Below are 55,826 nucleotides of genomic sequence, written 5' to 3'. Positions count from 1 at the left end.
CCTGCTCAACAACGCTGCAAAGTATACCCCGCGCGGCGGCAACCTGGCGCTGGAGGTGGCGTGCGACGGCGCAACAGCGCGCATCACCGTCACGGACGACGGCATCGGCATGGCGCCGGACACGCTGGGCAAGGCGTTCGAGCTGTTCTCGCAGGCGGCCCGTTCGTCCGACCGCGCTACCGGTGGGCTCGGGCTTGGCCTTGCCCTCGTCAAGAGCCTGGTGGAACGCCACCGCGGCGCCGTCAGCGCGCAAAGCGGCGGCAAGGGCTGCGGCAGCCAATTGGTCGTCACCTTGCCGTTGCTTGCCGCGCAAGCGCGGATGGCACCGTCACGGCAAGACAAAGCCGATGCCGCGCCGGTTGACGGCGCTCTTTGCCTGTTAATCGTCGACGACAACCGCGACGCCGCCGAAACGCTCGGCATGGTCCTCGGCGCGATGGGCCACGACATCCATGTGGCTTTCGGTGGCCATGACGCGCTGGCGCGGGTGGCCGCAATCCGGCCCGACGCCTGCCTGCTCGACGTCGGCCTGCCCGACATGAACGGCTACGAACTGGCGCGCCGCCTGCGGGCGCTGCCGGCAACCCGCGATGCGGCGATGATCGCCATCACCGGCTACGGCAGCAAGAGCGACCGCGAACATTCGGCCGGTGCCGGCATCGGGCACCACCTGACCAAGCCGGTCGATACTGACCAGCTAAGCCGGCTGCTGGCGCAGATTACAGCGAAGGCCTGACATTACGCCAGCGCGCGGTCGATCAGTTCGATCCAGTGCGTCACCGGCGTCGTCGTCCCCGACTGCAAGTGGGTCAGGCAGCCGATGTTGGCCGAGACGATTTCGTCGGCACCGGTAGCTGCCAGGTTCGCCAGTTTCCGGTCGCGCAGCGCGTGCGCCAGTTCCGGCTGCAACACCGAATAGGTGCCGGCCGAACCGCAGCACAGATGACTTTCGAAGCACAGCGTGACGTCGACGCCGGCCGCGCGCAGCACGCCCTCGACCTTGCCGCGGATCTGTTGGCCGTGCTGCAGCGTGCATGGCGGGTGATATGCGATGCGCTTGCTGATTTTGCCTTTCAGGCGGGCACCCAGCTCCGCTTCGAACTCGGGCATGATCTCGGACAGGTCGCGCGTCATGCTTGAAATACGCGCCGCTTTTTCCGCATATGCGCTGTCGTGCGCCAGCAGATGGCCGTAGTCCTTGACCGTCGCGCCGCAGCCGGATGCGTTCATCACGATCGCCTCGACCTGGTCTACCAGCGGCCACCAGGCGTCGATGTTGCGGCGCATGTCGTTTAGGCCGCCGTCCTGGTCGTTCAGGTGAAAGCGCAGCGCGCCGCAGCAGCCGGCCTTCGGCGCCACCACCAACTGCACGCCGAAGGCATCGAGCACGCGCGCGGTCGCCGTATTGATGTTCGGCGCCATCGACGGCTGCACGCAGCCTTCCAGCACCAGCATCTTGCGTGCATGGGTTCGGGTCGGCCATGCACCGGCGCCAGCGGTTGCCGGCAGCTTGTCCTGCAAATTTTTTGACAACAGCGGCCGCACCAGCTGGCCGGCCTTGAACGCCGGCTTGAAGATCCAGCTGCGCGGCAGCGACTCCTTGAGCAGGGTGCGGGTGAGGCGCTCGCCTGGCGGACGTCCCACCCGCTGGTCGACGATCTTGCGGCCGATGTCGACCAGCCGGCCGTACTGGACGCCCGACGGGCAGGTGGTTTCGCAATTGCGGCACGTCAGGCAGCGGTCGAGGTGGATCTGGGTCTTGCGGGTCGGCTCGGCGCCTTCCAGCACCTGCTTGATCAGGTAGATGCGCCCGCGCGGGCCGTCCAGTTCGTCGCCGAGCAGCTGGTAGGTCGGGCAGGTGGCGGCGCAAAAGCCGCAATGCACGCAGGCGCGCAGGATCGCTTCGGCTTCGTCGCCGTCGCGGGTGCCCTTGATAAAATCGGCAAGATTGGTTTGCATGGTCCTTGGTTTCTCTACTGGCGGCCCGGCGGGTTTGCTTTTTCGCTGACCCCGCGCTTGAGGTTTTCCCGGTCGCGTTCATATTGTTCAAAATTTGGCCCGATGCGCTTCAAGCACGCATTGCGCTCCTCGATCAACTTCATCCGGTTGCAGCGGTCGACATTGGCGTCCTGCCCGATATCATATAGCAGGCCGCAGCCGGAGGCCGACAGCATCACGGCAAGGTACAACAGGGCCGGCAGTTTCTTCATGGGGGCGAGCATCTTCGTTGAGGGAGCAACGATCATCGCCACCGGACGCACGGTGTTCAATGTTAATCCGGCAAGTGGCGCCATGCAGTCCTCTTGGCCCCGAATTTCGGTACAAATTTCAGTGCAAATTTCAATACATGCGGCCAGGGTTGAACACATGCGACGGATCGAAGGACGCCTTCAGGCGTTCATGAATCCGCGCGATCGCCGGCGCCAGCGGCTGGAACACGCCGACGCTCTTGTCGCCGCCGCGAAACAGCGTGGCGTGGCCGCCCACCGCCGTCACCGCACCGCGGATGTTGCGCGCGGTGGCGGCGTCGCTGCCGGCTTTCAGCCAGCGCTGGGCGCCGCCCCATTCGATCAGTTGCTCGCCCTTGAGGACGATGGCGCTGGCAGTCGACGGCACCGACAGGCGCCACAGGCTGTCCGCGCCATGGGCAGGAAAGCTGAAAAACGGGTGCTGCTGTTCGCGCAGGCCGGCCCAGAAGAGCGGGCCATCGGCCACCGCTTCGCCGCCGAACTGGCGTACCGCCGCCTCAACGGCGGCTTGCGCGCCGGCCAGGCGTACCGTCATGACGCCGTCATGCCAGCAACTGGCCGACAGCGGCAACGGCTGGCCGCCCCACTCGTTGAGGCGCCGGATGGCCTCGATTTCGGACAGTTCGAAGCGCAAAGTTGCTTCGCGCACCGCCAGCGGCAGCACCTTGACCGAGTGCTGCAGCATCAGGCCGAGCGTGCCCATGGAGCCAGCCAGCAGGCGCGAGACGTCGTAGCCGGCGACGTTCTTCATGACCTGGCCGCCGAAGGTGAGTACGTCGCCCTTGCCGTCCATCAGGACTGCGCCGAGCACGAAGTCGCGCACTGCGCCGCTGGTGGCGCGGCGCGGGCCCGACAAGCCGGCCGCGACCACGCCGCCGAACGTGGCGGCGTCGCCAAAATGGGGCGGCTCGAACGCGAGCATCTGCTGGCGCGCGGCCAGCGCCGCCTCGATCTCGACGAGCGGCGTGCCGCAACGCGCGGTGATCACGAGTTCAGTCGGCTCGTAGTCGACGATACCGCAATACTCGCGCGTGTCGAGAATGTCGCCATCGAAGGCCTGGCCGTACCAGTCCTTGGTGCCGCCGCCGCGAATGCGCAGCGTTTGCCTGGCCGCTGCCGCCGTCAGCACCTGGTCGCGGAATTGTTCGATTTTCTGTTCTAGCATCGCGTTGTCACTTTGTTGTCATCCCGTTGTCATGCCGTCTTCATACCGTCTTCATGCCGTCGTCAAAACCGCGCCAGCTCCGCGAACGGCAGCACGCCGCCGGAAACGCGCATCTTGCCGAATTCGGCGCACCGGTTCAGGGTCGGAATCGCCTTGTCGGGATTGAGCAGGAACGCCACATCGAAAGCGCGCTTCACAGCGAAAAAAGCGTCCAGCTCGGCCCTGCTGAACTGGATGCACATCGAATTGATTTTTTCTTTGCCGACCCCATGCTCGCCGGTGATGGTGCCGCCCACTTCGACGCACAAGGCGAGGATGTCGGCGCCGAACGCTTCGGCGCGGTCGAATTCGCCCGGCTGGTTGGCGTCGAACAAAATCAGCGGATGCAAATTGCCGTCGCCGGCGTGGAACACGTTGGCGCAGCGCAGGCCGTATTGCACTTCCATCGCCTCGATGCCAATTAAAACCTGGGCCAGCTTCTTGCGCGGGATGGTGCCGTCCATGCAGTAGTAATCGGGCGAGATACGGCCCGCCGCCGGAAAGGCGTTCTTGCGGCCGGACCAGAATTTCATCCGCTCCGCTTCGGTTTGCGACACGGAGATCGCGATGGCGCCGGCCGCTTCCAGCACCAGCGTCATGCGTTCGATTTCCTCGTCCACTTCGATCGCGGTACCATCGGCTTCGCACAGCAAAATGGCGGCGGCGTCGATGTCGTAGCCGGCCTTGACGAACGGCTCGACCATGCGCGACGAGGTACGGTCCATCATCTCGAGTCCGGCCGGGATGATGCCGGCGGCAATCACGCTGGCCACTGCGTTGCCGCCGGTGACGACGTCGCCGAACGAGGCCATGATGACGCGCGCCGATTGCGGCTTGGGCACCAGCCTGACCGTCACTTCGGTGACGATGCCGAGCATGCCTTCGGAGCCGATGAAGACCGCCAGCAGGTCCAGGCCGGGCGCATCGAGCGCATCGCCGCCCAGTTCAAGGATCTCGCCGTCGATGGTGGCGACCCGCACGCGCAGCACGTTGTGCACGGTCAGGCCGTATTTGAGGCAGTGCACGCCGCCCGAATTTTCCGCCACGTTGCCGCCGATGGTGCAGGCGATTTGCGAGGACGGGTCGGGCGCGTAATACAGGCCGAGCGGCGCCGCCGCTTCCGAGATGGCCAGATTGCGCACGCCCGGCTGGACAACGGCGGTGCGCGCGTACTGGTCGACGCGCACGATGCGGTTCAGCCGCGCGGTGGAGACGACGACACCGTCGGCGATCGGCAGCGCGCCGCCCGACAGGCCGGTGCCGGCGCCGCGCGGCACGATCGGCACCTTCAGCTCGCGGCAGATATTGAGGATCGCCAGCAATTGCTCCTCGCTGTCGGGCAGGGTGACGACCATCGGCAGCTGGCGGTAGGCGGCCAGGCCGTCGCATTCGTACGGACGAGTGTCTTCCGGGTCGGACAGCACGCAGCGCTCCGGCAGAACGGCGCGCAGGGCGCTGGCAACCTGCTGCCGGCGGACGGGATCGATAGGGATTGGCTGTGACATGGAGCAATTGTACCGGATCGGCGTTTTAACGTATCCTCGACGTATTAAACACTAAGGGACACATCATGGGCAACCGGCTTTCAAAAATCGCCACGCGGACCGGCGACAAGGGTACCACCGGGCTGGGCGACGGCAGCCGCGTCGACAAAGACAGCGCGCGTATCGCCTCGTTGGGCGACGTCGACGAGCTCAACAGCTTCGTCGGGCTGCTGCTGTGCGAGCCGATGCCGGCCGAACTGCGCGAGGAGCTGATCACGATCCAGCACGACCTGTTCGACCTTGGCGGCGAGCTGTGCATCCCGGGCTATCAGCTCATCACCGACGCGCACGTGATCCGGCTCGACGACCTGCTGGAAAAATACAATGCCGATTTGCCGGTGCTGCAGGAGTTTATCCTGCCGGCCGGCGCGCGCGCGGCGTCGATCGCGCACGTCTGCCGCACCGTGTGCCGGCGCGCCGAGCGCAGCATCGTGACCTTGGGGAAGGCCGAAGCGATCAACGAGCATCCGCGGCAGTACGTCAACCGGCTGTCGGACTTGATGTTCGTGTTGTCGCGGGTGTTGAACCGGTTTGCGGGAGGGACTGATGTGCTGTGGCAGCATGAGCGCAAGCGCGGGTAGTTTGCAGGCAAATGCGATTCCCGCCTGCGCGGGAATGACGTTGCGACGGCAAACGAATCAAGTTGCGGACAGACCGTTAGCCCTTAGTTAGCTAATAGTTAGCTATTATTCACCACCAGCCTCGGCACCGCCGCCCCAAACCGCTGGCGGACCGAGGCGGCAATGCCGGTGGCATCGAGCCCCACGCCGGCCAGCAAGCTCGCCGGGTCGCCATGGTCGATGAACTTGTCCGGCAAGCCGAGCATCAGGATCGGCTTGACGATGCCCTGGGTGGCCAGTGCCTCGGCCACCGCGGCGCCCGCGCCGCCCATGATGCAGCCCTCCTCCACCGTCACAAAATAGTCGTGCTCGCGCGCCAGCTGTTTGACCAGCTCGACGTCGAGCGGCTTGACGAAGCGCATGTTGGCCACCGTCGCATTCAGTCCGGCGGCCGCCGCGATGCTCGGGGCCACCATCGAACCGAAAGCGAGGATCGCCACGCCGGCGCCGTTGCGCTTGATCTCGCCCTTGCCGATCTCGATCGAGGTCAGTTCCTGGTCGATGAGCGCGCCAATGCCGGCGCCGCGCGGATAGCGCACCGCCGCCGGGCCGTCGTAGTGAAAGCCGGTGGTGAGCATGCGGCGGCATTCGTTCTCGTCGGAGGCGGCCATCACCACCATGTTCGGGATGCAGCGCAGGAAAGCCATGTCGTAGTTCCCGGCGTGGGTAGCGCCGTCGGCGCCTACCAAGCCGGCTCTATCGAGGGCGAACGTCACGTCCAGGTTCTGCAGCGCGACGTCGTGGATCAACTGGTCGTAGGCGCGCTGTAAAAACGTCGAGTAGATCGCCACTACCGGTTTCAGCCCTTCGGTGGCCAGGCCTGCGGCGAACGTCACCGAATGCTGCTCGGCGATGCCGACGTCGAAATAGCGCTCCGGATACTGCTGCTCGAAACGCACCATGCCGGAACCTTCGCGCATCGCCGGCGTGATGCCGACCAGGCGCTTGTCGCTTGCCGCCATGTCGCACAGCCAGTTGCCGAACACTTCGGTGTAGGTGACCTTGCCGGCCTTGGCCGGCGCGATGATGCCTTCGGTCGGATTGAATTTGCCGGTGCCGTGGTACAGGATCGGCTCGGCCTCGGCCAGCTTGTAGCCCTGGCCTTTCTTGGTCACCACGTGAAGGAACTGCGGCCCCTTGAGTTTCCTGATGTTTTCCAGCGTCGGGATCAACGATTCGAGGTCGTGGCCATCGATCGGGCCGATGTAGTTGAAACCGAATTCCTCGAACATCGTGGCCGGCACCACCATGCCCTTGGCGTGTTCCTCGAGACGCTTGGCCAGCTCGCGCACGGGACCGGGCAGCACCGACTTGCCGACCGTCTTGGCGGCGGCGTAGAACTGGCCCGACATCAGGCGCGCCAGGTAGCGGTTGAGCGCACCGACCGGCGGCGAGATCGACATGTCGTTGTCGTTGAGGACCACCAGCAGGTTGACGTCTTCCTGCACGCCGCCGTTGTTGAGCGCTTCGAAGGCCATCCCGGCCGTCATCGAGCCGTCGCCGATGACGGCGACGGCGTGGCGGTGCTCGCCCTTGATCTTGGCCGCCTGCGCCATGCCCAGCGCGGCCGAGATCGAGGTCGACGAGTGAGCGGTGCCGAAGGTGTCGTACTCGCTCTCGTCGCGCTTCGGAAAGCCGGAGATGCCGTCGAACTGGCGCAAGGTGTGCATGCGTTCGCGCCGGCCGGTAAGGATTTTGTGCGAATAGGTCTGGTGGCCGACGTCCCACACGATGCGGTCGTGCGGGGTGTTGAATACGTAGTGCAGCGCGATCGTCAGTTCGACCGTGCCGAGGTTGGACGACAGGTGCCCGCCGGTCCTGGAAACCGAATCGAGCAGGTACTGGCGCAATTCGTCGGCCAGCGGCGTCAGTTGGCTGCGCGACAGCTTGCGCAGTTCGGCCGGTTCATTGATTGTCTCTAGCAGTTTCATTTACGCTTTCCGCTGCACGATGAGGTCGGCGAGTTCGCGCAACCTCAGTGCCTTGTCCCCAAACGGCGCCAGCGCGTCATGCGCCGCTCGCCTCAATTTTTCCGCCAGCAAAATCGATTCGTCCAGCCCCAGGATCGAAACATAGGTCGGCTTGTTGGCGGCGGCGTCCTTGCCGGCGGTCTTGCCCAGCGTGGCCGAATCGGCGGTCGCGTCGAGCACGTCGTCGACCACCTGGAAGGCCAGCCCGATCGCATTCGAATAAGTGTCCAGCGCGGTTAGCTCAACGGCGTCGACATCCCGCCCGGCGAGCGCGCCGAGCAGCACCGATGCGCGCAGCAAGGCGCCGGTTTTCAGCTGGTGCATCCGCTCGAGCTGCTTGAGCGTCAGGCTGACGCCGACGCTGGCCAAATCGATCGCCTGGCCGCCGCACATGCCGGCCGGGCCGGCGGCGTGGGCCAGTACGCGCAGCATCGCCACCAGCCGCGCCGGCGCGATCGAGGCATCGTCGGCCAGCACCGCGAAAGCCTGGGCCTGCAACGCGTCGCCGACCAGCAGCGCGGTCGCTTCGTCGTAGGCCATGTGCACCGTCGGCTTGCCACGCCGCAGCGCGTCGTCGTCCATGCACGGCATGTCGTCGTGCACCAGCGAATAGGCGTGGATCATCTCGACGGCCGCCGCGGCGCGCGCCAGCGTTTCGAGGTCGGCGTTAAACAGGCCGCCGGCGGCGAACACCAGCAGCGGGCGTACCCGCTTGCCGCCGCCCAGCACGCTGTAGCGCATCGCCTCGTGCAGCCGGGCCGGTTCGCGCCCTGCTGCCGGCAGCAGGGCGCCAAGCGCCTCTTCGACGTGCACCTGCACCGTGGTCATCCAGCCGTCGAACGACGCCAACAGCGTCATTGCATCGCCTCGTCGATGCCTTCGGCGGCGAACGGCTTGAGCATGTCGCCTTCCAGCACCTTGACCTGCGATTCGACTTTTTCGAGTTGAAAGGCGCAGTACTTGACCAGTTCCGAACCGCGCGCGTAGGCCACCACCGACGCCTCCAGCGGCAGCTGGCCCGATTCCATCCGGGTGACCAACTGCGCCAGTTCGGCCATCGCCTGTTCAAACGATTCGGGAGCCGCCGATTCGGGAGCCGCCGCACCGGCCGGCGCTAATGTTTTGTTTGCCATAGTTACTTACTTCATGGTTACTGACTTTTAGGGTACTTCGAGAAAACGCCAATCTGCGAGGTAAGCCGCGCACCTGCGTTCAACCGCGTGAAACCGGGCCGCGCACCTTGGGCGACAGCGTTCAGCCTGAATCCTTATTCTAAAACAATCCGTCCTGTTCGGTGACGACACTTGGCCTTTGCCGGCCGCCACGCCCGCCGACATTTTATCGCAATCGGTCGTCCCCCTATGAAACCCATGTTCCAGCGGCATTTTTCTTACCGTTCCGCACCACATTCCCGTGCCAGCCCACGACTGCAGGGCTGGTTCCACGGTATAATCGCCGGTTATGTCCGAAATACCGTATTGCGCAGGAAAAATACTGGTCTTTGGATTCTTTCTCTTCTTTTGCTTAAAGCTCTTTTAAAGGGGGGTTGGGATGTCCGATCTGGCTACCCACGCCAAGCTGGCGCGCCCGTGCGCGCAGCTTCCGGTAGATGTCTACTTTGACGACGCGCTCCAAAAGCGCGAGATGGAACTGTTATTCCAGGCCGGTCCGCGCTATGTCGGGCACGAACTGATGGTGCCCGAGGTCGGCGATTTTGCCACGCTTGCTGCCGAGAACGAAGGCCGCATGCTGGTGCGCAACGCCGACGGCATCGAGGTGCTGTCGAACGTCTGCCGCCACCGCCAGGCGCTGATGAACAATGGCCGCGGCAACGCCAGCAATATCGTCTGCCCGCTGCACCGCTGGACCTACGACCTCAAGGGCGAGCTGATCGGTGCGCCGCATTTTGCCGAGACGCCGTGCCTGCACCTGTCGAAAACGCCGCTGCAAAACTGGAACGGCCTGCTGTTCGAGCAGAACGGCTACAACGTCATGGAAAAACTGGCGCAACTGTCGGTGACGAAGGACTTCGATTTTTCCGGCTACATGTTCGACCACGTCGAGGTGCAGACCTGTAACTACAACTGGAAGACCTTCATCGAGGTCTATCTCGAGGATTACCACGTCGAGCCGTTCCACGCGGGCCTGGGCGGCTTTGTCAGCTGCGACGATTTGCGCTGGGAATTCGGCCGCGACTACTCAGTGCAGACGGTCGGGGTCAACCGCGGGCTGCAGCATTCGGGCTCGCCGGCCTACCGCCGATGGCAGCAGCAGGTGCTCAAGTTCCGCGGCGGCGTCCCGCCCGAAAACGGCGCGATCTGGTTCACCCTGTACCCGAACATCATGGTCGAGTGGTATCCGCACGTGCTGATCGTCTCGACCCTGTGGCCGAGCGGCCCCCAGCAGACGCGCAACGTCGTCGAGTTCTACTATCCCGAAGAAATCGTGCTGTTCGAACGGGAATTCATCGAAGCCGAGCGCGCCGCCTACATGGAGACCTGCGTCGAGGACGACGAAATCGCCATGCGGATGGACGCCGGGCGCCGCGTGCTGATGGCGCGCGGGGTCAGCGAAACCGGACCCTACCAGTCGCCCATGGAGGACGGCATGCAGCACTTCCACGAGTGGTATCGCAGTCACATCGACGTGCAAGCTTAAGGACCCGATGGCCTCGTTGTGGATGTTGTGCGCCGCCTTGCTGTTTTCCGTGATGGGAGCCTGCGTCAAGCTGGCGTCGGTTACCTTCTCGATATCCGAAATCGTCATGTACCGCGGCCTGATCGGCGTCGTCATGCTGGCGCTGCTGGTGCTCCAGCGCGGCGGCAGCCTGCGCACCGCGGTGCCGCGCGAGCATGCCTGGCGCGGCCTGGTCGGCGTCGTCTCGCTATGGCTGTGGTTTTACGGGATCTCGAAGCTGCCGCTGGCGACCGCCGTCACGCTGAACTACATGTCGCCGATCTGGATGGCGGCCTTCCTGTTCTGCGCCGGCTGGTGGCATGCCAAGGACCACGTCGAATGGCCGTTGCTCGGCGCCATCCTGCTCAGTTTTATCGGCGTCATCCTGGTGCTGCAACCGGCCTTCGAAGCGCGCCAGTGGATCGGCGCCGCCACTACCCTGTTTTCCGGCATGCTGTCGGCCGCCGCCTACCTGCAGGTGCGCCGACTGGGCCAACTGGGCGAACCGGAATACCGGGTAGTGTTCTATTTTGCGATGATGAATTTGCTGGCGGGCCTGGCCGGCAGCGCCACCACGGCGGCCGATCCGGCCATCGACACCTGGCATGCGCTCGACCTGCGCGGCGCCACCCTGCTGCTGACGATGGGCGTGACGGCCACCCTGGCGCAGATGGCGATGACGCGCGCCTACGCCATCGGCAAGACGCTGGTGGTGGCCAACCTGCAGTACACCGGCATCGTTTTCGCGAGCCTTTTGGGCATGCTGCTGTGGGGCGATCGCTTCGACTGGCACGTCTGGCTCGGCATGGCGGTCATCCTCGGCTCGGGCCTGGCTGTCACCTATTACAATACCCGCAAGACCGAGCGCGGCACGGCGGTCGAGACGACCGATCCCATCGCCAGCGAAACCTAGCGAAATTTAGTTCAACCCGAGGGCGCCATGTACACGACATTGATCACCGCAAGCGAACTGGCCGGACGTAGCGAGGACCCAAAGCTGGTCGTCGTCGACTGCCGGCACGACCTGATGAACCTCGCCGCCGGCGCCGACGGCTATGCCATCGGGCATCTCCCGGGCGCCGTCTTCGGCGACATGGAAACGGCGTTGTCCGGCTCAAAAATCGGCGCCGACGGCCGGTTTCGCGGACGCCATCCGCTGCCCGAACGGGTCGCGCTGCTCGCTACCTTGCGCGACTGGGGCGTCGACGACGACTCCCAGGTGGTGGCCTACGACGCCCACGGCGGCATGTTCGCCGCCCGCCTGTGGTGGCTGCTGCGCTGGCTCGGCCATCCGGCGGTGGCGGTGCTCGACGGCGGCCTGGCGGCATGGCAGTCGCAGGCATTGCCGATGACGGCGGCGGTGCCGGTCCGGCCGCGCGGCGACGTCAAAGAGCGTGCGCCTTTGGTGCGGACCGTGTCGGCCGATGATGTGCTGGCCAATGTGCTGGCCAACATCGGCACGGAGCAATTGACCGTCGTCGACGCCCGCGCACCCGACCGCTTCCGCGGCGAGAACGAGACCATCGACCCGGTGGGTGGCCATATCCCGGGCGCGAAGAACCGGTTTTTCAAGGACAATTTGCAGCCTGACGGCCGCTTCAAGGACGCCGGCCAGCTCAACGCCGATTTCGCCGCACTGGTTGCCGACCCGGCCAAGGCCGTGATGCAGTGTGGCTCCGGCGTCACCGCCTGCCACAACCTGCTGGCGCTCGAACTCGCCGGCATGCCTGGCGCGGCGCTGTACCCGGGGTCGTGGAGCGAGTGGTGCGCCAATCCGGCGCGGCCGGTGGCGATGGGAGGCTGACCGGAATCTGGTCACCGCAGGGGTCTGACCCAGACGACGGGTCAGACCCCGTAGCGTCAGTGGCCGCGCGTCAAAAACAGCACGATCACGACGCCAAGGCCGATCAAAAGCACTTGCGGAATCGACTCGCGCACCGTGGCGCGGCGCTGCATCTGCGGCATCAGGTCGCTCACCGCGATGTAGATGAAGCCGGAAGCGGCAAACACCAGCACATACGGAATCATCCCGCTGGCGCGATCGAGCGTGAAGTAGCCGAGCAAGCCGCCCGCCACCGCCATCAGGCTGCACAGCAGGTTGAATACATAGGCGCGCTTGCGCGTAAAACCGGCGTTGAGCAGCACGATAAAGTCGCCGATCTCCTGCGGAATTTCATGCGCGATGATCGCCAGCCCGGTGACCAGCCCGAGCTTCGGGTCGGCCAGGAAGGCCGCCGCGATCAGGATGCCGTCGGTGAAATTATGCATGCCGTCGCCGATCAGGATCATCCACCCCGCCCGCCCGGCTTCGCGCGCATCGTGCCCGTGGGCGTGATGGTGGCCGTCGCCTTCGTGATGGTGGGAGTGGCGCAGGATGGCGAATTTCTCCAGCATGAAAAAGCACAGCAGCCCGGCCAGCAAGGTGGCGAACAGGCTGCGCGGGTCGGCGCCCGACTCGAACGCTTCCGGCAGCGCGTGCAGCAAGGACGTCGACAGCATGATGCCGACCGACAGGCTGACCATGCGCTCGACTACCTTCGAGAGCAGCGCGAACGAAAACACCGCCGCGGCGGTGATGCTGAAAACGCCGGCGATGGTCGTCGCCAGCAGGATGGATATGAGAATCGGGTCGATGTGAATGCCTCGTGAACGCAGCGTTTTGCAATGCTTGCAACTGCGCATTGTACTGTACTCCAGAGGCGCCAACTAGCGCCCTGGCGAGCCCCCCGCCCTGCCGTGATGTAGTCGCTCAGTTGGGCACCGCCCGCAGGGTCGCGGTCACCCGCGTCGTATAGCCGGGGGCGCTCGCTGCAACCATGTACGAGGCAACCGACGGCGCAATGTCCGGCTGGGCCGCGAAGGCCAGCGATCCGGTCGCACTGTACAGCGCCAACTGGCGCCGTTGCGCATCTGCGCGATATTAATCCGGCGCGCCGGCTGCACGTCGATTTCTGTTCAGCCAGCCTCGCCTGAGGCGGCAGTTGCACTCATGTGAAAGTGCATTTTGGTGACGGTCATGTTGACGGCATCGAGCCCGCAGGCGGGCTCGTCGGCTATTGCCATGGCAACGGTGCCAAACATTACTGTTGGCGAGGGTGACGGCGCCGGGTTTGGATTGGACAGCGTAGGGAAGCTCCAGGTCGACGTAAATGGCTGATCGGCAACCGCCGGCACCGGAGCAGGAGGCGCCGCCGCCGCCGCCACAGCCACAAGCGGAAAGGGCTGCCAACGCAATCGCCGATAGAGTGAGGCAGCCCCGACGGCGGAAAGAAGTTTTCGTGGTGTATCCCTAAAATCGGTGAATGCGGAGCTCGAACAAGTGGAGCCCTGCCATACCGCCGATCTTATAGAGCGCGAAATATTTCCGTTCACAAACACACATTCAGAACAACCAAGTTAAAGAATAATTAACAAAAATGGTCGTCTTGCCCCCGCCAGACTGCCCCATCCATGGCGCAGCCTTGACAGCCCCTCGTTTTAATCTAAGGAATCAGCGCGAAGTTGACGTTCGACTGGCTGGCCGCCGAAATGTCGACCGTGGACACCGACTTGGCGGTATAACCGGTCGCCGAGGCATCAACCTTGTACTTGCCGGCGCCTGGCGTGGTGGTCAGGTTCTGGGTGAACACCAGCGGCAAGGTGGCGCTGTACATGGTGTACTGCGGCGCGGCGATTGGCAGCCTGGCCAGCGTGTAGGCGCCGCTCACCAGGTCGGCGCCCTGGTACTTGATCGTCACCGTCGGGCCGGCCGCGAACGACTGCTTGGCGGCGACGTAGGCCGGCTCGGTAGTGCTGGCAGGCGCCAGCGTCACGACGCCGCTGATCGAGCCGCTGGTGCTGGCGGCGAGGTTGATCGGCGCACTGGCGGTCGACAGCACGGTGTTGCTGCTGGTGGTCGCCACCGGCACGGCGGCGACCACCGACGCGGCGCGGTCGTCGGCCGTGATGACGACGTCGTAGTTACCCGGCACCAGGCGGGCAAGGAAGAATTCGCCGGTGGCGCTCGGCACGGTGGAGCTGACGATAACGCCGTTCTGCTGCGCCGATACCGTCACGTGGCTGGCCAGCAGCGCAGTGTTGATGACGCCCGAGATGCCGTTGATGGCGGTCGGGATGACCTTGACGACGGGTTTGAGCATGTATTTGCCGTTGCCGGTGGTATGCACCGACTTACAGGCGTCAAAGTCGAGCACGAGGTCGACGCGCTGGCCGGCGGCGATGTCGAATTCATTGACCAGCTTGATGCCCGATTGGGTCGCGCTTGGCGTTACCAGGCTCTGCTCGACGGTCGAACCGGTGGGGACGACGGAGTTGGCCAGGCCGGTGCCGGTGTTGGCGTCAAGGACCAGGCGCAACTGGGAATAGTGGCCGGGCGCGAGGCTTGTCTGGCCCAGCGCTTCGAGCACGCCGTTGGTCAGGTTGAGCAGGTTGATCTTCTTGGCCGGGCTGAGCGTGATGTCGGTCCAGCCGCCCTCCGTGTCGCTCGCCGACGCGCTCGCGTGGACCCGCACCTTGTTGACCGTGACGTTGACGGCGTCGAAACCGCAGGCCGGCGCGTCGGTCATCGACACGCCAAGCGTGCCCATGGTAGCGGTCGGCGCCGGCGCCGCTGCGCCGCCGCCGCCGCAGGCAACCAAGGTGGCCGCGGCGACGGCGGTAGTGGCGAACAAAGCGATACGGGAGAATGGTGCGTTCATGATGGTTGCCTCTTTATATTTTTTACGGTTAACGTCAAAACCTGCCAGCCTCAACTGCACTGTCATGACACCTTACTATCCATGAGGAAACTTATTCGTGCGCCACCGCGCTTTGAAACCTTCGCTTACACAAATTACACGGCAGCGTTGTCATTATGATCATTCCGCGTTGTATTTACGCACTGACATCAACTCATACCGCGCGCGCGACCCGGGCGATCTGCAGCGCCGAAGGCACCAGCGAAGCCCCGGGGTCAGGAAGCCCCGGGGTCAGTTCCGACATTCGGACACGACCTCAGCAGGCCCCGGGGGTCAGTTCCGGCCCTGGGGTCAGTTCCGCCCTGGGGTCAGTTCCGACATTCGGACACGACCTCAGCAGGCCCCGGGGGTCAGTTCCGGCCCTGGGGTCAGTTCCGCCCTGGGGTCAGTTCCGACATTCGGACACGACCTCAGCGCTATCAGAGGCAGCACGGATGGGGCCGTGTCCGAATGTCGGAACTGACCCCTGGGGAATTGGACTAGGGAACGGATGGGGCCGTGTCCGAATGTCGGAACTGCCCCCTGGGGAAGGAACTGCCCCCTGGGGAATTGGAACTGACTTTGGAGATCAGTGCGCTTCGTCCCAGTTCTTGCCGATGCCCACTTCGGCCAGCAGCGGCACCTTCAACGCGGCGACGCCGGCCATCAGTTCGGGCAGCTTCACTTTGACCAGATCGAGCTCGGCTTCCGGTACTTCCAGCACCAGTTCGTCGTGCACCTGCATGATCATGCGCGTGGCGAGGCCGTCGTTTTCGAGCCAGGTTTGCACGGCGATCATCGCCAGCTTGATCAGGTCGGCGGCGGTGCCTTGCATCGGCGCGTTGATCGCGGCCCGTTCGGCGCCTTGCCTGCGCGGGCCGTTCGGCGAATTGATCTCGGGCAGCCACAGGCGCCGGCCGAATACGGTTTCGACATAGCCGCGCGCCTTGGCTTGCAGGCGGGTGTCGTCCATGTACTGCTTGACGCCGGAAAAGCGGGCGAAATACTTGTCGATGTAGCTTTGCGCGGCGGCGCGCTCGACGCCCAGATTGCTGGCCAGGCCGAACGCGCTCATGCCGTAGATCAGGCCGAAGTTGATGACCTTGGCGTAGCGGCGCTGCTCGCCCTGCACGTCACCAGGGGCGACGCCGAAGATTTCGGCGGCGGTGGCGCGGTGGATGTCCTCGCCCTCGGCAAACGCGCGCAGCATCGCCGCGTCTTCCGAGATGTGCGCCATGATGCGCAATTCGATCTGCGAATAGTCGGCCGACACGATCACGTTGCCGGGACCGGCGATAAACGCTTCGCGGATGCGCCGGCCTTCCTTGGTGCGGATCGGGATGTTCTGCAGGTTCGGATCGTTCGACGACAAGCGCCCCGTCACCGCCACCGCCTGCGCGTAGTTGGTGTGGACCCGGCCGGTGGCGCGGTTGACCATTTTGGGAAGCTTGTCGGTGTAGGTCGATTTCAGCTTCGACATGCCGCGGTATTCGAGCAGGATTTTCGGCAGCGGAAAATCCTCGGCCAGCTTTTGCAGCACTTCCTCGTCGGTCGACGGCGCCCCGGTCGGCGTCTTTTTTATCACCGGCAGCTGCAGCTTGACGAAGAAGATTTCGCCGATCTGTTTGGGCGAGCCGAGGTTGAACGGGCCGCCGGCCAGCTCGTAGGCTTTTTGTTCGAGTTCCATGATGCGCGCGCCCAGTTCGCCCGATTGCACCTCGAGCAGCGCGGCGTCGATCAGCACGCCGTTGCGCTCGATTTTATGCAGCACCACCGAGGTCGGCAATTCGATGTCGCGGTAAATGTACGCCAGCTTCGGATCGCTCTCGACGTGGCCCTTCATTGTCTGGTGCAATCGCAAGGTGATGTCGGAATCCTCGGCGGCGTATTCGGTGGCGCGGGCAAGTTCGACCTGGTCGAAGCAGATCTGGCTGGCGCCCTTGCCGCACACTTCGACAAACGGGATCGTCGTGTAGCCGAGGTGGCGCAACGCCATGTTGTCCATGTCGTGGGGCTTGTGCGATTCGAACACGTAGGACTGCAGCAGCGTGTCGTGAACGATGCCGCGCAAGGTGACGCCGTGGTTGGCAAAGATGTGGCTGTCGTACTTGAGGTTTTGGCCAAGTTTAGGCTTGTCCGGATTTTCCAGCCACGGTTTCATCTTGGCCAGCACCAGTTCGCGCGGCAGTTGCTCGGTCACGCCGGCATAGCGGTGGGCGACCGGGATGTAGGCGCCCTTGCCGGCCTCGACGGAAAGCGAAATGCCGACCATTTGCGCCGTCATCGGTTCGAGCGACGTGGTTTCGGTGTCGACCGAGGTCAGCGCGGCGGTGTCGATCAGCGCCAGCCATTTGTCGAGCTGCTCTTCGGTGGTGACGGTTTCGTACTCGCCGCGGATGACCGGCACCAGTTGCGGCTCGCCGAACAAATCTCCCTCGGGCGAATTGAGGGCCGGCCCCTCGGCACGGCCGGCGTTCGGGCTGCCGACGATTTCCCTAAGCAGCGACTTGAAGCCATAGCGCTGGAAGAAATCGCGCAGGCCGTCCATGTTTTCCGGCTTGCCGACCAGCGAGTCGGCGATCGACACCATGTGTTCCGACAGGTCGCAGTCGATTTTGACGGTGATGAGCGCGCGGCCTTGCGGCAGCCATGCGAGCGCGCTGCGCAGGTTCTCGCCAACGGCGCCGCCAATGCTGCCGGCGTTTTGCATTACCCCCTCCAGGCTGTCGTGCGCGGCCAGCCATTTGAGCGCCGTCTTCGGGCCGCACTTCATGACGCCGGGGATGTTGTCGACGGTGTCGCCGATCAGCGTCAGGTAGTCGATGATGCGCCCGGGCGGCACGCCGAACTTGGCGATGACGCCGGCTTCGTCGAGTTTCTCGTTCGTCATCGTGTTGATCAGCGTGACGTTATCGTTGACCAGCTGCGCCAGGTCCTTGTCGCCGGTCGAAACGATGGTCTTCATGCCCATTCTCGTCGCCTGCACCGACAAGGTGCCGATGACGTCGTCTGCTTCGACGCCGTCGACCATCAGGATCGGCCAGCCCATCTGTTTTACCGCCTCGTGGATCGGCTCGATCTGCAGGCGCAGGTCGTCCGGCATCGAGGCGCGCGTGGCCTTGTACTCGGGATACATGTCATCGCGGAAGGTCTTGCCTTTGGCATCGAACACGCAGGCGATGTAGGCGGCCGGGTAATCGGCGCGCAGTCGGCGCAGCATGTTGACCATGCCGTGCATGGCGCCGGTGGGATGGCCGTCCGCGCTGCGCAAGTCCGGCAAGGCGTGGAAGGCGCGGTACAGGTAACTGGAACCGTCGACTAGCAAGAGAGTATTTTGCATGGTGCTAACTAAAAAGGGTGTGCCGGCAGAACCGGCGGAATGTCTGCCATTATCGCAGAATCGGGCTTGGAGAAAACGCAACAATGCGCAACGGCGTATGCTGTCCATGGGAGGACAAATTCGACACATTCCACTGGCGACGGTGTCGGTTTGTTACAATGGCAGATAACGAATGACAAGGTGAATCACCATGGCGCGCACCACTACTGTTGGAAAAATCCTGTTGCTGGGCATGCTGGCCTGCGCCAGCCTTGCCCAGGCGCAGCAGGCGCAGCAGGCGCAGCAGGCGCAACAATCGCAACAACCGTCCAGTTCGGCGCCGCCCAAGCTCGAACGCATCGAAGAAGGCACCGATACGCCGATCACGGTCACGCCGCAGCAGCGCGGCGGCGCCAAAATCAACGAGAAGCGCGAAGGCGGCCGGGTCACCGAAGTGCAAGTTACGACCGGCAAGAGCAGCTACACGATGAAGGGAGCGGTCCCGGGCTCCGTCGCGCAGACTGGCGACGCCACCGGCAGCACGCTGCGTCCGCCGCAATGGAAGGTGCTGGAATTTGACCTTTCCAAGAAGAAGCAAAAGGAAGGCGAGGATGCGGATGCTGCCACGGCCGACGCACCGCCGCCTCCTTTGCCAGCCCCAAACAAAAAATAAGCCATCGACGCACTGGCACGGCACGCCTGACGTTGCCGTGTACTTGTGTGCCGATATCCGATCTCCCGCCCTCTTTTTATTCTTCGCTTGCACATGGCAGTTTTCACCGCGGTCAGTCTGGACGATCTCACTTGCTGGATCGAACAATTTTCTCTTGGCAAAGCGATTGCGATCAACGGCATCGCTTCCGGCATTGAGAACAGCAATTTTTTCATCACCACCGAGCGCGGCGAATTCGTCCTGACGATTTTCGAGACGCTCAGCTTCGAGCAATTGCCGTTTTACCTGCAGCTGATGCGCCATCTTGCCGAACGCGGCGTGCTGGTGCCGGCGCCGGTGGCCAACGCCAAGGGCGAACTGGTGGTGGCGCTGCACGGCAAGCCGGCCGCCATCGTCAGCAAGCTCGACGGCAGCTCCCAGATGAATCCACAACCGCCCCACTGCGCCGCGGTCGGGGCGATGGTCGCCAACATGCACCTGGCAGCGCGCGACTTTCCGTTGAATCAGCCGAATTTACGCGGCTTGCCCTGGTGGCAACAGACTGCCCCGCAGGTGCTGCCCTTCCTCGATGAGGCCAGGGCTGCGCTGCTGCGCGCCGAAATCGACTTCCAGCAAGCATTCGCCGCCGGCCCCGTTTATCAGCAATTGGCGCGCGGGCCGGTGCACGCCGACCTGTTCCGCAATAACGTGATGTTCGACGGCGAGCGCCTGACCGGCTTTTTCGATTTTTATTTCGCCGGCTGCGACACTTGGTTGTTCGACCTTGCCGTCACCGTCAACGACTGGTGCACCGACCAGGCCAGCGGCGTGCTGATTGAAGCGCGCGTGCATGCGCTGCTTGGCGCCTACCATGCGGTGCGCCCGTTCACTGACGCCGAGCGGCAGTCGTGGCAAGCGATGCTGCGCGCCGCCGCGCTGCGTTTCTGGCTGTCGCGCCTGTATGACCTGTACCTGCCGCGCACTGCCGAAATGTTGACGCCCCACGATCCGTCTCATTTTGAGCGCATCCTGCGCGAACGCATTGCCACGCCGGGGCTCCCGGCGTACGGGCTTCCGGCATGAGCGCGATTCCCGCAAAAGCAGGTTGGTCCTGGCTCAAGCAAGGCATGAACCTGTTCCGCAAGCAGCCGGCGGCGCTGACCACCCTGCTGTTCGCCAACGTGCTCTTCAGCTTCGTCATCGGCGCGGTGCCGCTGCTGGGGCAGATTGTCGCAGTGGTGCTGATTCCGTCGCTGAGCATGTCGTTCATGCAGGCCTGCCTGATGATCGACCACGGCCAGCGCGTCACGCCCATGGTACTGCTGACGGGGTTCCGCAAGCCGGCCGTCATCAATCTGTGCAAGATCGGCTTGGTCTACCTGCTGGTCACGGCGCTACTGACCGTCATCGCCTACCTGACGCTGGGCGAAGGTTTCTGGAAGCAGGCGGCCAACCCGGCCGTGCCGGCCGTGGTGGACCGCTCCGACATGCTCGGCGTGCTGCTCATTGCGATCCTTCAAATCGGCACCGTCATGGCGCTGTGCTTCGCCTCGCCGCTGGCGTTCTGGCAGAAGATGCCACCCGGTAAAGCGATTTTTTACAGCTTCTTCGCGGTGATACGTTCGGCGCGCGTGTTCCTGGTGATGTTGTTGGCGTGGTTCGGCATTTTCATGCTCGCCAGCATCGCGCTGTTGATGGTGTTCGGCAGCGCTTCGCCGGGCCGGGTGGTCATTACCTGGCTAGGATTCCTGTTCATCCTGCTGCTACAGTGCGCGCTGTACGCCGGCTACCGCCAGATTTTCGGCGTGCCGGAGCTGAATGCCAAGCCGGGCGCGGCCCTCTGAGGCCATTGCGCCAGCGCCGCGCAATGTTACACTGCGCGTTAACAGACCAGGAACCGATACCACATGAACACCACTACCAAGCCAGCGGCCAAAAAACGGGCCGAACCAAGCGCCGCGAAGCCAGCAACGTCGGCACCGAAAAAACGCGCAGAGCCAAGCGCCGAGCGCGCTGCCAATCCCTTCCTCGATGGCGAGCTCTACACACGCACGCGCGAATACAGTCCGCGCGAAGCGATCTTTTCGAAAGAGATGAAGGCCATCAACGAACGCGGCGCCGGCAAGCGCAACCGCGATTTGCTGCAGGCGCCGTCGCTCAAGCCCTTGCTCGGCATGGTCAAGAAAGGGCTGACCTTGCAGGACATGTTCGGCAAGATCATCGCCGGCGCCGACAAAGGTTTATGGGAAGCTTGGATGGAGACGTTCGGCTTCGAGATCCGCTCGGTCAACTATGCACCAAGCGGCAAGCGCAACGCCGTACTGGCGCTCGACCTGGGCATCACCTCGAAGGCCAATGCGCTGTTCGCCAAAGAAGGCGTGCCGAACTGGCGCAGCCTGGTGGTGGAAGACTGCGCCGAGCTGAAAATCCGGCATGCGACTGAAAAAACGCCGTTCGCCGCGTGCGCCGTTTTTTATTTGGACAAATAGGACAAAATTAGCATGATCGCGAAAAAGCCGGACGCCGCCCGCCTCGACAAAATCGTCGCCGACGCCCGCCGCGCCGCCGACACGCGCGAACTGGGCTACCGCGAACGGTCGCTCAAGATGTATCCGTGGATTTGCGGGCGCTGCATGCGTGAATTCACCCATGCCAACGTGCAACAATTGACGGTGCATCACCGCGACCACAACCACAACAACAACCCGCCTGACGGCAGCAACTGGGAACTGTTGTGCCTGTATTGCCACGATAACGAACACTCGCGCTACCTGGAAGCCGATCGCGGCGCCGGACTGCAGGCACCCGAGATGCAGGCAGCCACCCACAATCCGTTCGCCGCGCTGGCCGGCCTGATGAAAAAGAAGGACGATAGCTGAGCGCGCCTGCTGTACTGCCACATCGAACAGGGCAGCACCGCCCAGGACCTCGGGTTCGGCGCGTCGAATAACCCCTGCAGCTTGCCATCGAGCGCCATCAACAACCGTTTCCGTTTCAAGCCAGTGACGATCGGCGACGGCCAGAGCATCGACTACATCCAGATCTACACCGATTACCAGACCAAGCGCCAGGCCATGCTGCTGCACGAGGCGAGGTACCTGGCGCCCCAAGTTCAGGCCGGCATTGACCCTGCCGGGCTGACCGGCATCGGCTATCTGTATTCGCCGTTACCAGGCCGTGAAATGGTCTGTAGCTGCGCCTTGCGGGAAGACGCGCCGTGCACCTTCGGCACCGCACCAAACAGCTCACGTTTTGTCTTCGATGGCGTTCCCAGCCTGGAACTCGACAAGCCAGGCGCACGACGGTGGCGCATATGACGCGCGAAGGCATTTCGGTCGCCGCGCGCGCAAGACCGGCGCCGGCTGGGGCTTGTCCGGTTCGCCAGGCCGGTCAGCTGGAGTGCCCTTCGCAGGCAACGCGTGACCCGCTCGGGCGGGGCTACCGGCAGGTCGAGCACATTCAATACGCCTGACAAAACCTTTGATTGCCACGGGAGCAACAAACTCCGTACACTGAGCTTTAACGAACTTCAGCAATCACGTCGGTGGCAACCGTTGAGTGATAGACTGATTTCGGCCAAGAGCGGACGGACGCTGACAATTCTATATATTTCGGGCATGCAAAAACCATCTACACTCTTTTTTCTTCCCGGCGCATTAGGTCGAACCGAATTTTGGCACCCTGCGGCCGATTTGCTGAGCTATCCGGCCCCAAAAGTTCATGTGACTTGGCCTGGTTTCAGCGGAATTCGACCTGATCCAAGCATCCGGGGTATCGACGATTTGGTTTCTAGGATTGTTGCCGACATTGACCAACCCAGTGCGCTGATCGCTCAATCGATGGGAGGCGTTGTCGCCATGCTCGTTGCGCTCCAAAAACCGGAACTCGTCACTCACTTGGTGCTTTCCGTGACCTCAGGCGGAATGAACCTGGCTACACTCAATGCACAAGACTGGCGCCCAGCTATTCAAGCCGGCCATCCGGGCTTGCCGGATTGGTTCACAAGCTATCATGAAGATCTAACGCCGAAGTTATCGGCATTACGCATTCCGACTCTTCTGTTATGGGGAGATGCAGACCCGATCAGCCCTGTGAAAGTCGGTCAGCGTCTGGCTTCCCTGCTGCCAAATGTAGAGTTGCATGTTTTTTCAGGCGGTGACCATAGTGTCGGTTGTACGTTGGCGCACCTCGTTGCGCCGCTCATTGATCGGCACTTGTCCTTGCGCCCCTGAAAGCTCCAGCTTTGTCCGTGGACGTAGAGAAGAACTTGCACCGGTCTTGTTTGCACGCCTTCGCGTCTGCTCCAGATCGACAGCCAGGGTCCGCTCTGGGTCGAAAACGGAAGTACGAATAGCTTGCATTCCGTAAGCATTTAGGGTCGCCGCGACCTGCGCATTAACATAGCGCGCAGGTCAGCAGCTGGAACCGACGCCATGGCCTAAGCATTTCAAATCATGGTTGCGGTATAAGAAAACTTGTCGAGAAGGCGCCACCGAGCCGGTCGATATTACCGGTATCGCCTGCTCGCCGTCATCTTTCGGCGGCGCTAGCGCGCCACCCGCTCCAGCTTGGCCACCGACAAATCGAGCACCTTCATGCCGGCGCGGCCAAAATTGATCTGGGCGCGGGCATTGCTGCCGCCGCCTTCGATGTTGACGATGACGCCTTCGCCAAACTTGGCGTGGGCCACCGATTCGCCGATGCGCCAGCTGGGCCCGACCTGCTTTTGCGTGATCTGCTGGGCGATCTTGTTGTCCGAGCCGGCGCTGGTGAACTTGGCGTCGTCCCAGGCCGACTTCTTGTTGCCGAACCAGTGGGACTGCACGCGCGGCGAGATCCATTTGAGCGACTCTTCCGGCAGCTCGTCGAAGAAGCGCGACTTCATGTTGTAGCGGGTCTGGCCGTGCAGCATGCGCTGCTGGGTAAAGCTCATGTACAACCGCTTTTTCGCGCGCGTGATCGCCACGTACATCAAACGCCGCTCTTCGTCGACGCCATCGAGCTCGCGCGAACTGCTCTCGTGCGGGAACAAGCCTTCTTCCAGGCCGGTGATGAAGACGGCGTCGAATTCGAGGCCCTTGGCCGAGTGCACCGTCATCAGCTGCACCGAATCCTGGCCGGCCTGGGCCTGGGCGTCGCCCGCTTCGAGCGAGGCGTGCGACAGGAAGGCCGACAGCGGCGACATCACGCTCGGCAGCGGCGCGTCGGCATCCAAAATCTCGATGCCGTCGCCGCTGAGGATCGCCGCGCCGGCCTGGGCGTCGGCGCGCGGGCCCAGGTGGGCCGGCGCGCCGTAACCGAAACCTTCTTCCTGGACGAACTGGGTCGCCGCGTTGACCATCTGCTCGAGGTTTTCGATGCGGTCGGCGCCTTCTTTTTCGTTGCCATAATGGGTCAGCAAGCCGCTCGCCTCCAGCACCACTCTGACCATTTCAGGCAAGGCCAGCTGCTGGGTCTCGAAACGCGCGCCCTCGATCAGTTTGACGAAAGAGCCGAGCGAGGAACCGGACTTGCCGGACACGTACGCCACCGCTGCGTACAGCGAAATGCGGTACTGCTCGGCGGCCGCCTGCAAGGTTTCGATCGAGCGCATGCCGATGCCCCGGGTAGGGAAATTGACCACACGCAGGAAGGCCGAGTCGTTGTGCGGATTGTCCATCAGCTGCAGGTAGGCGATGGCGTGCTTGACCTCGGCGCGCTGGAAGTAGCGCTGGCCGCCGTACACGGTGTACGGCAGCGCGGCGGCAAACAGCGCGTGCTCGATGACGCGCGACTGCGCGTTCGAGCGGTACAAAATCGCGATCTCGCTGCGCGCGCCGCCGTCGGCGACCAGGCTCTTGATCTCTTCGATCAGCCACTGGGCTTCTTCGAGGTCGGACGAGGCTTCGTAGATGCGCACCTGCTCGCCGTGGCCGGCGTCGGTGCGCAGGTTTTTGCCGAGCCGCTTGGTGTTGTTGGCGATCAGCAGGTTGGCGCTGTCGAGGATGTGGCCGTGCGAGCGGTAGTTCTGCTCGAGCTTGATCAGGTTCTCGACGCGGAATTCGCGCTCGAACGCGCTCATGTTGCCGACATTGGCGCCGCGGAAAGCGTAAATGCTCTGGTCGTCGTCGCCCACGGCGAACAGCGCGCCGCCGATTTGCTCGCCATGGCCAGCCAGCAGTTTGAGCAGGTTGTACTGCAAATCGTTGGTATCCTGGAACTCGTCGACCAGGATGTGCTTGAAGCGCGCTTGGTAATGTTCGCGCAGCGGCGCGTTGCGTTGCAGCAGCTCGAACGAGCGCAGCAGCAGTTCGGCGAAATCGACCACGCCTTCGCGCTGGCACTGGGAGTCATACAGTTCGTACAACTCGACCATCTTGCGCTCGATCGGATCGTGCGCTTCGACCCGGTTGGCGCGCTGGCCCTGGTCCTTGGCATTGTTAATGAAATACTGCAGGTTCTTGGCCGGGTACTTTTCATCGTCGACGTTGTTCGCCTTGAGCAGGCGCTTGATCATCGACAGCTGGTCTTGCGAGTCGAGGATCTGAAACACCTGCGGCAACCCGGCGTCGCGGTAGTGGGTGCGCAGGAAGCGGTTGCACAAACCGTGGAAGGTGCCGATCCACATGCCGCGCGTACTCACGGGCAGCATCGCCGACAGGCGGGTGAGCATCTCTTTCGCCGCCTTGTTGGTGAACGTCACCGCCATGATGCCGGCCGGCGACACCTGCCCGGTCTGGATCAGCCAGGCGATGCGGGTGGTCAGCACGCGCGTCTTGCCGGAGCCGGCGCCCGCCAGGATCAGCGCACTCTGCTGGGGCAAGGTGACGGCGGCGAGTTGTTCGGGATTGAGGTTGTGAAGGAGATTCTGCATCGCTCATTATAACTGGCAGGGTGGTTTTCCGAGCGTCAGCAAGCGCGGCGCGGCACGAAAATGGGGCGCATGGTGGCCCGGAAGGCCAGGCTTGCCAAGCCTGGCCTTGGCGCGCCAATTGCTGGTTGATCTGCTACCGCCCGGGCACAATGTCGACGCCGATCTGTTCGGCCAAGCGGAGGAGCTCTGCGTAAGCCGTGGAATCACTGACGAGATTGCGCGATATGGCAGCCGGTTGGAGGACGTCTTGCGTTACGCGGTCGCCGAACAGCATCAGCGCTTGGGCGCTGTCGTCTTGTCGTGACGTCCAGCAAATACCCTGCACCTCGGGGCATTGGGTGTGAATTGCCTCGGCCCATTGCCTGGTAGTTGGGTATTGATCCTTCTCGGTATCGATGATCTGGCCTCTGGCGACGCCAAGTTTGCGAAGTGCCTTGCTGCGCAAGTCAGCCAGAACCAGATCCGCGCCGGGCTTGACTTGCGAGTGCACTTGTCTGGTCAGTTTTGTCTTGTCGAGCGTCTTCAGGCCAGGCGCAAAGGGAACGTCGTGAAAAACCGTTTCCATCGCTGCGCACGCGAAAGTCGCTCCGCCGTAAAGAGTCGGAACCGGCTCACCCAAAGCGTTTTTAATCGGACTGAAGCGGGCATTGCCCTTCAAACCCGGGTTGAATTGATCGCCGGCATAGTGGTCCTGGTGCACCCGGTGAATAACCGTATCGAGCGACCATATCATGATGGAAACGGCAACCGTCGCGGGAGGCGATGGCGCAATTCCTGCATTGGAAGGCGCGCATATCGCTGTTACCGGGGACGCTGTGGCGAGCGGATCTTTGCCAGGGCTTGCAAGGCCTTTAGCCATGCGCAATTTCTTGGACCTCGTCTTCAGCCGCCGCAAGCACACGGTGCGGCGCCGATGCCATCAGATCCTGGGGACGTTGACCGCCCAGGAAGCTGTTTGCAGACTGGAACCAATAAGCCATCCCCCACCCATCCTTCATGGCTTCTAAAACCTGAATTACCGCAGCCATCGATTTTAACGGCCGGTAACCATTGCTTGGGTCGAGTCCAAACGTGGGATAGTAATCGACGCCATTGTGGCGAATCGCAAAAATTGCTCCTGCGCGCTTCCATTTACCTGGCGGCACGCTCGGATTTGTCGTGTTGAAGCCGGCAACCTCTGCAATTTGCGGGGCCGTCATCCAATCGCGTGTTGTCAAAACCGCGGTCCGTGCACGCGCTAACATGACAGCTTCCTTGAGCTCATGCGGCTCCGGCACAAGCTTCGGTACAAGCGCCTCGACTATTGTCTCTAACGCATGCTGATGGCGGGTCGCCAATATATTGTGCAGAAGCGGCGCGAGGCTAGCCAGTGTTTCGACAATGGCGCCTGCTTCACGCGTTGGACCACTTTGCACGGTGAAGGCTACCACCTGCTCAGCGTCGATTCCATCCAGCTGCCGGCGGACCTCGCCAGGCGAGCCCGTAATGGTGGCGACACTAAATTGTTCTGGATATTTGAGGCTTGAGTTCATGGCTAGTTGTTCGGTTAGCTCGGTTAGCTCGGTTAGCTCGGTTAGCTCGGTTAGCTCGGTTAGCTAGGTTACTTCGATTTCATCATATCCCAAATAACCCCATGGCGCCATCGGTACGCAACAAGCTATTTATCCCCTTCTACCAGACTGTGCAGCGCTCGGCAGCAACCATCGGCCGGCCTGGTTTGCATGAGAACGCTTTTTCGAACTCGGCCATGTTGACCGGACGGTCACGTCAGATTAACCCATGCAGTCATAGAGTTTTTGACAACGCAATGGCGGCGTCGGGGCCGTACCCGCATGCGCGCACGGTGCCTCGCCTGTGCCACGCCACCTGCGGCGCGCCACGTTGTCAGAAATTGGCCTATTTTGTCATTACACCCATAATAAATTTCGGTTGGTGGGGCCGCAGGGCGGCCGCGCCACATTTAACCTCACATGGTCGTAGCGCAATTTCTGCATTCAAGGAGATCCAAAAATGCTAAATCGAGTGGTTACAGTGGCCGCACTTGCGGTCGGCGGCATGCTGTTGTCTAAAAAGCTCAAGGGCGGTGGCAATACCAGGAGCGCCTCGTCCGTCGAGGAGTCGATCGAAGTCAACGTGCCGGTCAGTGCCGCGTATAACCAGTACATCCAGTTCGAGGATTTTCCAAAGTTTATGTCAAACGTAATCGAGATCAGGCAGCTGGACGGCAAGCACCTGCACTGGCGCGCCAGGGTAGGCCTGGAAGAAAAGGAATGGGATGCCGAGATTACCGAGCAGATTTTGGACAAGCGCGTCGCCTGGCGCAGCGTCAGCGGTCCGCGCAATGGCGGCGTGGCCACCTTCCACAAAATCTCCGACAATGCCACACGGATCATGGTGCAGATGGACTATGAGCCGGACGGCGTGTCAGAGAAGCTGGGCGATGCGATGAGTGCGGTGCGGATGGAATTGCGTACCGGCCTGCAGAGCTTGAAGGAAATGCTCGAGAAGCACGGCGAAACCGGCGCCTGGCGCGGCAAAATCGCCCAGCACTGAGATCGAGCGGCAAAACCAGCCAGGTAATAGACGCGACAAGTAAAGACACCCCCGGAGCCTGGCTCCGGGGGTGTTTATTTTTTGCCGCCAAAGCATGACGGCGTGGTTCATGTCGCGGTCAGTAAATGACTACCGAGCGGATCGATTCGCCGCTCTTCATCAAATCGAAGCCCTCGTTGATGCGCTCGAGCGGCAAGCGGTGGGTGATCAGGTCGTCGATGTTGATCTTGCCTTCCATGTACCAGTCGACGATTTTCGGCACGTCGGTGCGCCCACGAGCGCCGCCGAAGGCCGAGCCTTTCCACACGCGCCCGGTCACCAGCTGGAACGGCCGCGTCGAAATTTCCGCCCCGCCCGGCGCCACGCCGATGACGATCGACTGGCCCCAGCCCTTGTGGCAGCACTCGAGCGCCTGGCGCATCGTCGTGACGTTGCCGATGCACTCGAAACTGTAGTCGGCGCCGCCATCAGTGAGGCTGATGATATCGTCCACCACGTTGGCGGAAGTACTCGCATTGATGAAGTGGGTCATGCCGAACTTGCGCGCCATCGCCTCGCGCGCCGGGTTCAGGTCGACGCCGATGATCTTGTCGGCGCCCACCATGCGCGCGGCCTGGATCACGTTCAGGCCGATACCCCCCAGCCCGAACACCACCACATTGGCGCCCGCCTCCACTTTGGCGGTGAACAGCACCGCGCCGACGCCGGTGGTGACGCCGCAGCCGATGTAGCAGATCTTGTCGAACGGCGCGTCCGAACGCACCTTGGCCAAGGCGATTTCCGGCACCACGATGTAGTTGGAAAACGTCGACGTCCCCATGTAGTGAAGGATCGGTTGGCCTTTGATTGAAAAGCGGCTGGTGGCGTCGGGCATCAGGCCACGGCCCTGGGTCGAACGGATCGACTGGCACAGGTTGGTCTTTTGCGACAGGCAGAACTTGCACTGCCGGCATTCCGGCGTGTACAGCGGAATCACATGGTCGTCCTTGCGCAGGCTTTTTACGCCCGGACCGACGTCGACCACGACGCCGGCGCCTTCATGGCCGAGAATGGCCGGGAAGATGCCTTCCGGGTCGGCGCCGGACAAAGTGTAGTAGTCGGTGTGGCAGATGCCGGTCGCCTTGATCTCGACCAGTACCTCGCCCTCCTTCGGTCCTTCGAGGTCGACTTCCTCGATCGTCAGCGGTGCTCCCGCCTTCCATGCAATCGCTGCCTTGGTTTTCATATTATTCCTGTAAATGATGAGACGGTGCGCGGCCGGTGCCGCACGAGGGCATTATCATAGCAAGGCGCCGGCATGCTTGTCGGCCGTCACGTTTTTGGGGATTTGTGGGGCGCGTCAGGCGGCCTGCGGGCGCAAGCCCCACATGGCGTGGCCGGTAATGAACATGGCCGGTGGTGCGGACGTGCAGGTCGTCCTGTTTGGCTTGTTTTGCTTACTTTGCTTTAAAGCGGCCGGCGAACGCCGCATGCAGGCTGTTGAGCACTTCCTCGGCCGCCAGCAACTGGCCGGCTACTTGGTTGATCTTGCGCCGGCTCGAACGCGCATGGCCGCGCCGCGCTCAGGTTCGTTTCGGTGCGCCGCAGCTGGCCAATCTCGTCGGCGCGCGCCAGGCCCGCTTCGAACGCCGGCATCAGGCGCGCCGCAGGTGGCGGCCTGCTTGCCCATTTCGCCGTCGTATTCTCGTGCAGGTGGCGCGCCAGCTCGAGGCCGGACATGCCAGGCATCGTGATGTCGAGCAGGGCCAGGTCCGGCTCGCGCGCCTCGATCTGGCGGATCGCTTCGACCGCAGTGTCGTAGCCGGCGTGGCCCGGCAATTCGGCGAGAAACTCGAGCAGCAGCTTGTGAAGGGCAGCGACGGAGTTCGTCTGCGCCGGCAGTACGAAGCCTGCGTCCAAAAAGAGGCGGGGCCGGCGGCGCAGCCACTGCCCTGTCATCTATAATGTTCGTTTTCGCAAAACACATACGCCACCATCATGGAATTAGCCAAGTCTTTCGAGCCAGCCGATATTGAACAGTTCTGGCGCAACGAGTGGGAACAGCGCGGCTACTTCGCCGCCTCCACCGACGCCGACAAACCGTCGTTCAGCATCCAGCTGCCGCCACCGAACGTGACGGGCACCTTGCACATGGGGCACGCTTTCAACCAGACCATCATGGATGGCCTGACCCGCTATTACCGCATGCGCGGCTTCAATACCGCCTGGATCCCGGGCACCGACCACGCCGGCATCGCGACCCAGATCGTCGTCGAGCGCCAGCTCGACGCGCAAAAAATGTCGCGCCACGACCTCGGACGCGAAAAATTTGTCGAAAAAGTGTGGGAATGGAAGGAAAAGTCGGGCAATACGATTACCGGCCAGATGCGCCGCATGGGCACCTCGCCCGACTGGGCGCGCGAATATTTCACGATGGACGAGCCGCGCAGCAAAGTGGTCACCGAGGTCTTCGTGCGCTTGTTCGAACAAGGCCTGATCTACCGCGGCAAGCGGCTGGTGAACTGGGATCCGGTGCTCGGCACGGCGGTATCTGACCTGGAAGTGGCGCAGGAAGAAGAAGACGGCTTCATGTGGTACATCCGGTACCCGCTGGCCGATGGCAGCGGTCACATGACGGTCGCCACCACGCGCCCTGAAACGCTGCTGGGCGACGTCGCCGTGGCGGTCGATCCGACGGACGAGCGCTACAGCGCCAGCGTCGGCAAGATGCTGAAACTGCCGCTGACCGGGCGCGAGATCCCCGTCATCGCCGACGAATACGCCGACAAGGAATTCGGCACCGGCTGCGTCAAGATCACCCCGGCCCACGATTTCAACGACTACGCCGTCGGCCAGCGCAACAAGCTGCCGCTGATCTGCGTGCTCACGCTCGACGCGAAAATCAGCGACGAGGCGCCGGCTGCCTACCGCGGCATGGACCGCTTCGCCGCGCGCAAGCAGATTGTCGCCGACCTCGACGCACTGGGCCTGCTGCAGGAAGTCAAACCGCACAAGCTGCAAGTGCCGCGGGGCGACCGCACCGGCGTCGTCATCGAGCCGATGCTGACCGACCAGTGGTTCGTCGCAATGAGCAAACCGGCGCCGGAAGGCACGCGCTTTCCCGGCCAGTCGATCGCCGAAGTGGCGCTGGAAAAAGTGGCCAATGGCGAAATCAAGTTTGTGCCGGAAAACTGGAGCACCACCTACAACCAGTGGCTGGGCAATATCCAGGACTGGTGCGTGTCGCGCCAGTTGTGGTGGGGCCACCGCATCCCGGCCTGGTACGACGAGGCCGGCAACATCATCGTCGCCCGCAGCGAAGAGGAAGCTCAAGCCAAGGCCGCAGCGGCCGGCATTACCGGAGCGCTGCGCCGCGATGACGATGTGCTCGACACCTGGTTTTCGTCGGCCCTGGTGCCGTTTTCGACCATGGGCTGGCCGCAAGAGACGCCCGACATGAAGATGTTCCTGCCGTCGTCGGTGCTGGTGACGGGCTTCGACATCATCTTCTTCTGGGTCGCGCGGATGGTCATGATGACCACCCACTTCACCGGCAAGGTGCCGTTCGAGACGGTGTACGTGCACGGCCTGGTGCGCGATTCGTCAGGCCAGAAGATGTCCAAGTCGAAGGGCAACACGCTCGACCCGATCGACCTGATCGACGGCATCGGCATCGAGGAACTGGTTGCCAAGCGCACCACCGGCCTGATGAATCCGCGCGACGCCGCCAAGATCGAAAAGGCCACGCGCAAGGAATACCCGGCCGGCATCGCCCCCTATGGCACCGACGCGGTGCGCTTCACGATGGCCAGTTACGCATCCCTCGGGCGCAGCATCAACTTCGACCTCGGCCGCGCCGAAGGCTATCGCAACTTCTGCAACAAGCTGTGGAACGCCACCCGCTTCGTGCTGATGAATACCGAAGGCCACGATTGCACGCAAAATGAGGCCGACCTGTCGCCGGCCGACCGCTGGATCATCTCGCTGTTGCAGCGCGCCGAGCAGGACGTGGCCAAAGGCTTCCAGGACTACCGCTTCGACAACATCGCCGCGACGATCTACAAGTTCGTCTGGGACGAATACTGCGACTGGTACCTGGAAGTGGCCAAGGTGCAGGTCCAGCACGGTACCGAAGGCCAGCAGCGCGCCACCCGCGCCACCTTGCTGCGGGTACTGGAAGTGGTGCTGCGCATGGCCCATCCGATCATCCCGTTCGTTACCGAAGCGTTGTGGCAGAGCGTGGCCCCGCTGGCCGGCAAGACGCTCGATGCGGCCGGCGACTCGGTCATGCGCCAGCCGTATCCGCAGGCGAATGTCGCATTGATCGATGCCGGCGCCGAGGAATGGATGGCGCAGTTGAAGGCGCTTACCGACGCCACCCGCAACCTGCGCGGCGAGATGCAGATTTCGCCGTCGGTGCGGGTGCCGCTGATCGTCGAGGCAGCCGACGCCGCCGACAAGACGCGGCTGCTCGGTTTCGCCCAGTACGTGCAGGCGCTCGGCAAGCTGTCGGAAGTGCAGGTGGTCGACGCGCTGCCGGAGTCGCCGGCCGCGGTGTCGATCGTCGGCACCACCAAGCTGATGCTCAAGGTCGAGATCGATGTCGGCGCCGAACGCGAACGCCTGGCCAAGGAGATCACCCGCATCGACGGCGAGATCGCCAAGGTCAACGGCAAGCTGGGCAACGAGAGTTTCGTGGCGCGCGCGCCGGCCGCCGTGGTGGCCCAGGAAAATGAGCGGCTGGTCAATTTTTCGGCCACCATCGCCAAGCTGCGCGAGCAGATCGCCAAACTGCCCGCGGCCTGATTGGCGACCGGACACCGATAATGGGTGCCGGTGAGCCGGGCCGTTCGCCGGTTTCGGTGCGCCAAGCACAAAAGCGGCGCGCAGGACAAAAAACCAAAAGGGCCGCTCGGCCCTTTTCCAATTTACATTCCAAAACCCGGTGCAATATCGGTTGCTGCCGTCACGGGCGTTTTTTGCGGACCCGCGCACGGACCAATAACGTCGCTGGTGAAGTTGCCAAAAGGCGACAAGCCGCTCCTCGCCTGGGCGTCAAAATAACATTGCGTATCGAAAATGCCACAGATGTGTTATTTTAAATCAACAGCACGACGCGGCCAGCAAGAAATAAATTATTCAAGCAATCTCACTTTTACGAATTCCTCAATGATATTTCTTCGCTGCATGTCATTTCTGATCGGCAGCCTGATCGTTACGGGCGCGCCCTTCCTGCTGTTGCCCGATACGCCCCAGGGCCCCGGCGACGTAAGCCGGGCCGTGGCGGGATGCCTGGCGATCGCCCTGACCGCGGCAGGCTTCTGTTTCATCGGCGTCGCCGGCAACCACATGAAGCGCTCGCGCCGCACACGGGCGTTGGGGGCCGTCTTGCTGGCGTTTCCGATTGGCGGCAGCGTCTGGGTGCTGCAGCTCGACCGCCCGCCGGAGCACATCTGGGCGATCGGACCGCTGCTGTTCTGCGCCGTATTGCTGTTTTACAGCTTCGTCTTTCCGGGCATGCGCGCTCACCTGCATCCGCGCATGCGTCCGCGCGATCCGGACGCCGCCGCCAATGCCAACGCCAACCCATAGGGGTGGTGCCGATAAGGCGATAGCGCAAGAAGACTTCGGCTCGCGGGCCGCCAACAGCTGCGAATGAAACTTACCGCCGGCGGGCGTCGTCAGCCCAGGGCGCCGGGCTGGCCCCACAGCTCGCCTGTCGGGCTGGTGCGCGGCGCGGCAACCCCGAAGTGGGTGTACGCCAGCGGCGTGGCGATCCGCCCGCGTGGGGTGCGCTGCAAATAACCCTGCTGGATCAGGAACGGCTCGAGCACGTCTTCGATGGTGTCGGCTTCCTCGCCGATCGCCGCGGCCAGGTTGCCGATGCCGACCGGGCCGCCGCCGAATTTGAATAACACCGCTTCGAGCAGTTTGCGGTCCATCACGTCGAAGCCGACCGAGTCGACGTCGAGCATGACCAGCGCGGCGTCCGCCATCGGCCGGGTGATTTCGCCATTCCCCTTCACCTCGGCATAGTCGCGCACCCGCCGCAGCAGCCGGTTGGCGATGCGCGGGGTGCCGCGCGCGCGCAAGGCGATCTCGCGCGCGCCGTCCTCGACGATCGGCGCGTGCAACAGCGCCGCGCTGCGGGTAACGATGCGGGTCAGTTCGGCGGCATTGTAGAACTCCAGCCTGGCGACGATGCCGAAGCGGTCGCGCAGCGGATTGGTCAGCATGCCGGCGCGGGTGGTGGCGCCGACCAGGGTGAACGGCTGCAGGTCGAGCTTGACCGAGCGCGCCGCCGGTCCCTCGCCGATCATGATGTCGATCTGGTAGTCCTCCAGCGCCGGATACAGGATCTCCTCGACCACGGGCGAGAGGCGATGGATCTCGTCGATGAACAGCACGTCGTTCGCTTCCAGGTTGGTGAGGATCGCCGCCAGGTCGCCCGGGCGCTCGAGCACCGGGCCGGACGTCTGGCGCAGGTTCACGCCCATCTCGCGCGCGATGATGTGGGCCAGCGTGGTCTTGCCCAGGCCGGGCGGGCCGAACAGCAAGGTGTGGTCGAGCGCTTCCTTGCGCTGGCGGGCAGCCGTGATGAAGATTTCGAGCTGGCCGCGGATCTTCTCCTGGCCGACGTATTCGTCCAGGTGTTTGGGCCGCAGCGCGCGCTCGATCGCTTCTTCGTTGGGCGACGAGGGCGTCGCGGCAATAATGCGTTGCTCGCTGAAATCGTCAGTCTGGATCGTCATTCTTTCTTTCGCAATAAAACACTTTTGGCTCAGGAAGCCTGGCTTGCAAGCCAGGCCCGTTACGCAGGGTCGCGGCTTGCCGCGACAATTGCCTGCTTCACCCTTTCGTCAGCGCCTTGAGCGCGTACTTGATGCCGTCGGACACAGTACTGCCGCTCGGCATGTTCTTGATCGCGGCCAGCGCTTCCTTGTCAGAATACCCCAGCGACATCAAGGCACTGAGGATATCCGATTGGGCGTCGTGCAGGACGACGGCGCCTGGCGTGCCGAGCTCGGCGCCGAGCTTGCCCTTCAGTTCGAGCAGCAGGCGCTCGGCGGTCTTTTTACCGATGCCCGGCACCTTGACCAGCCGGCCGGCTTCCTGCAACGTCACCGCCTGGGCCAGGTCGGCAATCGTCATGCCCGACAGGATCGACAGCGCGGTGCGCGCGCCGACGCCGGTGATCTTGATCAACAGGCGAAATACGCTGCGCTCGGCGGCGTTGCCGAAGCCGAACAGCAGGTGGGCGTCCTCGCGGATCGCCTGGTGGGTAAACAAGGACACCTTTTCACCCAGCTGCGGCAGGTTGTAATAGGTGCTCATCGAGACGTCAACTTCATAACCGACGCCGTTGCAGTCGACCAGCAATTGCGGCGGGTTTTTTTCGAGCAGGATTCCGGAGATGCGACCGATCATCGATGGCTTTCAAAGAGAAGATTAGACGAGGCGCCCGCGCTTCATGCGCAAGGTATTCGATGCGGGCGCCAGGGCGCCGATCAGGGCCAGCGCATCGTGGCTGTTGGCGTGACAAATGGCAACTCCTAGTGCATCCGCAGCGTCGCTGCCGGGCAGGCCAGGCAGCACCAACAGGCGCGCCACCATGTCCTGCACCTGCGCCTTGGCGGCGCGGCCGCTGCCCGTTACTGCCTGCTTGACCTGCAGCGCGGTGTATTCGGCCACGTCGAGGTCGCCGCCGACCAGCGCGGTGATGGCCGCGCCGCGCGCCTGGCCGAGCAGCAAGGTCGATTGCGGGTTGACGTTGACGAACACTTTTTCGATCGCCGCGCAGTTGGGATTATAGGTGCGGATGATCTCGGCGATGCCGGCGAAAATCACCTTCAGGCGCGGCGGCAGCGCCGCCTCGCTGCCGGTCTTGATGGTGCCGGAAGCGATGTAGCGCAGCCGGGCGCCGTGTTTTTCGATGACGCCGAAACCAGTGGTGCGCAGGCCGGGGTCAATGCCAAGAATTATCATGCTCGAATGGTATACCGCGCGGCAACCTTCGTGTCGAAATACTGTGTAAAAACACAGGGTTTCGACAGGGTTTCGGCAATTTCTTGCCGATCAGTGCCGGAAGTGGCGCGTGCCTGTGTACAACATCACCACGCCGCGCTCGTCGGCGGCGTCGATCACTTCCTGGTCGCGCATCGAGCCGCCCGGCTGGATCACGCAGCTCGCGCCGGCGTCGACGACGACGTCGAGGCCGTCGCGGAACGGGAAAAACGCGTCCGACGCCACTGCCGAGCCGGCCAGCGACAGGCCGCCGTTCTGGGCCTTGATGGCAGCGATGCGGGCCGAGTCGATCCGGCTCATCTGGCCGGCGCCGACGCCAAGCGTCATGCCGTTGGCGCAGAACACGATCGCGTTCGACTTGACGAATTTCGCCACGCGCCAGGCGAACAGCATGTCCTGCAATTGCTGCTGGGTCGGCTGCTGGCGGGTGACGACGCGCAATTCGCCCAGGCCGACGTTTTTGGCGTCCGGCGACTGCACCAGCAAGCCGCCGCCGACGCGCTTGACGTCGAACGGGTTGCTGGCGCCGCCCAGGGCAATTTCCAGCATCCTGACGTTCTGCTTGGCCGCCATCAGCTGCTTCGCCTCCGGCGAAAACGACGGCGCGATCAGCACTTCGACGAACAGTTTGGCAATCTCAAGCGCGGTCCTGCCGTCGACTTCGACGTTGAAGGCGATGATGCCGCCGAAAGCGGAGGTCGGGTCGGTCTGCAACGCGCGGCTGTAGGCGTCGAACGCATCAGCACCAAGCGCCACGCCGCACGGGTTGGCGTGCTTGACGATGACGCAGCCGGCCTGCCCTTCTGCGCCGAGCGACTTGACGCATTCCCAGGCCGCATCGGCATCGGCGATGTTGTTGTACGACAGCTCCTTGCCCTGCAGCTGCTTGTAGTTGGCCAGCGCGCCGGCGGCCGGCACCAGGTCGCGGTAGAAGGCGGCCGACTGGTGCGGGTTTTCGCCGTAGCGCATGTCCTGCACCTTGTTGAACGTCATGTTCAGCACATGCGGATAGGCCGCGCGGGTGGCGTGCGCCTTGTCTTCGCCCAGGCTGGTCAGGTAATTGGTGATGGCACCGTCGTACTGCGCGGTGTGGGCGAATACTTTTTTCGCCAGCATGAATTTGGTGTCGTAGCTGACTGCGCCGACACCCGGGCCGGTGCCCTTCATTTCAGCCAGCACCATGCCGTAGTCGGCTGGATCGCACACTACCACCACGTCCTTGTGGTTCTTCGCCGCCGAACGCAGCATGGTCGGCCCGCCGATGTCGATGTTTTCGATGGCGTCTTCCAGCGTGCAGCTGTCCTTGGCGACGGCTTGCTGGAACGGATACAGGTTGACCACCACCATGTCGATGGTCGGGATGGCGTGTTCAAGCAGCTTGGCAACGTGCTCCGGAGTATCGCGCCGTGCCAGGATGCCGCCGTGAACCTTCGGATGCAAGGTTTTCACGCGGCCGTCCAGCATTTCCGGAAAGCCAGTGTAGTCGGCCACTTCGGTTACCGGCACGCCATTGTCGGCCAGCAGTTTCGCGGTGCCGCCGGTGGACAGGATGCCCACGCCCATGGCGGAAAGCGCGCGCGCGAAATCGAGAACGCCAGTCTTGTCGGAGACGGAAATCAAAGCTTGTGTGATCATGGGAGTAGCCCGGTTGATGAGAATTCTGTGGTGCAGGCGCGGCTGCTGTTTAGCACAGCAGGCCGCGGCGCCCGTCGCGATGGGCGGGTGACTTACAGCAGGCCGTGCTCTTGCAGCTTCTTGCGCAAGGTGTTGCGATTAATGCCCAGCATTTGCGCCGCGTGGGACTGGTTGCCGGCCGCGCGCAGCATCACCACCTCGAGGATCGGCTTCTCGACCGTGAGCACGACCATGTCGTAGATATTCGATGCCTGCTGCTCGCCGAGGTCGTTGAAATACTCTTCAAGACTCTTCTGAACCACTTCCTGGATACTTTCTTTGCTCATTTTCTCTACGTCGTCCGGCTAATTAGTGTTGTCGCCGCCGCTCTCAAGGCAGCGTTCGTTCCATCATTTCTTGATATTCCCGCGGGCCTGGTTTTTACTTTTTGTTTTTTGCCGGGTTTTAAGCCGCCATCGCCTGTTGATCGATGTCGGCGGGCCGGTATTGTAACCGCTCGCCGAAGCGCTGTTGCATTTCAAAGAACCCGGCCACCGCGGCCAGCTGCTCCGACGTCGATTCCAGCAGGTTCATCTGGCGGCGAAAAGCCTCGCCGCCATCGAGCTCGCGCACGTACCAGCCGATGTGCTTGCGCGCCGTACGCACGCCGAGGAACTCGCCGTAGAACGCGTAATGCGCCTCCAAGTGCTCTTGCATCAGGGCACTCACTTCGTCGACCAGTGGCGCCGGCAAATGCGTGCCGGTGCGCAAAAAATAATCGATCTCGCGGCAGATCCAAGGCCGGCCCTGGGCCGCGCGGCCGATCATCACGGCGTCGGCGCCGGTGATCGCCAGCACGTCGCGCGCTTTTTCGGGGGTGGTGATGTCGCCGTTGGCCACCACGGGGATTTTCACCGCTGCCTTGACCATGGCAATCGTGTCGTATTCGGCCTCGCCCGCGTAGCCGTCGGCACGCGTGCGCCCGTGCAGGGTCAGCATCTGGACGCCGGCCTGCTCGGCAATGCGGGCGATGTTCAAGGCATTCTTGTTTGCCCGATTCCAGCCAGTGCGAAACTTGAGCGTGACCGGCACGTCGACCGCGCGCACCACCGCGTTCAAGATCCGTTCGACCAGCGCCTCGTCTTGCAACAGCGCCGAACCGCACCAGCTGTTGCAGACCTTCTTGACGGGGCAGCCCATGTTGATGTCGATGATTTGCGCGCCGCGCCCGACGTTGAACCTGGCGCAATCGGCCAGGTCTTGCGGGTCGGCGCCGGCAATTTGCACCGCCTTCGGTTCCATTTCGCCGGCGTGGTCGGTACGGCGCGCACTTTTTTCGGTGGCCCACAGGCGCGGATTCGACGCCGCCATCTCCGACACGGCGTAGCCGGCACCGAGCTGCTTGCACAGTTGGCGGAACGGACGATCAGTCACCCCGGCCATCGGGGCGACGAAAACATTATTGCGCAACAAGTACGGGCCGATTTGCACTGGTCAACCAAATTGAATGACGGAACCTGCTATTTTAACCGATCCGCCGCTCGAATTGCCCAAATAATAGGCACTATTTTGTTACGCCAGTTCATCGTGGACGCGCGGCGCCAGGTGGGCCACGCCGCCCCAGCTGACCAGGCGCAGCTTGCCGTTTGCCACCGTGAAGCGGTTGATGCTGGCATTGAGCACGGCAAAGTGACGCGGGGTTTCGAGCGGCAGGCCGGTCGCGGCGCGGTAGGCGCACTCGAGTACGCCGCCGTGGGCCACCAGCGCAATCGACTGGCCCGGATAAGCGGCGGCCCAGCCGAGGATGGCGTCGACCGAACGCACATAAAACTGGCGGAACGATTCGGCGCTGCGCGCACCCGAGGGCATCAGGGCGTCGATGTCGCGCGCCTGCCAGCGCGCGAACTCGAGCGGGAAGCGCTCGGCGATCTCGGCGTACAGCAAGCCCTCGAAGCCGCCGTAGCATCGTTCGCGCAGCGCCGGGTCGGTTTGAACCTGCACGCCACGCGCGCCTGCCACGGCTTGCGCCGTTTGCAGCGCGCGCTGCAGGTCGCTGGCGACGATGGCGTCGATATCCTCGCCGGCAAGGGCGGCGGCGAGCGCCGCGGCCTGGCGCTGCCCTTCGGCATTGAGGGCAATATCGATATGGCCTTGCAGGCGGCGTTCGGCATTCCAGGCGGTTTCGCCGTGGCGGATCAGGACAATATTGGTTTCAAGCATGGCATATGATACCAGCCACGCCTGAAAGCCGGATGCTCTTAACCGACCAGTGCATCGGCCACTTCGGCATTGAGCGAATAGACGCCGAACACTTGCGCCTCGTCGAGGATATGGCCGCAGATGGCGTGGCGCGCCTCGGCGCCGGTAAAACGCCCTTCCAGCGCAAAGCGGGCAATGTCGAGCGCGTACATGCAAAACAGGTAGGCGTGCGGCCGCATATCGTTCCACGGCGGACACGGGCCGTCGTAGCCATAGTAGTCGCCGGCCATGTCGGGGTCGTTGGCGAACCAGGAGGTGTAATCGTTGAGACCCTGGCGTAACTGGTGCTCGGTGCCGTTCTTGATGGTAAACGGCACCAGCGGGCCGGGCTTGCCGTGCGGCGTCACGCGGGTCGAAAACGCACCCTCGGCAAGCGACCTGATGACGACCGGGATATCGACCAGCGTCCATTGAAAGAACTCGACGCGCGGCAGGTCCGCGGCCACCACCTTGCCTTCACGGTTGACGTCGCTACCATGCGGCGGCGCATCGACGTCGCGGCAGAACAGCGCCAGCGACTGCGTACCTGATGGTACCTCATCCCATGCCAGATGCGGGCTGCGGTTACCCGCATGACGCACATGATTGACGGGATCGATCTGGGCGAACGCGCACTCGGGTGGAATTACCCCGCCTTCGATAAAAGAGTTGCTCCACAGTCGCATCAGACGCTCCCGCCGCTTTTTCGTCTCTCTTCGTCTTTTTTTCGTATATTACAACGACAGACGCGGGACGGCTCACCCGATTGGCGTCGCAGCCTCGATTTGCAACCAGAAAGTCACCGGCCCATCGTTCGTCAGCGCCACTTTCATGTCGGCCCCGAAGCGGCCGGTAGCAACCAACGGATGACGCGCGCGCGCACGGGCGACGAAATGATCAAACAGGCGCAGGCCGTGCTGGGGCGAGGCGGCAGGCGAAAACGACGGCCGCGTGCCGGAGTTGGTGTCGGCCGCCAGGGTAAATTGCGGCACCAGCAGCAAGCCGCCGCCGACATCGGTGACGCTGCGGTTCATCTTGCCGGCGTCGTCGCCGAACACGCGGTAGGCCAGCAGCTTGGCCAGCAGCGCATCGGCTTCCCTTTCGGTATCGCCTTTTTCGGCGCACACCAGCACCAGGAGGCCGGCGTCGATGGCGCCGATCTGGGCGCCATCGACCACCACGCTGGCGTGGCTGACTCGTTGCAGCAGGGCGATCATGCGCAGCGGCTCACGCGGACAAGGTCACGCGGACAAACTTGCGCTTGCCCACCTGCAGCACAAACACGCCGGCGTCGAGTTTCAATGCCTTGTCGCTGACGACCGCGCCGTCGATCCGCACGCCGCCCTGGTCGACCATGCGCATTGCCTCCGAAGCCGAGGCGCACAGCCCGGCTTGCTTGAGCAGGTGCGGAATGCCAAGCGGCGCGCCGGCCAGCGCCACTTCCGCCACGTCGTCCGGGATGCCGCCCTTGGAGCGGTTGACAAAGTCGGCCAGCGCCTCGTCGGCCGCCGTGGCCGAATGGAAACGGGCGACAATCTCCTGGGCCAGCGCCACCTTGGCGTCGCGCGGGTTGAGCCCGGCATCGACCGCCGCTTTCAAAGAGGCAACGTCGGCAATCGAGCGAAACGACAGCAACTCGAAGTAACGCCACATCATGACGTCGGAAATACTCATCAGCTTGGCAAACATGGTATTGCCCGGCTCGGTGATGCCGATATAGTTGTTTTTCGACTTCGACATCTTGTCAACGCCATCCAGTCCTTCGAGCAAGGGCATGGTCAGGATGCATTGCTGCTCCTGGCCATAATCTTTCTGCAATTCGCGTCCGACCAGCAAATTAAATTTCTGGTCGGTTCCACCCAGCTCAAGGTCGGCCTTCAAAGCGACAGAATCATAGCCCTGCATCAAAGGATAAAGGAACTCATGGACGCTAATTGGTGTCCCACTCTTATAACGCTTGGTAAAATCGTCGCGCTCCATCATTCTTGCCACTGTGTAATGCGACGACAGTTCAATCATGCCGCGTGCGCCGAGTGGGTCGGACCATTCCGAGTTGTAACGGATCTCGGTGCGCTCGGCGTCGAGTACCAGCGAGGCCTGCTTGAAATAGGTCATCGCATTGAGCTCAATTTGTTCCCGTGTCAGCGGCGGGCGCGTGATGTTTCGGCCGGACGGGTCGCCGATCATCGACGTGAAGTCGCCGATCAGGAAAATCACCTGGTGCCCCAGGTTTTGCAGCTGGCGCATCTTGTTCAGTACCACCGTGTGGCCGAGGTGCAGATCGGGCGCGGTGGGATCAAGGCCAAGTTTAATGCGCAGCGGCTTGCCGCTCTGTTCCGACCGCGCAAGCTTTTGCGCGAACTCGGCTTCGATCAGCAACTCGTCGACACCGCGTTTGGTGACCGCGAGCGCTTCCAGTACGGTATCCGTGAGCGGAAGTGACGCTGACGCGGCGGCGGTCTTGCTTGAAACGGAAGAGGTCATAGTTATTTTATTAATGAAAGTCGAAAATGTCGGGCAGACGCTGGAGTTTGTTATAATGCCCGATCTTATTAACGTTGCCCAATGAAAACTAAACATAACAACAACAAGAAAATGTAGTTTTCTGGAAGTTCAAGCGGCAAATTTTAACTGATTGCATGAACCCTACAAACAAAATCACAGGCAAGAGCTGGACCGGCCTGCTGGGAACGACGCGAAAAATGCGCATTCTCAGCGCCAGCGCGCTCTTTCTTGCAGTCTGCGCATTCGGCGCCGCCGGCGTCGCGCCACTGGCGCCGGATGCGTCTGACCTCCCGGTCAAATCAATCGCGCAAGACTTGGAACTGCCGAACCTGGCGGACCAGATCGCCGCGCTCCAGCAAAAACCCCAGCAATTCATCCACGAAGAGAAAGTGCGTTCAGGCGATTCGCTCGCCTCGCTACTGTCGCGCCTTGGCGTCGACGACCAGGATGCCGCCCGCTTCATCAAGAGCGACCGCGTCGCCAAGGGCGTAATGCAGCTGAAAACCGGCAAGCGCGTGCAGGCCAAGACGGACCAAGACGGCCAGATGCAATGGCTGCGCGCGACCGTCGTCGATGCCCAGGACAACCCGGTCAAGACCATTTCCATTACCCGCAAGGACGACAAGTTTGTTGCGCAAGAGACCGCTCCCAAGCTCGAGCGCCGCGTTGAAATGCGCGCCCGCACCATCACCAATTCCCTGTACTCGGCCACCGATGCGAACACCGACGGCGGCAAGCTGCCTGACACGATCGTCGCGCAAATCATCGAGATGTTTTCCACCAGCATTGACTTCCGTTCAGACCTGAAACGCGGCGACCATTTCAACGTGGTCTACGAAACGTTCTGGCAGGACGGCGAAATGGTGCGCACCGGCCGCATCCTGGCCGGCGAATTCGTCAACCGCGGCGTCACCTATCAGTCGGTCTGGTTCGAAGACCCCTTGAGCAAGGCCGGCGGCGGCTATTACACCCTCGACGGCAAGGCGCTGAAAAAAGCCTTCCTCAAGTCGCCGCTCGAGTTTTCGCGGATTTCCTCCGGCTTTTCAATGCGCTCGCATCCGATTTCAGGCAGCTGGAAAGCCCATAAAGGCATCGACTTTGCCGCCGCCCTCGGCACCCCGATCCGGGCGTCGGGCGATGGCGTGATCGAATTCAAAGGCGTTTCCGGCGGCTACGGCAACATGGTCGTGATCAAGCACTGGGCCAAGTACAGTACAGCGTATGCGCACATGAGCCGGTTTCCTCAAGGACTGCGCAAGGGCAGCAAAATCAGCCAGGGCGACATTATCGGCTACGTCGGTTCGACCGGCTGGTCGACCGGCGCTCACCTGCACTACGAATTCCGCGTCAACAATGAAGCGCGCGATCCGAACGCCCTCGCTGTCATCGTCCAGGCGCCGCTGACATCGGCCGAGCTGGCCCGTTTCAAGAATTCGGCCACCGACATGACCCACCGTTTCGCGCTGCTGCGTCCGGGCATCAAAACCACTACGCTGGCATCACGCTGATCCATCGTCAATCCATCATCAATCCATGATGCCCGAAGGGCGGGAAGGCGATTCGCCTTCCCGCCCTTTTTTGCGCACCCCTTTTGAGCCCGCCATGACCGCACCCTCTTCCCTGTACATCGGCCTGATGTCCGGCACCAGCCTGGACGGCGTCGACGGCGTGCTGGCCGATTTTGCCGATGTTGCACATAGCGGCGCCATCCGCACGATCGCAGCCGGCTTCGTCCCGTTCGACTTTGACCTGCGCGCCGACCTGATGGCGCTGCAGTGTAGCGGCGCCAACGAAATCGAGCGCGAAGCAATCGCCGCCAACCGGATCGCCCATGTCTACAGCGCCTGCGTGGCGCAACTGCTGCCTGCCGCCAGCGGACCGGTGCGGGCGATTGCGGCGCACGGCCAGACCGTGCGCCACCGCCCCGAACTGGGCTTTACGCGCCAGACCATCAACCCGGCGCTGCTGGCGGAATTGACCGGCATCGACGTCGTCGCCGATTTTCGCAGCCGCGACGTTGCCGCCGGCGGCCAGGGCGCGCCGCTGGTGCCGGCTTACCACGCGGCGCAATTCGGCCAGCCCGGCCAGACGCGGGTGGTGGTCAATATCGGCGGGATCGGCAACATCAGCGTGCTGCATGCGGACGGCAGGGTGACCGGTTTCGATACCGGCCCGGGCAATGTGCTGATGGACGGCTGGATCGCGCGCCACCAGGGCCAGCAATACGATGCCGACGGCGCCTGGGCGGCAACCGGCAAGCCCGACCCGGCCTTGCTGGCGGCAATGCTGGGCGAGCCTTATTTTGCGCTGGCCGCGCCGAAAAGCACCGGGCGCGACCTGTTTCACCTGGACTGGCTCGACGCCATGCTGGCGCGCTGCACCGCGCTGCCGGCGGCCGACGTGCAAGCCAGCTTGATGCAATTGACAGCCGTTAGCATCGCGCGCGCGATCGGCACCGAAGCGCGGCAGGTCGATGCAGTGTATGTCTGTGGGGGCGGGACCTACAACGGCGCGCTGATGCGCGCCCTGCAAGCAGAAATGAAAGGTAGTGCAATTGTGGCATCGACGGCGACACTCGGCGTGGCGCCGAACCGAGTGGAAGCGCTGGCGTTCGCTTGGCTGGCTTACCGTTTCCATCATCGCCAGGCAGGCAATTTGCCCGCCGTGACCGGAGCAAAGGGTAGCCGGATCCTCGGCGCGCTTTACCCCGCGTAGTCCTGTTGCGCGGCCACCGGTCAGGCTGGAGCCGCGCCCTTCTTTACGCCGAAAATGACGAGCCGCAGCCGCAGGTCGAGGTCGCGGACGGGTTCTTGATGACGAACTGGGCGCCCTCGAGGTCGTCCTTGTAATCGATCTCGGCGCCGACCAGGTACTGGTAACTCATCGAATCGATCAGCAACTGCACGCCGTTCTTGACCATGGTGGTGTCGTCTTCATTGACAATTTCATCGAAGGTGAACCCGTACTGGAAGCCCGAGCAGCCGCCGCCCTGCACAAACACGCGCAGTTTCAAGTCCGGGTTGCCCTCTTCCTCAATCAGTTGCGCAACTTTCTGGGCGGCGCTGTCGGTAAAAATAATCGGCGACGGGATGACTTCTTGCATTTCAGCTACTGCATTCATGGGTGACTCCTACTTGGGACGGTTGGGACCATTATAGACTGTTGACGCCACTGGCGCTCCGGAAGCTTCCGCCGTCGCCAAGTGAAACTCCGGTTCGCCGGCTTCCTGGTGCGTCAACGTGCCGGTGACGGCGCCGCCGCCATGCATTTCAAGCAGCCTGTAATGAACATCTCCCATAATGCGGCCTTTCGGCTGCAATTCAAGCAGGTTCGATGCATGTACCGTGCCGGCGATGTAGCCATTGACGATCAGGTTGGCGCAACGTACTTCGCCTTCGATGCGCGCATGCTCGGAAATAATCAGCAGGTTGTCGGCCCCCTCTTCAGCGAGCACGTTACCGTGTACTTCGCCGTCGATCCGCAAGCCGCCGGTAAAACAAAGGTCGCCTTCGATCCGGGCGGAGATGCCGATGAGGCTGTCAATTTCGTGTTTCGCGTTACGACCGAACATGATGGGCGCCTTTGCGGTGACAAACGGTAATGGGAGTCTGGATTGCAAGTTCGACCTACATCAATCAATTTACCGCTATCAACGTACGCCGCTTTGATCTAGATCGTTGTCGATAATATATTTCGGCAGAAATTGCCAGATAACACTCTGCTGCAGGCGAATCGCTCCGCCTTTTTCCCTTACGGCAGCAGCGCGATGTGCTGCAAGCCCGTCGTTTCCGGCAGGCCGAACATCAGGTTCATGCATTGAACCGCCTGGCCGGAGGCGCCCTTGACGAGGTTGTCCTGCACTACCAAAATCACCACTAAGCCAGAGCCTTCGGGACGATGCAGGGCCAGGCGCACCATGTTCGAACCGCGCGTCGAACGGGTTTCCGGATGCGAACCGAACGGCATCACGTCGACAAAGGCGTCGAGCTTGTACTGCTGCTCGAATAGTGCCTGCAGCGCGGCGTCGTCGATGTCCTTGGTCAGGCGCGCGTACAAGGTGGCGTGCATGCCGCGAATCATCGGCACCAGGTGCGGCGTGAACACCAGGCCGACCTTCTGGTCGGTGTAGCGCTGCAGCTGGGCCGACGTTTCCGGCGTATGGCGGTGGCCAGACACACCATACGCCTTGAAATTGTCGCTCGACTCAGAAAACAGCGTGCCGATCTCGGCCTTGCGGCCAGCGCCCGACACGCCCGACTTGGCGTCAGCGATCAGGTTGCCCGCATCGATCAGGCCGGCTTTGAGCAGCGGATAAAAGCCCAGTTGCATCGTCGTCGGGTAGCAACCCGGGTTGGCCACCAATGTGGCCGACTTGATTGCCTCGCGATTCAGTTCCGGCAAGCCGTACACCGCCCGCTCCAGCAGTTCGGGCGCCGTATGCGGGATCTTGTACCATTGCTCGAAGCTTGCCTGGTCCTTCAGGCGGAAGTCGGCCGCCAGGTCGATCACCTTCACGCCGGCTGCCAGCAGCGTTGGCGCCTGCGCCATGGCGACGCCGTGGGGGGTAGCGAAGAACACCACGTCGCACTGCGTCAGGTCGACCTTGTCGGGCGCCGAGAACGCCAGGTCGACGTGGCCGCGCAGCGACGGGTACATGTCCGCCACCGGCAGGCCGTCTTCCTTGCGCGACGTAATTGCCGTCAGCTGCGCCCCGGGATGGGCTGACAAAATTCGCAGCAGCTCCACGCCCGTGTATCCGGTGCCACCGACGATGCCGACTTTGATCATGTGTGTTCCTTCAATGTTGAATAAGTAGTAATGCTTGACCTAGCCGCAATTTTACCAGCCTGGAAAATCCGCGCGCCGTACAGGATTTCGCTAACGGCCAAAAAAAACCGCCGGGCTTTGCAGCCGGCGGTTTTTTGTCGCAGCGCTTGGGCAGCGCTGCAGGGGAAGCGAATTAACGCTTCGAGAATTGCTTTGCGCGACGTGCTTTACGCAGACCAACTTTTTTACGCTCGACTTCACGCGCATCGCGGGTAACGAAACCGGCTTTTGCCAGGTCAGGCTTGAGCGTTGCGTCGTAGTCGATCAGGGCGCGGGTGATACCGTGGCGAACTGCACCAGCCTGGCCGGACTCGCCACCGCCGTGAACGTTGACCTTGATGTCGAAACGCTCGACATTGCCGGTCAGTTCGAGCGGCTGGCGAATCACCATCAGGCCTGTTTCGCGCGAAAAGTATTCCGACGCTGGCTTGCCGTTGACGATGATTTGGCCGGAGCCAACTTTGATGAAGACGCGAGCAACTGCACTCTTGCGACGGCCGGTGCCGTAATTGTAATTACCGATCATGTCAGCTCCTTAGAGAACGAGTGCTTTAGGTTGCTGCGCAGCGTGCGGATGGGAACCTTCCGCGTACACTTTGAGCTTCTTGATCATCGCGTAGCCGAGCGGGCCTTTAGGCAGCATGCCCTTGACCGCTTTTTCGAGCGCGCGACCCGGAAAACGCTGTTGCATTTTCAGGAAATTGGTTTCGTAGATACCGCCTGGGTAACCCGAGTGACGGTAATACGTCTTTTCGGTTGCCTTGGTACCGGTCACGCGCAGTTTGCCTGCGTTGATCACGACGATGAAATCGCCCGTGTCGACGTGCGGAGTAAATTCCGGTTTGTGTTTGCCGCGCAGTCGGAGTGCCACTTCGCTGGCAACACGTCCGAGGATCAAGTCCGTCGCGTCAATCACTAACCAATCGCGCTGGACTTCATGTCCTTTAGCGGAAAAAGTTTTCATGTTGACTTCCTAATATGTAAATCGCTCAAATGGTGGTTCCGCTCTTGCTGCCTGCGGACTCTGCCTTATTGTCTTTCCTGAGCAAACGGAAAGCCGGCAATCATAGCGCACTTCGGCTTGCCGCGTCAACCCGCCAATGGCCGCGCTGTTGCATTCCCGGCGAATGGCGCGCGCAAGGTCAAAGTTGCCTAAAGTCATCTATTTAAAACCTCAACTAAGGGTTGACCGGGGAAACTTCGCCAACATAGTATTGCTCAGCCTCCCATCCAACTTAGGAGAAATTCGTGGACGTTCGCACATGCCTTGGCCTGACTTTGACCTGCCTGCTGCTGCTGCCGGCGGCCGGCCGCGCCGCGCAAGCCGGCGCGCAGACCCGCTCCTGCCACCTGCCCGGCTCGGAAGAGGCGCTGCGCTGCGTCAACGTGCCGGTCTCGCTCGACTACACGAAGGCGAACGGCGCAAAGCTGGCGCTGCACGTGACGGTCGCGCCGGCGTTTCGCGAGTCGGCCTTGCGCGATCCGCTGTTCGTGCTGGCCGGCGGCCCCGGCGAAGCCGGCTCGGACGTGCTGCCGCTGCTGGCGAACGCCTTTCGCCGCACCCGCGCCACGCGCGACATCGTGTTCATCGACCAACGCGGCACCGGGTTATCGGGTAAGCTCGACTGCGAAACCAAGCCGGCCCAGCAGGCGATGACGGAAGACCAGCTCGAGGCCGAGATCGGCGCCTGCATCGCCGGCCGGCGCGTCGACTATGCCGCCTACACCACCGCCAACGCCGCGCGCGACATCGAGCAGGTGCGCCTGGCCCTGGGCTACGGCAAGATCAACGTCTGGGGCGGCTCGTACGGCACCCGCCTCGGCCAGGCCTACGCGCGCGCCTTTCCCGGCCAGTTGCGCGCGCTCGTGCTCGACGGCGTCGCCGCGCCCGACCAGGTGATCCCGGCCGGCGGTCGCGACAGCCAGGCCGCGCTCGAGGCGTTGTTTCGCCAGTGCGCCTCCGATCCATCCTGCCAGCGCGCCTTCCCTGCCGTGCGCGCCGAGTTCGCCTCCCTGACCGCCAAAATCGCCGCCGGCAAGGTCAAGGTCGACATCGCCGACCCGCGCACCGCCGAGCCGATGCAACTGACGATGACGAGCGCGCGCTTCCTCGGCACCGTCCACAGCATCCTGTATTCGCCATCCGACAGCCGGCGCCTGCCGTTCCTGATCCACAGCGCTGCGCAGGGCCGCTGGGAGCCGTTCGTGGCGCGCCGCAACGTCGCCGCCGATTTCTCGGCCAACGGCTCCAACGCCCTGGTGCTGCACCTGGCGGTCATCTGCGCCGAGGATTTCCCGCGCCTCACGCCCGCACTGCGCGCCGAGGACGCTTCGCCGTTGACCGCGCCGATGCTGGCGCGCCTGCCTTCGCTGTGCGGGGCGATGAAGGTGCCGCCGGTGCCGCTGGCGGCGCCCGCCACGATTGCCGCGCCGGTGCTGATGCTGTCCGGCGCGCTCGACCCGGTGACGCCGCCGCGGCGCGCCGAGGCCGCCCGCAAGACCATGGCGAACGCCCAGCACCTGGTGGTGGCGAACGCCGGCCACGGCATTTCGCAGCTCGGCTGCGCGCCGCGCCTGCTGCGCGAATTTCTCGACCGTCCGGGCGAGCCGCTCAAGGCCGACTGCCTGAAAGACATCCCGGTGCCCGGCTTTCAGCTCGGCAGCGCCGGGCCGCAACCGTAACCGCCAGGACCCGACCATGATAGAAGCGAAAGAAGTACGCAAACAGTTCGGCGCCGTCCAGGCTTTGGGCGGCGTCAGCTTTCAGGCGCGCGACGGCCACATCACCGCGCTGCTGGGGCCGAACGGCGCCGGCAAGACCACCCTGCTGCGCCTGCTGGTCGGCCTGCTCAAGCGCGACCACGGCAGCATCAGCATCGACGGCATCGACCCGGCCGTCGACCCGATGGCGGTGCGTAAGAACATGGGCTTGCTGACCGACCAGTTCGGCCTGTACGACCGCCTCAGCACGCGCGAATACCTGGCCTACTTCGGCGAACTGAACGGCATGGCCGGGCCGTCGCTACAGGCGCGCATCGACGAAGTGGCCGACCTGCTGGCGATGAACGATATTCTCGAGCGGCGCGCCAAGGGCTTTTCCCAGGGCCAGCGCATCAAGGTGGCGCTGGCGCGCACCTTGCTGCACCGGCCGCGCCACCTGCTGCTCGACGAGCCAAGCCGCGGCCTCGACGTGATGAGCACGCGCGCGCTGCGCAGTGCCCTGGGCGCGCTGCGCCAAGATGGCTGCTGCGTCATCATGGCCACCCACGTGATGCAGGAAGTGACCCACCTGTGCGACGACGTCATCGTCATCGCCAGGGGCCAAACGGTAGCGCAAGGCTCGCCGCAGCAATTATGCGAGCGTACCGGCATCGCCAGCCTGGAAGACGCTTTCGTCAGCCTGGTCGGCACCGAAGAGGGAATCGTCGCATGAAGGCGAAATGGCGGATCGTGTTTTTGAAGGAATTCCGCGAAACGATGCGCGACAAGCGCTCGCTCGGCCTGCTGCTGCTGTTTACGCTGATGTACCCGGTCATGCTGGGAGTGATCCTGAACCAGCAGATCAAGCGCGCCACCAAGCCCGAGCGCGAAGGCATCGAGCTGGCCGTGATCGGCGCGGCGCAAGCGCCCAACCTGATGGTGCAGCTCAAACAGAAGAACATCAGCGTCGAGCAAAAAGGCCCGATGGACGAGGATGCGATCACGCAACTGCTGCGATCGCGCAAGGTCGTGGCGGTGCTGCGCATCAGCGACAAGTTCGCCGAAAACTACCAGGCGATGCGCCCGGCGCGCGTTGAACTATGGTTCGATTCGGCCGCCGACAATGGCGCGCGCCAGCGCGACATCGAAGAGGTGCTGCACGCCTACAATTCGAGCATCGCCAGCGCCCGCCTGCTGGCGCACGGCGTGTCACCGGCCACGGTGGCGCCGCTGCAGCTGCAGCGCTACGACACCGGCACCACCGCCGCCCGCTCGGCCGGCCTGATCGGCAGCATCCTCGGCTTCCTGTTCTTCCCCGCCTTTATCTGCGGCCTGTCGGCGGCGGTCGACAGTACCGCCGGCGAGCGCGAGCGCCGCTCGCTCGAAGTGCTGATGTCGCAGCCGGCGCGCACCTGGGAACTGGTGACCGGCAAATGGCTCGCCGCCGGCGCCCTGGCGGTCATCGGCATCACGCTCGAACTGTTCCTCGCGCACGCCATCCTGTCCTGGCTGCCGCTGGAGGAAATCGGCATGTCCTGGCGCGTCACCACTTTCGATCTGGTGATGGTATGCCTGGCGTCGGTGCCGCTGTCGCTGTTCGCGTCAGCGGTGCAGATCGCGGTGGCGATGAATGCCAAATCGTTCAAGGAAGCGCAAAGCATGCTCAGCTTCGTAGTCATGCTGCCGATGATCCCCGGCATCGCCGTATCGATGCTGGAACTGAAGACCGCGCTGTGGATGTACGCCGTGCCGATGCTGTCGAACCAGACCCTGCTGCGCGAAATTGCCAAGGGCGAAGCGATCGGCGCGCTGCCGTTCGTGCTGACGTTCTTCAGCGCCATGCTGCCAGCGCTTGCCGCCGTCGCCTTCGCCACCTGGCGGATGAAGAGCGAACGCTACGTACTGGCGGTATAAGCCGTACAATAGCTGTAACAAAAAATGGGGTCAGACCCGTTTAAAAAACGGGCTCGACCCTTCTTTTTACTCATTAAAACGGGTCTGACCCCACGTTGAAAAAGCAGACCTGCCCTCTCAATGACAGAAGGCAGAGATATAAAAATCGGCTGGAATAGTAACCGGGTCAGACCCGTTTAAAAAACGGCCTTGACCCTGTTTTTGGCACATTAAAACGGGTCTGACCCCGTTTTGAAAAGCCGCCTGGCCGCACTCAAAGAAAGAATGCGATGGAAGTGAAAATTAGCTGGAATGGCCCGTCGGGCATGAGTTTTCGGGCCGAGACCAGTTCCGGCCACATGGTCAGCATGGACGGCGCTCCTGAGGGCGGTGGCCACAACCTGGCACCGCGACCGATGGAGATGGTGTTGCTGGGCACCGGCGGCTGCACCGCCTACGACGTGGTGCTGATCCTCAAGCGCGGGCGCGAAGACGTGCGCGGCTGCGACGTCACCCTGAAGGCGGAGCGGGCCGATACCGATCCAAAGGTATTTACCAGGATCCACTTCCACTTCACCGTGACCGGCAGCAAGCTCAAGCCGGGCAGCGTGGAGCGCGCCGTCAGCCTGTCGCACGACAAATACTGCTCGGCGTCGATCATGCTGGCCAAGACCGCCGACATCACGCACTCGTTCGAGATCGTCGAAGTCTAACCACGTTACCAGCTCAGATGTAATACGCGCTCGTCGTCATCACCTTCGACATCGCCGTCATCAGCACCTTGACCGGCAGCGCCACTTCGCTTGCGCCCAGCGCGCTCGCAGCGGCGCCGTGCGCGGCCTCGTCGCGGCGCATCTGCTCGACGATCGCGCGCGACTTGGCGTCATCGCTTGGTAACTCGACCAAGTGGCCCGCCAGGTGAGCTTCGACCTGGCGTTCGGTCTCGACCACGAAGCCGAGACTGCGGGCGTCGCCGAGGTGGGCGGCAATGGTGCCGAGCATATAGGCGCCGGCGTACCACAGCGGATTTAACATGCTCGGCTGGGAACCGAGCTCGGCCAGTCTTTGCGCCGTCCACGCCAGGTGGTCTTCTTCTTCGCGGCCGGCCTGTTCGAACTGCGCGCGCATGGCGTCGCTGGTGGCAAAGCGCGCCTGGGAATGGTACAGCGCCTGGGCGCACACCTCGCCGACGTGGTTCACCCGCATCAGGCCGGCGCTGTGGCGGGCGTCAAGCGGGACAAGGTTGCCGTCGGCGGCGCGCGCGCCCGGGTAAGGCCGGGTTGCCGTGGCAGCGCCGGAAATCACGCGCAAGGCCTTGTCGAAGCCGCTAATCAGGTTGTCGAGGGGATGCTGGGAAAGCTTGGCGACCATAGCGTATGTCCTAATAGCAATGAAGCCACTATTATAGGGCGGCGGGCGCGGCCGGGTCGCCACGCTGGGCGGTGTCTTTCTGGCGCTCGATCCAGTCCAGCACCGGCCCGCCGATGTCGAGCTTGGAGATGTCTTTGGCCACCCCAAGGTTGAGCGAGAGCAGGAAGCCGATCGTGTCGACCGGCACCTCCGCGCAATGCTCGGCGAATACGGCGGTAAAGCGCGCCGAATCGACCACCGCCACCACCTTCGCCCCACTCATGAACTGCAATGCGCTGGCAATGCTGTGGCCTTTGCCGATCGCGCGGTAGATAAACCGGTTGAACTCGCCGTCGACTTGCTTGAAGTCGATTGGCGCTTGTGTCATCAGGCCGGACAGGTAATGCAGCCCGACGCTGACGCGAAACCAGGCGAGCGACTCGTCGCGGGTGCGGGCGGCGCGCGCGACTGCCAGTATTTTCTCTTGAATGACAGTGTCCATCCGCCCATTATGCCTATTTCCGGCCTGGACCGCGACCAATCTTGGATGCGGCAAAACTGTCGCCACCGCGGTGTGCGCCCACCGCAGGTGCTGCGCCGTCGCTTCTCCATCCCATCCCCGCGTCTGCTCCCCCGAATGCGCACTCTGGGACAGCCAATTGCCCGCCTGTCGCAAGCCCCCCCTGGCACGCCATAATTTTAATACAATGCAATTATCGAGAAGCCATGCCGGCATGCGGCGCGGCGCCTCACGGCACCTGCAACTGAACATCAGAAATCGGAGTCACCCGCATGGAATTACGCATCCGCAATCTGTCCAAGACCTACGCCAACGGTGTGGTGGCGCTGGACAGAATCAGCCTGACTATCCCGGCAGGGATGTTCGGCTTGCTCGGCCCGAACGGCGCCGGCAAGTCGACCCTGATGCGGACGCTGGCGACTTTGCAGGAATGCGATTCCGGCTCGGTATTTTTCGGCGACCTCGACGTGCTCGACGAAAAAGACGAGATTCGCCGCCTGCTCGGCTACCTGCCGCAGGACTTCGGCGTTTACCCTAAAGTCACCGCGTACGAACTGCTCGACCATTTTGCCGTACTGAAGGGCCTGACCAACAAGGCGCGCCGGCGCGAAGTGGTCGACGGCCTGTTGCAGCAGACTAATCTGTTCGAAGTGCGCCACCAGCGCCTCGGCGGCTTTTCGGGCGGCATGCGCCAGCGGTTCGGCATCGCCCAGGCGCTGCTGGGCGATCCCCGGCTGATCATCGTCGACGAGCCAACCGCCGGCCTCGACCCGCAGGAGCGGGTGCGCTTCCACAACCTGCTGTCCGACATCGGCGACGACAAGACGGTGCTGCTGTCGACCCACATCGTGTCCGACGTCGCCGACCTGTGCGCCAACATGGCGATCATCAACCAGGGCCACGTGCTGCTGTGCGGCGAGCCGCAAAAGCTGATCGACGCGGTCAAAGGCAAGATCTGGGCGCGCTTCGTCGCCAAGCACGAACTGGCGGCTTTCCAGCAGCGCCACGCGGTGATCTCGACCCGCCTGTTGACCGGACGCACCCTGATTCACGTGTACGCCGACCAGGATCCGGGCGACGGTTTCGCATCCGCCATCGGCGACCTCGACGACGTCTATTTCGCCACCATCGCCGGGCGCCACACGGCCGCCAGCAACTGCTAGAAGGGCCGGGAACCCCTCATGCTGGCAATTGCATTATTCGAAGCGCGGCAGCGGCTCAAGCTGCTCTCGACCTGGGTCTACTTCGCCATGTTCCTGGCGCTGGCGATGCTGTGGATGGCCGCCGCCGGCGGCGTCTTCAAGGAAGCCAACGTCTCGTTCGGCGGCAAAGTCTTCATCAACGCGCCGCGCTCGATCGAGCTGACCGTCGCCGCCCTCGGCTGCCTGGGCGTAATCGTGATGGCGGCCGTGATGGGCCGCTCGGTGCAGCAAGACTTCGAGTACGACATGCACCACTTCTTTTTCAGCGCGCCGATCGGCAAGCACCAATACGTGTTCGGCCGCTTTCTCGGCGCCTACCTGACGTTGGCGGTGGTGTTTTCGAGCATCGTGCTGGGCGCCTGGCTGGGCATCTATATTCCCGGCATCGAACCGGACCGGGTTGGCCCGGTGGTGCTGTCGATGTACCTGCGCCCGTACGTCTTCACCTTGCTGCCGAACCTGTTCATTTTCGGCGCCCTGTTCTTCGTGCTGGCCGCGCTGACGCGGCGCATGCTGCCGGTCTACATCGCCAGCATGGTGATGATGATCGGCTACATCGTGGCGCCCAACCTGGCGCGCGACCTCGACTACAAGACGCTGGCCGCGCTGATGGATCCG

The 55,826-nt window shown here is 63.0% G+C and carries 56 protein-coding genes (2 of these 56 running past the window's edge); 23 read left to right on the top strand and 33 right to left on the bottom strand.

Features of this window, described 5'->3' with window-relative positions:
* Positions 1-736 carry the end of a hybrid sensor histidine kinase/response regulator gene (locus CR103_RS09415; RefSeq protein ID WP_099915728.1) on the top strand. It extends 1,208 nt beyond the left edge of the window, so only the last 736 of its 1,944 coding nucleotides appear in the window; its start codon lies off the left edge, out of view; it ends in the stop codon at positions 734-736.
* 2 nt (positions 737-738) lie between these two features.
* On the opposite strand, the gene glcF is transcribed toward CR103_RS09415, so the two are convergent.
* From glcF to CR103_RS09395, 4 genes are all read right to left on the bottom strand, one after another.
* Positions 739-1,959 (bottom strand): glycolate oxidase subunit GlcF, encoded by a 1,221-nt coding sequence (gene glcF, locus CR103_RS09410; protein WP_099915727.1) that lies wholly within the window; start codon positions 1,957-1,959, stop codon positions 739-741.
* A 14-nt stretch (positions 1,960-1,973) separates the two neighbouring features.
* Complete coding sequence (locus CR103_RS09405; RefSeq protein WP_143752559.1) at positions 1,974-2,294, bottom strand: hypothetical protein; 321 nt, start codon at positions 2,292-2,294, stop codon at positions 1,974-1,976.
* Between the two features lie 46 nt (positions 2,295-2,340).
* On the bottom strand, positions 2,341-3,414 hold the full coding sequence (glcE, locus tag CR103_RS09400) for a glycolate oxidase subunit GlcE (protein WP_099915725.1): 1,074 nt from the start codon (positions 3,412-3,414) through the stop codon (positions 2,341-2,343).
* Positions 3,415-3,476: 62 nt separating this feature from the next.
* Entirely contained in the window at positions 3,477-4,958 is a 1,482-nt protein-coding gene (locus CR103_RS09395) for an FAD-linked oxidase C-terminal domain-containing protein (protein WP_099915724.1), read from the bottom strand.
* Positions 4,959-5,023: 65 nt separating this feature from the next.
* Here CR103_RS09395 and CR103_RS09390 point away from each other — a divergent pair, with 65 nt between their 5' ends.
* Positions 5,024-5,578: a cob(I)yrinic acid a,c-diamide adenosyltransferase gene (locus tag CR103_RS09390; protein ID WP_099915723.1), complete on the top strand. Its 555-nt coding sequence runs from the start codon at positions 5,024-5,026 to the stop codon at positions 5,576-5,578.
* 98 nt (positions 5,579-5,676) lie between these two features.
* On the opposite strand, the gene dxs is transcribed toward CR103_RS09390, so the two are convergent.
* Genes dxs through CR103_RS09375 form a run of 3 tightly spaced genes read right to left on the bottom strand, consistent with a single transcriptional unit; the run spans position 5,677 to position 8,720 of the window.
* A complete protein-coding gene (dxs, locus tag CR103_RS09385; protein ID WP_099915722.1) occupies positions 5,677-7,548 on the bottom strand; it encodes a 1-deoxy-D-xylulose-5-phosphate synthase in 1,872 nt (623 codons plus the stop codon).
* Positions 7,549-8,445: a polyprenyl synthetase family protein gene (locus CR103_RS09380; RefSeq protein WP_099915721.1), complete on the bottom strand. Its 897-nt coding sequence runs from the start codon at positions 8,443-8,445 to the stop codon at positions 7,549-7,551.
* Complete coding sequence (locus tag CR103_RS09375; RefSeq protein WP_099915720.1) at positions 8,442-8,720, bottom strand: exodeoxyribonuclease VII small subunit; 279 nt, start codon at positions 8,718-8,720, stop codon at positions 8,442-8,444. Before CR103_RS09375 ends, CR103_RS09380 begins: the two co-directional genes overlap by 4 nt.
* A gap of 418 nt (positions 8,721-9,138) precedes the next feature.
* Here CR103_RS09375 and CR103_RS09370 point away from each other — a divergent pair, with 418 nt between their 5' ends.
* The 3 genes from CR103_RS09370 to CR103_RS09360 are packed head-to-tail and all read left to right on the top strand — an operon-like array spanning position 9,139 to position 12,067.
* On the top strand, positions 9,139-10,245 hold the full coding sequence (locus CR103_RS09370) for an aromatic ring-hydroxylating oxygenase subunit alpha (protein ID WP_099915719.1): 1,107 nt from the start codon (positions 9,139-9,141) through the stop codon (positions 10,243-10,245).
* A gap of 7 nt (positions 10,246-10,252) precedes the next feature.
* On the top strand, positions 10,253-11,176 hold the full coding sequence (locus CR103_RS09365; RefSeq protein ID WP_099915718.1) for a DMT family transporter: 924 nt from the start codon (positions 10,253-10,255) through the stop codon (positions 11,174-11,176).
* Positions 11,177-11,203: 27 nt separating this feature from the next.
* On the top strand, positions 11,204-12,067 hold the full coding sequence (locus tag CR103_RS09360; RefSeq protein ID WP_099915717.1) for a sulfurtransferase: 864 nt from the start codon (positions 11,204-11,206) through the stop codon (positions 12,065-12,067).
* A gap of 56 nt (positions 12,068-12,123) precedes the next feature.
* Here the strand turns inward: CR103_RS09360 and CR103_RS09355 are convergent, their stop codons facing one another.
* The 4 genes from CR103_RS09355 to polA all read right to left on the bottom strand — a co-directional run bounded on the left by CR103_RS09355 (position 12,124) and on the right by polA (position 18,318).
* Positions 12,124-12,945, bottom strand: a complete 822-nt coding sequence (locus CR103_RS09355; RefSeq protein WP_370659431.1) for a ZIP family metal transporter — start codon at positions 12,943-12,945, stop codon at positions 12,124-12,126.
* Between the two features lie 67 nt (positions 12,946-13,012).
* A complete protein-coding gene (locus CR103_RS22605; RefSeq protein WP_180279342.1) occupies positions 13,013-13,156 on the bottom strand; it encodes a hypothetical protein in 144 nt (47 codons plus the stop codon).
* A 589-nt stretch (positions 13,157-13,745) separates the two neighbouring features.
* Positions 13,746-14,960, bottom strand: a complete 1,215-nt coding sequence (locus CR103_RS09350; protein ID WP_099915716.1) for a DUF4382 domain-containing protein — start codon at positions 14,958-14,960, stop codon at positions 13,746-13,748.
* A gap of 607 nt (positions 14,961-15,567) precedes the next feature.
* Positions 15,568-18,318: a DNA polymerase I gene (polA, locus tag CR103_RS09345; protein ID WP_099915715.1), complete on the bottom strand. Its 2,751-nt coding sequence runs from the start codon at positions 18,316-18,318 to the stop codon at positions 15,568-15,570.
* 190 nt (positions 18,319-18,508) lie between these two features.
* On the opposite strand from polA, the gene CR103_RS09340 reads away from it, so the two are divergent.
* The 7 genes from CR103_RS09340 to CR103_RS09310 all read left to right on the top strand — a co-directional run bounded on the left by CR103_RS09340 (position 18,509) and on the right by CR103_RS09310 (position 23,181).
* Complete coding sequence (locus CR103_RS09340; RefSeq protein ID WP_099915714.1) at positions 18,509-18,970, top strand: hypothetical protein; 462 nt, start codon at positions 18,509-18,511, stop codon at positions 18,968-18,970.
* Between the two features lie 93 nt (positions 18,971-19,063).
* The gene (locus CR103_RS09335; protein WP_099915713.1) at positions 19,064-20,032 is read left to right on the top strand and encodes a homoserine kinase; all 969 of its coding nucleotides are present in this window, start codon (positions 19,064-19,066) and stop codon (positions 20,030-20,032) included.
* Positions 20,029-20,793, top strand: a complete 765-nt coding sequence (locus CR103_RS09330) for a BPSS1780 family membrane protein (RefSeq protein WP_099915712.1) — start codon at positions 20,029-20,031, stop codon at positions 20,791-20,793. Before CR103_RS09335 ends, CR103_RS09330 begins: the two co-directional genes overlap by 4 nt.
* Positions 20,794-20,856: 63 nt before the next feature.
* Positions 20,857-21,438 (top strand): hypothetical protein, encoded by a 582-nt coding sequence (locus tag CR103_RS09325; RefSeq protein ID WP_229442976.1) that lies wholly within the window; start codon positions 20,857-20,859, stop codon positions 21,436-21,438.
* A 12-nt stretch (positions 21,439-21,450) separates the two neighbouring features.
* Positions 21,451-21,828, top strand: a complete 378-nt coding sequence (locus CR103_RS09320; RefSeq protein WP_099915711.1) for a YajD family HNH nuclease — start codon at positions 21,451-21,453, stop codon at positions 21,826-21,828.
* Between the two features lie 81 nt (positions 21,829-21,909).
* Positions 21,910-22,266, top strand: a complete 357-nt coding sequence (locus CR103_RS09315) for a hypothetical protein (protein WP_099915710.1) — start codon at positions 21,910-21,912, stop codon at positions 22,264-22,266.
* Between the two features lie 300 nt (positions 22,267-22,566).
* A complete protein-coding gene (locus tag CR103_RS09310) occupies positions 22,567-23,181 on the top strand; it encodes an alpha/beta fold hydrolase (RefSeq protein WP_099915709.1) in 615 nt (204 codons plus the stop codon).
* Positions 23,182-23,495: 314 nt separating this feature from the next.
* On the opposite strand, the gene CR103_RS09305 is transcribed toward CR103_RS09310, so the two are convergent.
* From CR103_RS09305 to CR103_RS09295, 3 genes are all read right to left on the bottom strand, one after another.
* Positions 23,496-25,802 (bottom strand): UvrD-helicase domain-containing protein, encoded by a 2,307-nt coding sequence (locus CR103_RS09305; protein ID WP_099915708.1) that lies wholly within the window; start codon positions 25,800-25,802, stop codon positions 23,496-23,498.
* A 133-nt stretch (positions 25,803-25,935) separates the two neighbouring features.
* Complete coding sequence (locus tag CR103_RS09300; protein WP_099915707.1) at positions 25,936-26,661, bottom strand: RES family NAD+ phosphorylase; 726 nt, start codon at positions 26,659-26,661, stop codon at positions 25,936-25,938.
* Positions 26,654-27,334 carry a hypothetical protein gene (locus CR103_RS09295; protein WP_099915706.1) on the bottom strand — a complete coding sequence of 227 codons (681 nt, stop codon included), beginning with the start codon at positions 27,332-27,334 and terminating at the stop codon, positions 26,654-26,656. Before CR103_RS09295 ends, CR103_RS09300 begins: the two co-directional genes overlap by 8 nt.
* Before the next feature lie 478 nt (positions 27,335-27,812).
* On the opposite strand from CR103_RS09295, the gene CR103_RS09290 reads away from it, so the two are divergent.
* Complete coding sequence (locus tag CR103_RS09290; protein ID WP_099915705.1) at positions 27,813-28,355, top strand: SRPBCC family protein; 543 nt, start codon at positions 27,813-27,815, stop codon at positions 28,353-28,355.
* A 118-nt stretch (positions 28,356-28,473) separates the two neighbouring features.
* Here the strand turns inward: CR103_RS09290 and CR103_RS09285 are convergent, their stop codons facing one another.
* The gene (locus CR103_RS09285) at positions 28,474-29,580 is read right to left on the bottom strand and encodes an S-(hydroxymethyl)glutathione dehydrogenase/class III alcohol dehydrogenase (RefSeq protein ID WP_099915704.1); all 1,107 of its coding nucleotides are present in this window, start codon (positions 29,578-29,580) and stop codon (positions 28,474-28,476) included.
* A gap of 221 nt (positions 29,581-29,801) precedes the next feature.
* Positions 29,802-30,254 (bottom strand): response regulator, encoded by a 453-nt coding sequence (locus tag CR103_RS09280; protein WP_307719693.1) that lies wholly within the window; start codon positions 30,252-30,254, stop codon positions 29,802-29,804.
* A gap of 78 nt (positions 30,255-30,332) precedes the next feature.
* On the opposite strand from CR103_RS09280, the gene CR103_RS09275 reads away from it, so the two are divergent.
* Positions 30,333-33,140 (top strand): valine--tRNA ligase, encoded by a 2,808-nt coding sequence (locus CR103_RS09275; protein WP_099915703.1) that lies wholly within the window; start codon positions 30,333-30,335, stop codon positions 33,138-33,140.
* A gap of 381 nt (positions 33,141-33,521) precedes the next feature.
* Positions 33,522-33,926 (top strand): hypothetical protein, encoded by a 405-nt coding sequence (locus tag CR103_RS09270; RefSeq protein ID WP_099915702.1) that lies wholly within the window; start codon positions 33,522-33,524, stop codon positions 33,924-33,926.
* 89 nt (positions 33,927-34,015) lie between these two features.
* On the opposite strand, the gene ruvB is transcribed toward CR103_RS09270, so the two are convergent.
* The 10 genes from ruvB to tyrS form a co-directional block, all read right to left on the bottom strand.
* Complete coding sequence (gene ruvB, locus CR103_RS09265; RefSeq protein WP_099915701.1) at positions 34,016-35,086, bottom strand: Holliday junction branch migration DNA helicase RuvB; 1,071 nt, start codon at positions 35,084-35,086, stop codon at positions 34,016-34,018.
* A 97-nt stretch (positions 35,087-35,183) separates the two neighbouring features.
* Positions 35,184-35,762 (bottom strand): Holliday junction branch migration protein RuvA, encoded by a 579-nt coding sequence (gene ruvA, locus CR103_RS09260; RefSeq protein WP_099915700.1) that lies wholly within the window; start codon positions 35,760-35,762, stop codon positions 35,184-35,186.
* Positions 35,763-35,783: 21 nt separating this feature from the next.
* Complete coding sequence (ruvC, locus tag CR103_RS09255) at positions 35,784-36,320, bottom strand: crossover junction endodeoxyribonuclease RuvC (protein WP_099915699.1); 537 nt, start codon at positions 36,318-36,320, stop codon at positions 35,784-35,786.
* Between the two features lie 90 nt (positions 36,321-36,410).
* On the bottom strand, positions 36,411-37,994 hold the full coding sequence (purH, locus tag CR103_RS09250) for a bifunctional phosphoribosylaminoimidazolecarboxamide formyltransferase/IMP cyclohydrolase (protein WP_099915698.1): 1,584 nt from the start codon (positions 37,992-37,994) through the stop codon (positions 36,411-36,413).
* Positions 37,995-38,086: 92 nt separating this feature from the next.
* Positions 38,087-38,320, bottom strand: a complete 234-nt coding sequence (locus CR103_RS09245) for a helix-turn-helix domain-containing protein (RefSeq protein ID WP_099915697.1) — start codon at positions 38,318-38,320, stop codon at positions 38,087-38,089.
* Between the two features lie 118 nt (positions 38,321-38,438).
* Positions 38,439-39,464, bottom strand: a complete 1,026-nt coding sequence (gene dusB / locus CR103_RS09240; RefSeq protein ID WP_099915696.1) for a tRNA dihydrouridine synthase DusB — start codon at positions 39,462-39,464, stop codon at positions 38,439-38,441.
* A gap of 81 nt (positions 39,465-39,545) precedes the next feature.
* A complete protein-coding gene (locus CR103_RS09235; RefSeq protein ID WP_099915695.1) occupies positions 39,546-40,193 on the bottom strand; it encodes a histidine phosphatase family protein in 648 nt (215 codons plus the stop codon).
* 38 nt (positions 40,194-40,231) lie between these two features.
* Entirely contained in the window at positions 40,232-40,897 is a 666-nt protein-coding gene (locus tag CR103_RS09230) for a YbhB/YbcL family Raf kinase inhibitor-like protein (protein WP_099915694.1), read from the bottom strand.
* Between the two features lie 72 nt (positions 40,898-40,969).
* Positions 40,970-41,428, bottom strand: coding sequence for a D-aminoacyl-tRNA deacylase (dtd, locus tag CR103_RS09225; protein WP_099915693.1), 459 nt, complete (start codon positions 41,426-41,428; stop codon positions 40,970-40,972).
* 10 nt (positions 41,429-41,438) lie between these two features.
* Positions 41,439-42,695, bottom strand: coding sequence for a tyrosine--tRNA ligase (gene tyrS, locus CR103_RS09220; RefSeq protein WP_099915692.1), 1,257 nt, complete (start codon positions 42,693-42,695; stop codon positions 41,439-41,441).
* Positions 42,696-42,850: 155 nt separating this feature from the next.
* Between tyrS and CR103_RS09215 the strand changes: the two genes are divergently transcribed.
* Positions 42,851-44,224: a M23 family metallopeptidase gene (locus CR103_RS09215; protein WP_099915691.1), complete on the top strand. Its 1,374-nt coding sequence runs from the start codon at positions 42,851-42,853 to the stop codon at positions 44,222-44,224.
* Between the two features lie 94 nt (positions 44,225-44,318).
* The gene (locus CR103_RS09210) at positions 44,319-45,431 is read left to right on the top strand and encodes an anhydro-N-acetylmuramic acid kinase (protein WP_099915690.1); all 1,113 of its coding nucleotides are present in this window, start codon (positions 44,319-44,321) and stop codon (positions 45,429-45,431) included.
* 43 nt (positions 45,432-45,474) lie between these two features.
* Here CR103_RS09210 and erpA read toward each other — a convergent pair whose 3' ends face one another.
* From erpA to rplM, 5 genes are all read right to left on the bottom strand, one after another.
* On the bottom strand, positions 45,475-45,837 hold the full coding sequence (gene erpA / locus CR103_RS09205) for an iron-sulfur cluster insertion protein ErpA (RefSeq protein WP_099915689.1): 363 nt from the start codon (positions 45,835-45,837) through the stop codon (positions 45,475-45,477).
* Positions 45,838-45,846: 9 nt separating this feature from the next.
* Positions 45,847-46,287, bottom strand: coding sequence for a bactofilin family protein (locus CR103_RS09200; protein ID WP_099915688.1), 441 nt, complete (start codon positions 46,285-46,287; stop codon positions 45,847-45,849).
* Positions 46,288-46,466: 179 nt separating this feature from the next.
* The gene (gene argC / locus CR103_RS09195) at positions 46,467-47,504 is read right to left on the bottom strand and encodes an N-acetyl-gamma-glutamyl-phosphate reductase (protein ID WP_099915687.1); all 1,038 of its coding nucleotides are present in this window, start codon (positions 47,502-47,504) and stop codon (positions 46,467-46,469) included.
* 172 nt (positions 47,505-47,676) lie between these two features.
* Positions 47,677-48,069: a 30S ribosomal protein S9 gene (gene rpsI, locus CR103_RS09190; RefSeq protein WP_099915686.1), complete on the bottom strand. Its 393-nt coding sequence runs from the start codon at positions 48,067-48,069 to the stop codon at positions 47,677-47,679.
* Between the two features lie 9 nt (positions 48,070-48,078).
* On the bottom strand, positions 48,079-48,507 hold the full coding sequence (gene rplM / locus CR103_RS09185; protein WP_099788240.1) for a 50S ribosomal protein L13: 429 nt from the start codon (positions 48,505-48,507) through the stop codon (positions 48,079-48,081).
* A 284-nt stretch (positions 48,508-48,791) separates the two neighbouring features.
* On the opposite strand from rplM, the gene CR103_RS09180 reads away from it, so the two are divergent.
* The 4 genes from CR103_RS09180 (at position 48,792) to CR103_RS09165 (ending at position 52,849) form a co-directional block, all read left to right on the top strand.
* Positions 48,792-50,225, top strand: a complete 1,434-nt coding sequence (locus CR103_RS09180) for an alpha/beta hydrolase (RefSeq protein WP_229442974.1) — start codon at positions 48,792-48,794, stop codon at positions 50,223-50,225.
* A gap of 16 nt (positions 50,226-50,241) precedes the next feature.
* A complete protein-coding gene (locus CR103_RS09175; protein WP_099915685.1) occupies positions 50,242-50,976 on the top strand; it encodes an ABC transporter ATP-binding protein in 735 nt (244 codons plus the stop codon).
* Entirely contained in the window at positions 50,973-52,157 is a 1,185-nt protein-coding gene (locus tag CR103_RS09170) for an ABC transporter permease (RefSeq protein ID WP_099915684.1), read from the top strand. Before CR103_RS09175 ends, CR103_RS09170 begins: the two co-directional genes overlap by 4 nt.
* A 269-nt stretch (positions 52,158-52,426) precedes the next feature.
* The gene (locus CR103_RS09165; RefSeq protein WP_099915683.1) at positions 52,427-52,849 is read left to right on the top strand and encodes an OsmC family protein; all 423 of its coding nucleotides are present in this window, start codon (positions 52,427-52,429) and stop codon (positions 52,847-52,849) included.
* Positions 52,850-52,862: 13 nt separating this feature from the next.
* Here CR103_RS09165 and coq7 read toward each other — a convergent pair whose 3' ends face one another.
* Together coq7 and CR103_RS09155 are read right to left on the bottom strand one after the other, a co-directional pair.
* Positions 52,863-53,507, bottom strand: coding sequence for a 2-polyprenyl-3-methyl-6-methoxy-1,4-benzoquinone monooxygenase (gene coq7, locus CR103_RS09160; protein ID WP_099915682.1), 645 nt, complete (start codon positions 53,505-53,507; stop codon positions 52,863-52,865).
* A gap of 31 nt (positions 53,508-53,538) precedes the next feature.
* Entirely contained in the window at positions 53,539-53,988 is a 450-nt protein-coding gene (locus tag CR103_RS09155; RefSeq protein WP_099915681.1) for a hypothetical protein, read from the bottom strand.
* A 290-nt stretch (positions 53,989-54,278) separates the two neighbouring features.
* Here CR103_RS09155 and CR103_RS09150 point away from each other — a divergent pair, with 290 nt between their 5' ends.
* Positions 54,279-55,169, top strand: a complete 891-nt coding sequence (locus CR103_RS09150; RefSeq protein ID WP_099915680.1) for an ABC transporter ATP-binding protein — start codon at positions 54,279-54,281, stop codon at positions 55,167-55,169.
* 18 nt (positions 55,170-55,187) lie between these two features.
* Positions 55,188-55,826, top strand: partial view of a M1 family aminopeptidase gene (locus tag CR103_RS09145; RefSeq protein ID WP_099915679.1) — the start only. The gene runs 2,937 nt beyond the window's last position; 639 of the gene's 3,576 nt are visible here — the first part of the coding sequence; it begins with the start codon at positions 55,188-55,190; the stop codon falls past the right edge of the window.

This window comes from Massilia psychrophila (assembly GCF_002760665.1).
Taxonomy (GTDB): domain Bacteria; phylum Pseudomonadota; class Gammaproteobacteria; order Burkholderiales; family Burkholderiaceae_D; genus JAFCUW01.
This window is presented reverse-complemented; position numbering and strand designations above follow the sequence as displayed.

Excerpts from the sequence above, each read along its gene's own strand:
- glcF (WP_099915727.1), bottom strand. The coding sequence starts at position 1,959 with ATGCAAACCAATCTTGCCGATTTTATCAAGGGCACCCGCGACGGCGAC.
- CR103_RS09405 (WP_143752559.1), bottom strand. The coding sequence starts at position 2,294 with ATGGCGCCACTTGCCGGATTAACATTGAACACCGTGCGTCCGGTGGCG.
- glcE (WP_099915725.1), bottom strand. The coding sequence starts at position 3,414 with ATGCTAGAACAGAAAATCGAACAATTCCGCGACCAGGTGCTGACGGCG.
- CR103_RS09395 (WP_099915724.1), bottom strand. The coding sequence starts at position 4,958 with ATGTCACAGCCAATCCCTATCGATCCCGTCCGCCGGCAGCAGGTTGCC.
- CR103_RS09390 (WP_099915723.1), top strand. The coding sequence starts at position 5,024 with ATGGGCAACCGGCTTTCAAAAATCGCCACGCGGACCGGCGACAAGGGT.
- dxs (WP_099915722.1), bottom strand. The coding sequence starts at position 7,548 with ATGAAACTGCTAGAGACAATCAATGAACCGGCCGAACTGCGCAAGCTG.
- CR103_RS09380 (WP_099915721.1), bottom strand. The coding sequence starts at position 8,445 with ATGACGCTGTTGGCGTCGTTCGACGGCTGGATGACCACGGTGCAGGTG.
- CR103_RS09375 (WP_099915720.1), bottom strand. The coding sequence starts at position 8,720 with ATGGCAAACAAAACATTAGCGCCGGCCGGTGCGGCGGCTCCCGAATCG.
- CR103_RS09370 (WP_099915719.1), top strand. The coding sequence starts at position 9,139 with ATGTCCGATCTGGCTACCCACGCCAAGCTGGCGCGCCCGTGCGCGCAG.
- CR103_RS09365 (WP_099915718.1), top strand. The coding sequence starts at position 10,253 with ATGGCCTCGTTGTGGATGTTGTGCGCCGCCTTGCTGTTTTCCGTGATG.
- CR103_RS09360 (WP_099915717.1), top strand. The coding sequence starts at position 11,204 with ATGTACACGACATTGATCACCGCAAGCGAACTGGCCGGACGTAGCGAG.
- CR103_RS09355 (WP_370659431.1), bottom strand. The coding sequence starts at position 12,945 with ATGCGCAGTTGCAAGCATTGCAAAACGCTGCGTTCACGAGGCATTCAC.
- CR103_RS09350 (WP_099915716.1), bottom strand. The coding sequence starts at position 14,960 with ATGAACGCACCATTCTCCCGTATCGCTTTGTTCGCCACTACCGCCGTC.
- polA (WP_099915715.1), bottom strand. The coding sequence starts at position 18,318 with ATGCAAAATACTCTCTTGCTAGTCGACGGTTCCAGTTACCTGTACCGC.
- CR103_RS09340 (WP_099915714.1), top strand. The coding sequence starts at position 18,509 with ATGGCGCGCACCACTACTGTTGGAAAAATCCTGTTGCTGGGCATGCTG.
- CR103_RS09335 (WP_099915713.1), top strand. The coding sequence starts at position 19,064 with ATGGCAGTTTTCACCGCGGTCAGTCTGGACGATCTCACTTGCTGGATC.
- CR103_RS09330 (WP_099915712.1), top strand. The coding sequence starts at position 20,029 with ATGAGCGCGATTCCCGCAAAAGCAGGTTGGTCCTGGCTCAAGCAAGGC.
- CR103_RS09325 (WP_229442976.1), top strand. The coding sequence starts at position 20,857 with ATGAACACCACTACCAAGCCAGCGGCCAAAAAACGGGCCGAACCAAGC.
- CR103_RS09320 (WP_099915711.1), top strand. The coding sequence starts at position 21,451 with ATGATCGCGAAAAAGCCGGACGCCGCCCGCCTCGACAAAATCGTCGCC.
- CR103_RS09310 (WP_099915709.1), top strand. The coding sequence starts at position 22,567 with ATGCAAAAACCATCTACACTCTTTTTTCTTCCCGGCGCATTAGGTCGA.
- CR103_RS09305 (WP_099915708.1), bottom strand. The coding sequence starts at position 25,802 with ATGCAGAATCTCCTTCACAACCTCAATCCCGAACAACTCGCCGCCGTC.
- CR103_RS09300 (WP_099915707.1), bottom strand. The coding sequence starts at position 26,661 with ATGGCTAAAGGCCTTGCAAGCCCTGGCAAAGATCCGCTCGCCACAGCG.
- CR103_RS09295 (WP_099915706.1), bottom strand. The coding sequence starts at position 27,334 with ATGAACTCAAGCCTCAAATATCCAGAACAATTTAGTGTCGCCACCATT.
- CR103_RS09290 (WP_099915705.1), top strand. The coding sequence starts at position 27,813 with ATGCTAAATCGAGTGGTTACAGTGGCCGCACTTGCGGTCGGCGGCATG.
- CR103_RS09285 (WP_099915704.1), bottom strand. The coding sequence starts at position 29,580 with ATGAAAACCAAGGCAGCGATTGCATGGAAGGCGGGAGCACCGCTGACG.
- CR103_RS09275 (WP_099915703.1), top strand. The coding sequence starts at position 30,333 with ATGGAATTAGCCAAGTCTTTCGAGCCAGCCGATATTGAACAGTTCTGG.
- CR103_RS09270 (WP_099915702.1), top strand. The coding sequence starts at position 33,522 with ATGTCATTTCTGATCGGCAGCCTGATCGTTACGGGCGCGCCCTTCCTG.
- ruvB (WP_099915701.1), bottom strand. The coding sequence starts at position 35,086 with ATGACGATCCAGACTGACGATTTCAGCGAGCAACGCATTATTGCCGCG.
- ruvA (WP_099915700.1), bottom strand. The coding sequence starts at position 35,762 with ATGATCGGTCGCATCTCCGGAATCCTGCTCGAAAAAAACCCGCCGCAA.
- ruvC (WP_099915699.1), bottom strand. The coding sequence starts at position 36,320 with ATGATAATTCTTGGCATTGACCCCGGCCTGCGCACCACTGGTTTCGGC.
- purH (WP_099915698.1), bottom strand. The coding sequence starts at position 37,994 with ATGATCACACAAGCTTTGATTTCCGTCTCCGACAAGACTGGCGTTCTC.
- CR103_RS09245 (WP_099915697.1), bottom strand. The coding sequence starts at position 38,320 with ATGAGCAAAGAAAGTATCCAGGAAGTGGTTCAGAAGAGTCTTGAAGAG.
- CR103_RS09235 (WP_099915695.1), bottom strand. The coding sequence starts at position 40,193 with ATGCTTGAAACCAATATTGTCCTGATCCGCCACGGCGAAACCGCCTGG.
- CR103_RS09230 (WP_099915694.1), bottom strand. The coding sequence starts at position 40,897 with ATGCGACTGTGGAGCAACTCTTTTATCGAAGGCGGGGTAATTCCACCC.
- dtd (WP_099915693.1), bottom strand. The coding sequence starts at position 41,428 with ATGATCGCCCTGCTGCAACGAGTCAGCCACGCCAGCGTGGTGGTCGAT.
- tyrS (WP_099915692.1), bottom strand. The coding sequence starts at position 42,695 with ATGACCTCTTCCGTTTCAAGCAAGACCGCCGCCGCGTCAGCGTCACTT.
- CR103_RS09215 (WP_099915691.1), top strand. The coding sequence starts at position 42,851 with ATGAACCCTACAAACAAAATCACAGGCAAGAGCTGGACCGGCCTGCTG.
- CR103_RS09210 (WP_099915690.1), top strand. The coding sequence starts at position 44,319 with ATGACCGCACCCTCTTCCCTGTACATCGGCCTGATGTCCGGCACCAGC.
- erpA (WP_099915689.1), bottom strand. The coding sequence starts at position 45,837 with ATGAATGCAGTAGCTGAAATGCAAGAAGTCATCCCGTCGCCGATTATT.
- CR103_RS09200 (WP_099915688.1), bottom strand. The coding sequence starts at position 46,287 with ATGTTCGGTCGTAACGCGAAACACGAAATTGACAGCCTCATCGGCATC.
- argC (WP_099915687.1), bottom strand. The coding sequence starts at position 47,504 with ATGATCAAAGTCGGCATCGTCGGTGGCACCGGATACACGGGCGTGGAG.
- rpsI (WP_099915686.1), bottom strand. The coding sequence starts at position 48,069 with ATGATCGGTAATTACAATTACGGCACCGGCCGTCGCAAGAGTGCAGTT.
- rplM (WP_099788240.1), bottom strand. The coding sequence starts at position 48,507 with ATGAAAACTTTTTCCGCTAAAGGACATGAAGTCCAGCGCGATTGGTTA.
- CR103_RS09175 (WP_099915685.1), top strand. The coding sequence starts at position 50,242 with ATGATAGAAGCGAAAGAAGTACGCAAACAGTTCGGCGCCGTCCAGGCT.
- CR103_RS09170 (WP_099915684.1), top strand. The coding sequence starts at position 50,973 with ATGAAGGCGAAATGGCGGATCGTGTTTTTGAAGGAATTCCGCGAAACG.
- CR103_RS09165 (WP_099915683.1), top strand. The coding sequence starts at position 52,427 with ATGGAAGTGAAAATTAGCTGGAATGGCCCGTCGGGCATGAGTTTTCGG.
- coq7 (WP_099915682.1), bottom strand. The coding sequence starts at position 53,507 with ATGGTCGCCAAGCTTTCCCAGCATCCCCTCGACAACCTGATTAGCGGC.
- CR103_RS09155 (WP_099915681.1), bottom strand. The coding sequence starts at position 53,988 with ATGGACACTGTCATTCAAGAGAAAATACTGGCAGTCGCGCGCGCCGCC.
- CR103_RS09150 (WP_099915680.1), top strand. The coding sequence starts at position 54,279 with ATGGAATTACGCATCCGCAATCTGTCCAAGACCTACGCCAACGGTGTG.